The 55,067-nt window shown below is 73.4% G+C and carries 53 protein-coding genes and 1 pseudogene (2 of these 54 only partly in view); 20 read left to right on the forward strand and 34 right to left on the reverse strand.

The window, feature by feature from the left end; genetic code table 11:
- Positions 1 to 128, reverse strand: the 5' portion of a protein-coding gene (locus ACGF3H_RS16225; protein WP_362500515.1) for a TetR family transcriptional regulator. The gene continues 538 nt to the left of window position 1, outside the view; only the first 128 of its 666 coding nucleotides appear in the window; it begins with the start codon at positions 126 to 128; its stop codon lies beyond the left edge, outside the window.
- Positions 129 to 284: 156 nt separating this feature from the next.
- On the opposite strand from ACGF3H_RS16225, the gene ACGF3H_RS16230 reads away from it, so the two are divergent.
- The gene (locus tag ACGF3H_RS16230) at positions 285 to 521 is read left to right on the forward strand and encodes a hypothetical protein (protein WP_362500516.1); all 237 of its coding nucleotides are present in this window, start codon (positions 285 to 287) and stop codon (positions 519 to 521) included.
- Positions 522 to 781: 260 nt separating this feature from the next.
- Positions 782 to 2,440 (forward strand): catalase, encoded by a 1,659-nt coding sequence (locus ACGF3H_RS16235; protein ID WP_362500517.1) that lies wholly within the window; start codon positions 782 to 784, stop codon positions 2,438 to 2,440.
- Between the two features lie 36 nt (positions 2,441 to 2,476).
- On the opposite strand, the gene ACGF3H_RS16240 is transcribed toward ACGF3H_RS16235, so the two are convergent.
- Positions 2,477 to 3,340, reverse strand: coding sequence for a fructosamine kinase family protein (locus ACGF3H_RS16240; protein ID WP_362500518.1), 864 nt, complete (start codon positions 3,338 to 3,340; stop codon positions 2,477 to 2,479).
- Between the two features lie 91 nt (positions 3,341 to 3,431).
- Between ACGF3H_RS16240 and ACGF3H_RS16245 the strand changes: the two genes are divergently transcribed.
- Positions 3,432 to 3,755 carry a hypothetical protein gene (locus tag ACGF3H_RS16245; RefSeq protein WP_362500519.1) on the forward strand — a complete coding sequence of 108 codons (324 nt, stop codon included), beginning with the start codon at positions 3,432 to 3,434 and terminating at the stop codon, positions 3,753 to 3,755.
- A 224-nt stretch (positions 3,756 to 3,979) separates the two neighbouring features.
- Here the strand turns inward: ACGF3H_RS16245 and ACGF3H_RS16250 are convergent, their stop codons facing one another.
- Complete coding sequence (locus ACGF3H_RS16250) at positions 3,980 to 5,290, reverse strand: arsenic transporter (protein WP_362500520.1); 1,311 nt, start codon at positions 5,288 to 5,290, stop codon at positions 3,980 to 3,982.
- Between the two features lie 253 nt (positions 5,291 to 5,543).
- Between ACGF3H_RS16250 and ACGF3H_RS16255 the strand changes: the two genes are divergently transcribed.
- The gene (locus tag ACGF3H_RS16255) at positions 5,544 to 6,071 is read left to right on the forward strand and encodes a hypothetical protein (protein ID WP_362500521.1); all 528 of its coding nucleotides are present in this window, start codon (positions 5,544 to 5,546) and stop codon (positions 6,069 to 6,071) included.
- Between the two features lie 74 nt (positions 6,072 to 6,145).
- Here the strand turns inward: ACGF3H_RS16255 and ACGF3H_RS16260 are convergent, their stop codons facing one another.
- Positions 6,146 to 7,405 carry an MFS transporter gene (locus tag ACGF3H_RS16260; RefSeq protein WP_393816496.1) on the reverse strand — a complete coding sequence of 420 codons (1,260 nt, stop codon included), beginning with the start codon at positions 7,403 to 7,405 and terminating at the stop codon, positions 6,146 to 6,148.
- 537 nt (positions 7,406 to 7,942) lie between these two features.
- Between ACGF3H_RS16260 and ACGF3H_RS16265 the strand changes: the two are divergent.
- Positions 7,943 to 8,934: pseudogene (locus tag ACGF3H_RS16265) on the forward strand (NAD-dependent epimerase/dehydratase family protein).
- 71 nt (positions 8,935 to 9,005) lie between these two features.
- Here the strand turns inward: ACGF3H_RS16265 and ACGF3H_RS16270 are convergent.
- The 4 genes from ACGF3H_RS16270 to ACGF3H_RS16285 all read right to left on the reverse strand — a co-directional run bounded on the left by ACGF3H_RS16270 (position 9,006) and on the right by ACGF3H_RS16285 (position 13,300).
- Positions 9,006 to 9,569 carry a hemerythrin domain-containing protein gene (locus ACGF3H_RS16270; protein WP_362500523.1) on the reverse strand — a complete coding sequence of 188 codons (564 nt, stop codon included), beginning with the start codon at positions 9,567 to 9,569 and terminating at the stop codon, positions 9,006 to 9,008.
- Positions 9,570 to 9,656: 87 nt separating this feature from the next.
- Positions 9,657 to 10,190, reverse strand: coding sequence for a DoxX family protein (locus ACGF3H_RS16275; RefSeq protein ID WP_362500524.1), 534 nt, complete (start codon positions 10,188 to 10,190; stop codon positions 9,657 to 9,659).
- A gap of 132 nt (positions 10,191 to 10,322) precedes the next feature.
- Positions 10,323 to 10,814 carry a hypothetical protein gene (locus ACGF3H_RS16280; RefSeq protein ID WP_362500525.1) on the reverse strand — a complete coding sequence of 164 codons (492 nt, stop codon included), beginning with the start codon at positions 10,812 to 10,814 and terminating at the stop codon, positions 10,323 to 10,325.
- Entirely contained in the window at positions 10,811 to 13,300 is a 2,490-nt protein-coding gene (locus tag ACGF3H_RS16285; RefSeq protein ID WP_362500526.1) for a molybdopterin-dependent oxidoreductase, read from the reverse strand. The genes ACGF3H_RS16280 and ACGF3H_RS16285 overlap by 4 nt, the downstream gene beginning before the upstream one ends.
- Before the next feature lie 107 nt (positions 13,301 to 13,407).
- On the opposite strand from ACGF3H_RS16285, the gene ACGF3H_RS16290 reads away from it, so the two are divergent.
- Positions 13,408 to 14,052, forward strand: a complete 645-nt coding sequence (locus ACGF3H_RS16290) for a GNAT family N-acetyltransferase (RefSeq protein ID WP_362500527.1) — start codon at positions 13,408 to 13,410, stop codon at positions 14,050 to 14,052.
- A 20-nt stretch (positions 14,053 to 14,072) separates the two neighbouring features.
- Here ACGF3H_RS16290 and ACGF3H_RS16295 read toward each other — a convergent pair whose 3' ends face one another.
- The 3 genes from ACGF3H_RS16295 to ACGF3H_RS16305 are packed head-to-tail and all read right to left on the reverse strand — an operon-like array spanning position 14,073 to position 15,789.
- Entirely contained in the window at positions 14,073 to 14,798 is a 726-nt protein-coding gene (locus tag ACGF3H_RS16295) for a metallophosphoesterase (RefSeq protein ID WP_362500528.1), read from the reverse strand.
- Positions 14,798 to 15,094, reverse strand: a complete 297-nt coding sequence (locus ACGF3H_RS16300) for a BON domain-containing protein (RefSeq protein WP_362500529.1) — start codon at positions 15,092 to 15,094, stop codon at positions 14,798 to 14,800. The genes ACGF3H_RS16295 and ACGF3H_RS16300 overlap by 1 nt, the downstream gene beginning before the upstream one ends.
- Entirely contained in the window at positions 15,091 to 15,789 is a 699-nt protein-coding gene (locus ACGF3H_RS16305; protein ID WP_362500530.1) for a nucleotidyltransferase family protein, read from the reverse strand. Before ACGF3H_RS16305 ends, ACGF3H_RS16300 begins: the two co-directional genes overlap by 4 nt.
- Before the next feature lie 145 nt (positions 15,790 to 15,934).
- Here ACGF3H_RS16305 and ACGF3H_RS16310 point away from each other — a divergent pair, with 145 nt between their 5' ends.
- Positions 15,935 to 16,243 carry a hypothetical protein gene (locus ACGF3H_RS16310; RefSeq protein ID WP_362500531.1) on the forward strand — a complete coding sequence of 103 codons (309 nt, stop codon included), beginning with the start codon at positions 15,935 to 15,937 and terminating at the stop codon, positions 16,241 to 16,243.
- A 27-nt stretch (positions 16,244 to 16,270) separates the two neighbouring features.
- Here the strand turns inward: ACGF3H_RS16310 and ACGF3H_RS16315 are convergent, their stop codons facing one another.
- Entirely contained in the window at positions 16,271 to 17,449 is a 1,179-nt protein-coding gene (locus tag ACGF3H_RS16315) for a PP2C family protein-serine/threonine phosphatase (protein WP_362500532.1), read from the reverse strand.
- Positions 17,450 to 17,616: 167 nt separating this feature from the next.
- On the opposite strand from ACGF3H_RS16315, the gene ACGF3H_RS16320 reads away from it, so the two are divergent.
- Positions 17,617 to 18,030, forward strand: a complete 414-nt coding sequence (locus ACGF3H_RS16320) for an SRPBCC family protein (protein ID WP_362500533.1) — start codon at positions 17,617 to 17,619, stop codon at positions 18,028 to 18,030.
- A gap of 103 nt (positions 18,031 to 18,133) precedes the next feature.
- Here ACGF3H_RS16320 and ACGF3H_RS16325 read toward each other — a convergent pair whose 3' ends face one another.
- The 3 genes from ACGF3H_RS16325 to ACGF3H_RS16335 all read right to left on the reverse strand — a co-directional run bounded on the left by ACGF3H_RS16325 (position 18,134) and on the right by ACGF3H_RS16335 (position 19,938).
- Positions 18,134 to 18,523: a peptidase M23 gene (locus ACGF3H_RS16325; RefSeq protein ID WP_362497465.1), complete on the reverse strand. Its 390-nt coding sequence runs from the start codon at positions 18,521 to 18,523 to the stop codon at positions 18,134 to 18,136.
- Between the two features lie 61 nt (positions 18,524 to 18,584).
- Entirely contained in the window at positions 18,585 to 18,959 is a 375-nt protein-coding gene (locus tag ACGF3H_RS16330) for an SH3 domain-containing protein (RefSeq protein ID WP_362497468.1), read from the reverse strand.
- Positions 18,960 to 19,095: 136 nt separating this feature from the next.
- Positions 19,096 to 19,938, reverse strand: coding sequence for an MBL fold metallo-hydrolase (locus ACGF3H_RS16335; RefSeq protein WP_362497471.1), 843 nt, complete (start codon positions 19,936 to 19,938; stop codon positions 19,096 to 19,098).
- A gap of 1,317 nt (positions 19,939 to 21,255) precedes the next feature.
- Between ACGF3H_RS16335 and ACGF3H_RS16340 the strand changes: the two genes are divergently transcribed.
- Positions 21,256 to 22,533 (forward strand): cation:proton antiporter, encoded by a 1,278-nt coding sequence (locus ACGF3H_RS16340; protein WP_362497473.1) that lies wholly within the window; start codon positions 21,256 to 21,258, stop codon positions 22,531 to 22,533.
- Between the two features lie 344 nt (positions 22,534 to 22,877).
- Entirely contained in the window at positions 22,878 to 23,309 is a 432-nt protein-coding gene (locus tag ACGF3H_RS16345) for a hypothetical protein (RefSeq protein WP_362497476.1), read from the forward strand.
- Between the two features lie 82 nt (positions 23,310 to 23,391).
- Here the strand turns inward: ACGF3H_RS16345 and ACGF3H_RS16350 are convergent, their stop codons facing one another.
- The gene (locus ACGF3H_RS16350) at positions 23,392 to 24,546 is read right to left on the reverse strand and encodes a S1 family peptidase (RefSeq protein WP_362497478.1); all 1,155 of its coding nucleotides are present in this window, start codon (positions 24,544 to 24,546) and stop codon (positions 23,392 to 23,394) included.
- 213 nt (positions 24,547 to 24,759) lie between these two features.
- On the opposite strand from ACGF3H_RS16350, the gene ACGF3H_RS16355 reads away from it, so the two are divergent.
- The 5 genes from ACGF3H_RS16355 (at position 24,760) to ACGF3H_RS16375 (ending at position 29,408) form a co-directional block, all read left to right on the forward strand.
- Positions 24,760 to 25,251, forward strand: a complete 492-nt coding sequence (locus ACGF3H_RS16355) for an SRPBCC family protein (RefSeq protein WP_362497481.1) — start codon at positions 24,760 to 24,762, stop codon at positions 25,249 to 25,251.
- On the forward strand, positions 25,244 to 26,863 hold the full coding sequence (locus ACGF3H_RS16360; RefSeq protein WP_362497483.1) for an NAD(P)/FAD-dependent oxidoreductase: 1,620 nt from the start codon (positions 25,244 to 25,246) through the stop codon (positions 26,861 to 26,863). The genes ACGF3H_RS16355 and ACGF3H_RS16360 overlap by 8 nt, the downstream gene beginning before the upstream one ends.
- 32 nt (positions 26,864 to 26,895) lie before the next feature.
- Positions 26,896 to 27,777: an SDR family oxidoreductase gene (locus ACGF3H_RS16365; protein WP_362497485.1), complete on the forward strand. Its 882-nt coding sequence runs from the start codon at positions 26,896 to 26,898 to the stop codon at positions 27,775 to 27,777.
- A 107-nt stretch (positions 27,778 to 27,884) separates the two neighbouring features.
- Positions 27,885 to 28,373 (forward strand): MSMEG_6728 family protein, encoded by a 489-nt coding sequence (locus ACGF3H_RS16370; RefSeq protein WP_362497488.1) that lies wholly within the window; start codon positions 27,885 to 27,887, stop codon positions 28,371 to 28,373.
- A gap of 96 nt (positions 28,374 to 28,469) precedes the next feature.
- On the forward strand, positions 28,470 to 29,408 hold the full coding sequence (locus ACGF3H_RS16375) for a DMT family transporter (RefSeq protein ID WP_362497491.1): 939 nt from the start codon (positions 28,470 to 28,472) through the stop codon (positions 29,406 to 29,408).
- On the opposite strand, the gene ACGF3H_RS16380 is transcribed toward ACGF3H_RS16375, so the two are convergent.
- The 7 genes from ACGF3H_RS16380 to ACGF3H_RS16410 form a co-directional block, all read right to left on the reverse strand.
- The gene (locus tag ACGF3H_RS16380) at positions 29,372 to 30,859 is read right to left on the reverse strand and encodes an MFS transporter (protein ID WP_362497727.1); all 1,488 of its coding nucleotides are present in this window, start codon (positions 30,857 to 30,859) and stop codon (positions 29,372 to 29,374) included. The genes ACGF3H_RS16375 and ACGF3H_RS16380 overlap by 37 nt on opposite strands.
- Positions 30,860 to 31,153: 294 nt before the next feature.
- Entirely contained in the window at positions 31,154 to 32,476 is a 1,323-nt protein-coding gene (locus ACGF3H_RS16385) for a lipase family protein (protein ID WP_362497494.1), read from the reverse strand.
- 372 nt (positions 32,477 to 32,848) lie between these two features.
- Positions 32,849 to 34,927, reverse strand: a complete 2,079-nt coding sequence (locus tag ACGF3H_RS16390) for an iron ABC transporter permease (protein WP_362497497.1) — start codon at positions 34,925 to 34,927, stop codon at positions 32,849 to 32,851.
- A 7-nt stretch (positions 34,928 to 34,934) separates the two neighbouring features.
- The gene (locus ACGF3H_RS16395; RefSeq protein WP_362497500.1) at positions 34,935 to 35,918 is read right to left on the reverse strand and encodes an iron-siderophore ABC transporter substrate-binding protein; all 984 of its coding nucleotides are present in this window, start codon (positions 35,916 to 35,918) and stop codon (positions 34,935 to 34,937) included.
- Positions 35,915 to 36,775 carry an ABC transporter ATP-binding protein gene (locus ACGF3H_RS16400; protein WP_362497503.1) on the reverse strand — a complete coding sequence of 287 codons (861 nt, stop codon included), beginning with the start codon at positions 36,773 to 36,775 and terminating at the stop codon, positions 35,915 to 35,917. Before ACGF3H_RS16400 ends, ACGF3H_RS16395 begins: the two co-directional genes overlap by 4 nt.
- 102 nt (positions 36,776 to 36,877) lie before the next feature.
- Positions 36,878 to 37,441 carry an MSMEG_1061 family FMN-dependent PPOX-type flavoprotein gene (locus ACGF3H_RS16405; RefSeq protein ID WP_362497505.1) on the reverse strand — a complete coding sequence of 188 codons (564 nt, stop codon included), beginning with the start codon at positions 37,439 to 37,441 and terminating at the stop codon, positions 36,878 to 36,880.
- Between the two features lie 88 nt (positions 37,442 to 37,529).
- On the reverse strand, positions 37,530 to 38,723 hold the full coding sequence (locus ACGF3H_RS16410) for a spore photoproduct lyase family protein (RefSeq protein ID WP_362497508.1): 1,194 nt from the start codon (positions 38,721 to 38,723) through the stop codon (positions 37,530 to 37,532).
- 181 nt (positions 38,724 to 38,904) lie between these two features.
- Here ACGF3H_RS16410 and ACGF3H_RS16415 point away from each other — a divergent pair, with 181 nt between their 5' ends.
- Positions 38,905 to 39,081, forward strand: coding sequence for a hypothetical protein (locus ACGF3H_RS16415; RefSeq protein ID WP_362497510.1), 177 nt, complete (start codon positions 38,905 to 38,907; stop codon positions 39,079 to 39,081).
- Between the two features lie 22 nt (positions 39,082 to 39,103).
- Here ACGF3H_RS16415 and ACGF3H_RS16420 read toward each other — a convergent pair whose 3' ends face one another.
- The 7 genes from ACGF3H_RS16420 to ACGF3H_RS16450 form a co-directional block, all read right to left on the reverse strand.
- Positions 39,104 to 39,895 carry an SAM-dependent methyltransferase gene (locus tag ACGF3H_RS16420; RefSeq protein ID WP_362497512.1) on the reverse strand — a complete coding sequence of 264 codons (792 nt, stop codon included), beginning with the start codon at positions 39,893 to 39,895 and terminating at the stop codon, positions 39,104 to 39,106.
- 46 nt (positions 39,896 to 39,941) lie between these two features.
- Positions 39,942 to 40,643 carry a sugar O-acetyltransferase gene (locus tag ACGF3H_RS16425; RefSeq protein ID WP_362497515.1) on the reverse strand — a complete coding sequence of 234 codons (702 nt, stop codon included), beginning with the start codon at positions 40,641 to 40,643 and terminating at the stop codon, positions 39,942 to 39,944.
- A gap of 84 nt (positions 40,644 to 40,727) precedes the next feature.
- Complete coding sequence (locus ACGF3H_RS16430) at positions 40,728 to 42,767, reverse strand: glycoside hydrolase (protein ID WP_362497517.1); 2,040 nt, start codon at positions 42,765 to 42,767, stop codon at positions 40,728 to 40,730.
- Between the two features lie 129 nt (positions 42,768 to 42,896).
- Positions 42,897 to 44,942, reverse strand: coding sequence for a beta-galactosidase (locus ACGF3H_RS16435; RefSeq protein WP_362497519.1), 2,046 nt, complete (start codon positions 44,940 to 44,942; stop codon positions 42,897 to 42,899).
- A gap of 87 nt (positions 44,943 to 45,029) precedes the next feature.
- Positions 45,030 to 46,370, reverse strand: a complete 1,341-nt coding sequence (locus ACGF3H_RS16440; protein WP_362497522.1) for an extracellular solute-binding protein — start codon at positions 46,368 to 46,370, stop codon at positions 45,030 to 45,032.
- 108 nt (positions 46,371 to 46,478) lie between these two features.
- The gene (locus ACGF3H_RS16445; RefSeq protein WP_362497524.1) at positions 46,479 to 47,429 is read right to left on the reverse strand and encodes a carbohydrate ABC transporter permease; all 951 of its coding nucleotides are present in this window, start codon (positions 47,427 to 47,429) and stop codon (positions 46,479 to 46,481) included.
- 7 nt (positions 47,430 to 47,436) lie between these two features.
- The gene (locus ACGF3H_RS16450; RefSeq protein WP_362497527.1) at positions 47,437 to 48,363 is read right to left on the reverse strand and encodes a sugar ABC transporter permease; all 927 of its coding nucleotides are present in this window, start codon (positions 48,361 to 48,363) and stop codon (positions 47,437 to 47,439) included.
- Positions 48,364 to 48,554: 191 nt separating this feature from the next.
- Here ACGF3H_RS16450 and ACGF3H_RS16455 point away from each other — a divergent pair, with 191 nt between their 5' ends.
- Together ACGF3H_RS16455 and ACGF3H_RS16460 are read left to right on the forward strand one after the other, a co-directional pair.
- The gene (locus tag ACGF3H_RS16455; RefSeq protein ID WP_393588101.1) at positions 48,555 to 49,622 is read left to right on the forward strand and encodes a LacI family DNA-binding transcriptional regulator; all 1,068 of its coding nucleotides are present in this window, start codon (positions 48,555 to 48,557) and stop codon (positions 49,620 to 49,622) included.
- 234 nt (positions 49,623 to 49,856) lie between these two features.
- Positions 49,857 to 50,957 carry an SDR family oxidoreductase gene (locus tag ACGF3H_RS16460; RefSeq protein WP_362497534.1) on the forward strand — a complete coding sequence of 367 codons (1,101 nt, stop codon included), beginning with the start codon at positions 49,857 to 49,859 and terminating at the stop codon, positions 50,955 to 50,957.
- 117 nt (positions 50,958 to 51,074) lie between these two features.
- On the opposite strand, the gene ACGF3H_RS16465 is transcribed toward ACGF3H_RS16460, so the two are convergent.
- Complete coding sequence (locus ACGF3H_RS16465) at positions 51,075 to 51,875, reverse strand: ribonuclease BN (RefSeq protein WP_362497537.1); 801 nt, start codon at positions 51,873 to 51,875, stop codon at positions 51,075 to 51,077.
- A gap of 210 nt (positions 51,876 to 52,085) precedes the next feature.
- Between ACGF3H_RS16465 and ACGF3H_RS16470 the strand changes: the two genes are divergently transcribed.
- Positions 52,086 to 52,244: a hypothetical protein gene (locus ACGF3H_RS16470; RefSeq protein WP_362497539.1), complete on the forward strand. Its 159-nt coding sequence runs from the start codon at positions 52,086 to 52,088 to the stop codon at positions 52,242 to 52,244.
- Positions 52,244 to 53,389 carry an enolase C-terminal domain-like protein gene (locus ACGF3H_RS16475; protein ID WP_362497542.1) on the forward strand — a complete coding sequence of 382 codons (1,146 nt, stop codon included), beginning with the start codon at positions 52,244 to 52,246 and terminating at the stop codon, positions 53,387 to 53,389. Before ACGF3H_RS16470 ends, ACGF3H_RS16475 begins: the two co-directional genes overlap by 1 nt.
- Positions 53,390 to 53,402: 13 nt before the next feature.
- Here the strand turns inward: ACGF3H_RS16475 and ACGF3H_RS16480 are convergent, their stop codons facing one another.
- The 3 genes from ACGF3H_RS16480 to ACGF3H_RS16490 form a co-directional block, all read right to left on the reverse strand.
- Positions 53,403 to 53,804, reverse strand: a complete 402-nt coding sequence (locus ACGF3H_RS16480; protein WP_362497544.1) for a hypothetical protein — start codon at positions 53,802 to 53,804, stop codon at positions 53,403 to 53,405.
- 216 nt (positions 53,805 to 54,020) lie between these two features.
- Positions 54,021 to 54,674 carry a hypothetical protein gene (locus ACGF3H_RS16485; RefSeq protein ID WP_362497547.1) on the reverse strand — a complete coding sequence of 218 codons (654 nt, stop codon included), beginning with the start codon at positions 54,672 to 54,674 and terminating at the stop codon, positions 54,021 to 54,023.
- 138 nt (positions 54,675 to 54,812) lie between these two features.
- Positions 54,813 to 55,067: the final stretch of a GAF and ANTAR domain-containing protein gene (locus tag ACGF3H_RS16490; protein ID WP_362497550.1), read on the reverse strand. 435 nt of this gene lie beyond the right edge of the window; only the last 255 of its 690 coding nucleotides appear in the window; its start codon lies off the right edge, out of view; the stop codon is at positions 54,813 to 54,815.

A 55,067-nucleotide genomic window follows, 5' to 3' on the forward strand; every position in this document is an offset into this window, starting at 1 on the left:
ACCGTGGTCCCCGCCGGTCCCTGTTCCAGGAGCAGGTCGCAGGCGGCGGTGGCCAGCGCGTCGCGGGTCCGCCGCGCCTTGCGCTGCCTTCGGTCCTCGGGGGCGGTGGGGGGCTTCGTCGCCGTCATGCCTCCGAGCGTACACCCGTTAATGTCCCAGTGGGACATGTGACCCAATGGGACATCATTGACTGCGTGGGACCAGCGCGGCGGCGCCGTGTGCCCCGGCGCGGCCCGGGTACCCGGCCCCGGACCCCGGACGACCACCACGCATGGGAGGCCCGCATGACCAGCGGTACGGAGACCGGCGGCGTGACCGGCACGCAGGACAAGGACTACAACCTCATCTGGTACGTCGAGTCGTGCCTGAGCAACGCGCTGCGCCTGGAGACGTACATCCAGGACGCCGAGCGCACCAAGGACACCGAGGCCGCGGAGCTGTTCCGCAAGGCACAGGCGGACAGCCGCAAGGGAGCCGAACTCGGCAAGGGGCTGCTGCGCACCCGCCTGAACGGCAACTGACCACGCACCCCGCCGTCCGGGGCCCGGACACCGCCACGGCTCGGTGACCGGGCCTCCGGCGTGCCGCGGGACGGCTGAGGGGGTCCGGGGCTCGCCCTGTCGCACCGGCCCGCACGACACCGTCACCGAAGCTGCGCAAACTGGGGTGTGACGGACACCGGCGGCCCGGGCACTCGGGCCGCCCATGTGCGCGGCCGACGGCCGCCTCGCAGCTCAGGGCCGCGCCCGACGTCGGCCACGAGTCGAAGGAGCCCACGAACATGACGGACGTATCGAGCCAGGGACCCGGCCCGGGCGACGACCGGAAGGTGCTCACCAACCGACAGGGACACCCCGTCTACGACAACCAGAACCAGCGCACGGTCGGTGCCCGCGGCCCCGCCACGCTGGAGAACTACCAGTTCCTCGAGAAGATCAGCCACTTCGACCGGGAGCGCATCCCCGAACGCGTCGTGCACGCCCGGGGCGTGACCGCGTACGGGTACTTCGAGGCGTACGGCGCCTGGGGCGACGAGCCCATCGACCGCTTCACCCGGGCCAAGCTGTTCCAGGAGCGGGGCAAGCGCACCGACGTGGCCGTCCGCTTCTCCACCGTCATCGGCGGCCGCGACTCCGCGGAGACGGCCCGCGACCCGCGCGGCTTCGCCGTGAAGTTCTACACCGAGGACGGCAACTGGGACCTCGTCGGCAACAACCTGGGCGTCTTCTTCATCCGGGACGCGATCAAGTTCCCCGACGTCATCCACGCCCTCAAGCCGGACCCGGTGACGTTCGAACAGCAGCCGCGGCGCATCTTCGACTTCATGTCGCAGACGCCGGAGAGCATGCACATGCTGGTCAACCTGTTCAGCCCGCGTGGCATCCCGGCGGACTACCGCCACCAGCAGGGTTTCGGCGTCAACACCTACAAGTGGGTCAACGCGGCGGGTGACACCAAGCTCGTCAAGTACCACTGGATGCCCAAGCAGGGCGTGCGCAGCATGACCGAGGAGGACGCCGCCAACGTCCAGGCGCACAGCCTCGGCCACGCGACCAAGGACCTCTACGACGCCGTGACCCGCGGCGACCACCCCGAGTGGGAGCTGCTCGTCCAGATGATGGACGACCACGACCACCCGGAGCTCGACTTCGACCCGCTCGACGACACCAAGACCTGGCCCGAGCAGGACTTCCCGCCCAGGCCGGTCGGCCGGATGGTGCTCGACCGGATGCCGGAGAACTACTTCGCGGAGAACGAGCAGATCTCCTTCGGCACCGGTGTCCTCGTCGACGGGCTGGACTTCTCCGACGACAAGATGCTGGTCGGCCGCACCTTCTCGTACAGCGACACCCAGCGCTACCGGGTAGGCCCCAACTACCTCCAGCTGCCCGTCAACCAGCCCAAGAACGCGCGGGTGCACACCAACCAGCGCGACGGCCAGATGGCGTACGACCAGGACGGCGGCGGGGAGAACCCCCTCGTCAACTACGAGCCGTCGATCATGGGCGGTCTCCGCGAGGCGCAGTACCCGACCCACGACGACCAGGGCCCGGAGATCAGCGGCCGCCTCACCCGCAAGCGCATCCCGCGCACCAACGACTACCTCCAGGCCGGGCAGCGCTACCTGCTGCTGGAGGACTGGGAACGCGACGACCTGGTGGCGAACTTCGTCAACCTGCTCTCCCAGTGCGACCGGCCGGTGCAGGAACGCATGGTGTGGCACTTCCTGCTGGTCGAGAACGACCTCGGCCTGCGGGTCGGCGAGGGCATCGGCATCAGCCCGCAGGACGTCCGGCACCTGGAGCCGCTGGCGAGCCAGGACCTCACCGACGAGGACCGCGAGCGCCTGGGCAACCTCGGCAAGAACCCGCCGCGGAACGTGGAGGGCCTCACGATGACCCACTGCGTGCCCGACGAACGGCACGTCGTGACCCGCTGACGCCGACGACCGTCACCGCACGGGCCGCCTCGCCTCTCACCCGGCCAGGGCGGCCCGTGCCGCGGCCACGGCCTGCTCGGCGTAGCCGCGCCCGAACAGCACGGCGTGCACCAGCAGCGGGAAGAGCTGGTGCACGCGGACGCGGCCCGTCCAGCCGTCGGCGAGCGGCGCCGCCTGCCGGTAGCCGTCCAGGACGCGCTCCAGGTGCGGGCAGCCGAACAGGCGCAGCATGGCCAGATCGGTCTCGCGGTGCCCGCCGTGCGCGGCCGGATCGATCAGCCGGACGTGCCCGTCGGCGCCCCACAGCACGTTGCCGTTCCACAGGTCGCCGTGCAGACGCGAGGGCGGCTCGGCCGGCCCGGCCAGCTCGGGCAGCCGCTCGCACACCCGCTCCACGTCGGCCGCCTCGGCGGCCCGCACGGTGCCCGCGTCGACCGCACGGCGCAGATACGGCAGCACCCGGTGCTCGGCGTACCACCGCGGCCAGGCGTCCCCCGTGACGTTGCGCATCGGGGCGAGCCCGATGTACGCCTCCACGGGCCCGCCGGGCGGCGGGGACCCGAAGGCGGGCGCCCCGGCGGCGTGCAGGACCGCCAGCTCCCGGCCGAACCCGGCCGCCGCCTCCTCGCTCGGCGGTCCCTCCACGACCCGGTCGGTGACCAGCCAGTACGCGTCGTCGCCGTGCACCGCGGGAATCCGGACGCCGCCCGCGTCGGCCAGCCAGCGCAGCCCCGCCGCCTCGGCCCGTGCCGCCCCGGCGCCCTCCCCGCGCTTGACCACCACCGTGCGTCCGTCGTCCAGGTCCGCCTCGGCGAGCGTCCCGGACAGCCGGCGCTCACCGGTGACCGGCCGGCCGGTGAACCGGGCGGCGACGGCCGACGGCGAGAGTGCGCGAGACATGGCGGTCAGACTACGGCCGGGCACCGCCGACCCGGTGAAAAACGCGCACGGCGCCGAGGGAACACCCCGGGAGCGGGGGAGCAGTGGGACTATGACCAGTTCAGCATTCCATCGCACCATCGTCCTGCCGGCTCCCGTGTGCGAACAGGCCGCACAGCATCTCGAACACGCGGTCCAGAAGGCCATCGACGGCGCCGCGACCCCCTGGCGCGCGTTCCGCGGTGCCGACGGCGACGACTTCGCGTTCTCCGTCCCGGTGGTCGAGCAGGCCGCCAGCTGTCTGCTGGTGCTGGCCGCCGAGAGCGCCCAGAGCCTGCGCCCCTCCGCCCTGCGTGCCCTGATCACCGTGGCCCTGCACCTGCGGGACGCCGCCGAGGCCGTACGGCGCCCCACCCTCACCGGCGGAGCGTGGTGAGCGCGGGTCCCGTTGACGCGGGGGCGGTCCGGTGAGGGTGCGGTCCGGTGAGCGCGGGTGTCGCCCGGTGGGTGCGTGGGTGGTCTGCGGTCGTAGCGGCGCGGTGAGTGGGTGCGGGTCTCGCGGGTCCGTGGGCGGTGCGGTGGGTGTGTCGCGGTCCGGTGGGTGTGCGGGCGGGCCGGCGGGGGCCGGTGCTGTCCGGTGGGTGCGGGGCCAGCGGGGTGTCACGGGCCGATCAGGCGCAGCATCCCCCACAGCGCCACGGTCGACACGGCCAGCGTGGTGGGGACGGTGAGCAGCCCCAGCCGGGTGAATCTGCCGAGGTCCGCCTCGATGCCGTGCCGGTGCAGGACCCGTCGCCACAGCAGGGTGGCGAGCGAGCCGACGTAGGTCAGGTTCGGGCCCAGGTTCACGCCGAGCAGCACGGCCAGGACGGGGCCCGGCCCCGCGGGCGCGGTCAGGGGGAGCAGGGCCAGGACGGCCGGCAGGTTGTTGATGAGGTTGGCCAGCACCGCGGCGACCGTGGCCACGCCCAGCAGCGCCGGCAGCGAGTGGCCCTCGGGCAGCAGGTGCCGGAGCCCGGTGGCGAGGCCGCCCGCCACCACGCCCTGCACCACGATGCCGAGGGCCAGCACGAACAGGCAGAACAACGGGGCGGCCGCCCCCACCAGCTCCCGGGGCGTGACGTGGCGCCGGGACAGCGCCCGCCCACCGAGCACCAGGACCCCGGCGAGCGCCGCCCACGCGGGCTCCAGCCCGGCCGGCGAGGCCAGGGCGAACCCGGCCAGGGTCAGGGCCAGGACGACGAGGGTGAAGCGCGGGACCGCGGGCTCCGGCACCCGCAGCCCGTCGGCCCCTGCCCCGGCTCCGGGATCGACGGCGGGCGCGGACGCGGGCGCGGACAGGTCGGCGCGGAAGAAGCGGCGGAACACGACGTACTCGACGGCGATCGCGGCCAGCCAGGGCAGTGACATCAGCGCGGCGAACCGGGTGAAGCTCAGCCCGCTGGCCGTGAACGCCAGCAGATTCGTCAGGTTCGAGACCGGCAGCAGCAGAGACGCCGAGTTCGCCAGGTGCGCGGTGGCGTACACGTGCGGGCGTGCCCGGGCGCCGGACCGGGCCGCGGTGGCGAGCACCACGGGGGTGAGCAGGACGACGGTGGCGTCCAGGCTGAGCACGGCCGTGACCGCGGCGGCCACCGCGAACACGCCCGTCAGCAGCCGCCGCGGACTGTCACCGCACCGGCGGGCCACCGCGGCGCCGACGGCCTCGAACAGGCCCTCCTTCGCGCACAGGTAGGCCAGCATCAGGACCAGGGCCAGGAAGCCGACGACCGGCAGCAGCGTGCGGGTCTGCTCCCAGGCCTCGTGCGGCGTGACGATACCCAGCACCACGGCCAGCGCGGCGGCGGGTACGGCGGCCGCGGCCTCCGGCAGCCCCCGGGGGCGCAGCACGGCGAAGGCCAGCACGGCGAGCAGCAGGGCGACCGAGAGGGCCTCGGGGACGAGGGCGGTACTCAGGGGGTTCTCCTCCACACCAGAGGCCGGGCGGGCACCCGGTGATCGGCAGGGTCCAAGGATGACACCGCTCGGCGCGGGCCGGTCTCATCCGGCCGGGGGGCCGGGGGCCGGATGTGTCCGAGGCCACGTGGTGGACGAGACCCGGGCCATGTCCCGCGCGGCGCGCCGCGGGCTACGGTGTGCGCGGGCTCCCTTCCCGGCCCGGGACCTCGTGTCCTCACGGGCCGGCGCCCCTGTCCCCACGACGAGCAGTTCGGACGGTCCGGCAGTGCATGCAGATCTCTCCCCCGTGATCGCGGCGACCACCCAGTGGCTCACGGGCGCCTATCCGGCGTCCGGCGGCGCGCTGGCCTCCGCCCTGTGCGAGGCGCAGGCGCGGCAGGCCGTGACCGTCGCGGCCCGGTTGCGCTATCCCACCCCGATCGACGCCGCACTGATGGCCGTGTCGGGCCCGGGCGGCTCCGGCCGCCTCGACTGGATCACCGGCGTGGACGGCACGCCGGCCGCCGACCTGGACGAGTACGCGTGGCGGACCTGGGTGGACGAGGTCGTGACGAGCTGGGCGGCGTGTCTGCTGACCGACCCGGAGCTGGCGGCCCTGGCCGTGGCGGCGCTCGCCGAGGCCGGTCCCGCCGCGGGGACGCCGGTCGAGTTCCGCCGCCTGCTCGAGCCCGACGAGAGCGACCGGCGGGCGGCGGCGCTGCTGCGCCACCCCGACCTGCTCGCGTCCGTCGCGGAACTGCACCTGGACCAGCTCATCGACCGCCTCGGCCCGGACCAGGCCCTGGTCGCCTGACCGGCGGCGGCGGCCCGTTCGGGGGCGGCGGGGGACCTCGCGGAACTGGGCGACGCCCCCCCCGCGCCCGCAGGTCAGGCCGCTGTTCCCAACGCCGCCGGCGCCGGCGGCACGGCGGCGCCGGCCGTCACCGGCACCGCCCGCGCGGGCCTGCGGGACTCCAGCACGTACCCCGCCCCGATCGTCGCGGCGATGATCAGGCCGCCCGCCATCAGCGCGCCCCGCGCCCCGGCGAGCTCCATCAGCAGGCCGAGCGCCGGCGGCCCGCCGAGGCTCCACACCGTGCCGATGCTGCCCCACACGCCGAGCACCCGGCCCCGCAGGTGCGGGGGCGGGTCGGTCTGCAGGACCGCCGTGCCCGCGGTGTCGGAGACGGACTCCACCACCGCCATCGGCAGCACCATCACCAGCAGGACGGCCAGGGACGGCGACAGCCCGGCCACCACCTGCAGCAGACCGCCCGCCGCCGCCAGCGCGCCCACGACCCGCACCGAGGGCCGGCGCAGCCGGGCGCCCAGGACCGCGCCGACGATGCCGCCGACCGCCAGGACGGTGGAGACCGTGCCGAACGAGCCCGCACCGCCCGCGAGCGGCCCGGTGACGAGCACGGCCAGCGTGAGCTGGTAGTTGCGCCCGAAGACGGCGCTGACACCGGTCACGCCGGCCAGCGCGAGCAGCCGGGGACGACGCGCGAAGAAGGCCAGGCCCTCCCGCACGCTCATGCCGCCGCGCGCGTCACGCCGGCCGGGTGCGGTGCGCACCGCCGGCCCGGCCGTCCGGGCGGCCCCGCGGGCGGGGCGGAGGAAGGGGATGACCGACGCCACGAACAGGAACGACAGCCCGTTCGCGGCGTAGGCGGCGGCCGTACCGAGGAAGCCGACCGTCACACCGGCGAGCGCGGCGCCCGTGAGCCGGCCCGACTGGTGCACCAGCGCGCCCACCCCGATCGCGGACGGGACGTCCTCGGGCGGTACCAGGTCGTTGCCCAGCAGGGAGCACGCCGGGCCGTCGACGGTGGCGATGACGCCGGTGACGGCGGCCAGCACCATCAGCGAGGTGATGTCGAGGCGGTCCAGCGCCACCAGGAGGGCCGTCGTGAAGGCCACCGCGCCGAGCAGTGCCTGACTGACCGCGGCCGTCAGTTTCCGCGGCCAGCGGTCCACGGCCGCGCCGCCGAACACGCTGATCAGCAGCGCGGGCGCGGCCTGCACGGACATGGACAGGCCCGTCGCCGCGGCGGAGCCGGTGATCTGCAGGACCAGCAGGTTCTGCACCGTGAGCTGCATCCACGTGCCGGCGTTCGACACGAAGTTCGCGACGGACCACCAGCGCATGCTGCGGTACCGCAGGGAACGCCACGGCGAGCGGGACGAGGAGCCGGACGGAGCCGGTGCGGGCAGCGGCGCAGGGGCCGGCGGAGCGGGGGGTGAGGAGGAAGACACAGAGCGCCACTCGAAGGCGAGTCGTGAGACCCGGAAGGGACAGGAAGACGGGAGTGAGGACGCCGGCTGCGCTGCGCGGCCACTCCGATGAGCCGGGAGACGGCGCCGACCATCGTGGCAGAAGGGGTGGCCGAGTCCGTGCCGGCCGACCGTTCGGCGCCGGTCCTGCGGGCGCCAAGACGCCGCGGGGGCGGGACAGTTGGCCGAGTGAGTGTGGTTGATCACAGGGTCCGTCCCGTGCCGGACGGCCGCCGCGGGGTCGTGAGGGCCGCCACAGCGGTGCCGTGCCGCGCGGCCCGTGGTCCGGCCCGACGACGTGTACGGGCGGGGCACGGCAGACGTCAGAGCATGAAAGCGACTCGGTGGGGCACCCGGGGCAGGCTCGTCACGCGTTCCGCCGGTGCAGCCCGGAGGAAGGACGGTTTCCTCATGATGCCGATGGCGGCGTTCACCCCGTCCGACAGGGCGCGCGCACCGTGGGGCAGGGCCCTGGTGACCGGCGGTGCCGGCTTCCTGGGCTCCCATCTCTGCACCCGTCTGCTCGATTCGGATGTCGAAGTCGACTGCCTGGACAACCTCTCCACGGGGCGGGCCGAGAAGGTGGCCCATCTGGCCGGCCGCCCCGGGTTCCGCTTCCTGGAGCGGGACATCTCCGAGCCCGGCTGCGCCCGGGTCCTCACCGGCCCGTACGACCTCGTCCTGCATCTGGCAGGCCCCGCGTGCCCCGCCGCCTGGCCGGAGCGGCCCGTCGACCTGCTCGACGCCGGCAGCCTCGGCACCCGGGCCGCCCTGGGCGTCGCGGCACGGGACGGCGCCCGGTTCCTGCTCGCCTCCTCGCCGCCGTACCCGGCGGGCCACGACACCGACCCGGTCGGCCCGCACAGCGCGGGGCCGAGGCCGTCCGGTTCGCCGAGGCCCTGGTCGCCGCGCACGCGGCCGCCCACGGCTCGAACGCCGGGATCGTGCGGCTGTTCACCGGCTACGGGCCGGGCATGCGGACCGACGACGGCGGAACGCCGGCCGCCTTCATCGAGCAGGCGCTGGCCGGGCAACCGGTCACCGTGCCCGGTGACGGCAGCCTCACGCACCCCCTGTGCTACGTCGACGACATGGTGGACGGCGTACTGCTGGTGGCGGCCGGCCGCTCGGTACGGCCCGTGGACCTCGGCGGCGACGAGGAGCCGACGGCTCTGGAGATCGCCCGGCGCGTGATCGACCTGACCGGTTCCGCATCGCCGCTCGCCTTCGTCGAGGCACCGGCCGACCGGCCCGTTCCGCCCCGCCCGGTCACCGGCTTCGCCCGGGAGATCTTCGGCTGGCTGCCGGGCGTGACCTGGCAGGAGGGCCTGGAGCGGACCGTCACCGCCCTCCGGGACCGGCCCGAACCGGTGCCGACGACGATGGCGAGGGAGCGCGCCTGAACCGAGCAACGGAGGAGGGGGACCCGCCGCCGGCGGGTCCCCCTCCTCCGTTGCTCGGTCCTTCGCGCTCGTCAGTCGCTCTTGCCCCGGCCCGTCAGCGCGTCCCGTACGCGGTCGACCATGCCCGCGCCCGGTGCGAGGAGCTTGTTCATCGGAGGCTTGTCCGGGGCGGCGGGGTGCGGCCGCGTCGGTGCCGTCTTCTTCGCCTGGCGGACCTTGTCGCCCAACTCGTCCAGGGCGTCGGCCGGACATGCCGCGCGGAGCCGGGGGAAGAGGTTGTCCTCCTCGTCGGCGACATGGGACCGGATCTCGCTCATCAGCTTGCCGATCAACCGGTCGAACTCGGCGTCGTCCGCCTCGCAGCCCTCCAGGTCCTTCATGATCTGCTCGGCCTCGGCGTGGTCCTCGAGCTCCTTGTCGGCGAGGGCGCCGCCGTCCGGCACGTGCTCGCGAACGGCCGGATAGAGGTAGGCCTCCTCCGCCACCGAGTGCCGGACCAGCTCGATCGTCACCTGATCGGCGTACGTCTTGCGGTCCTTGTGACCGGGCGGTAGCGCCTCGATCTTCCCGAAGAGCTCCTCGACCTCGCGGTGATCGGTCGTCAGCTCGTCGATGACGTTTCCACCGTGTCCCATGCTCCACCTCCAGTCGGATCGTGACGGTCGGGGGACCAACCCGCCACGGGCGTCGGGTCCCCGCGCGGGCGCCGGGCTAACGCCCGTTCAGCAGCCCAGCTTCGAGCGGACGCTGCCGGCCGCCGCCGCGGGCCGGGCCGTGGCCCGGACCGAGCGCCGCACCGTGCGGGCGTCGTGCCGCAGCCCCTTGGCGGCGTGCCGGCCCCGCCACATCAGCGAGGGCGCGCCGCCGGTGTCGTCCGCGGCGATCAGCAGGCCGCCCATCATGGACAGGTTCTTCAGGAAGTGGATGCGCTGCTGGGCGCGGTCGCCCGGGTCCTCGGCCTCCCAGAAGCGGTGCCCGGCCAGCGTGGTGGGCACCAGGGTGGCGGCGATGGCCAGGGCGGACAGCCGGGGGAACTTGCCGAGTCCGAGCATGATGCCGCCCACCACCTGTACGGCGCCGTTGAGCCGTACGAGTTGTTCGGTGCTCTCCGGCAGCGCGGCCACGCGGTCGGTCACGGGCCGGACGACGGGTTCGGCCGCCGGCGCCACGTCCTGGGGCCGGCGCAGGGAGTGCAGGCCGCCTGCGACGAACATCGAGGCGAGCATCGGCCGGCCGGCCATGCGCAGAAGACTCATGACGCTCTCTCCAGGGTTGCCAAGGGTGTGGTGTCTATCGGGATCATCAGGTGCCCCGGCGGGGCGGCGCCATTCGGCGCCGGGTGCGGCTCCGGCGTCCGTCGCCACCGGGACGTGGGCGCTTCCCGCTGGTCACAGGCTGGTGAGGAGCTGCGGCGACAGATTCTTGATCATGGTGTTGGTCCAGCGCATTTGGCGCAGCGTCTGCGGGTGGCAGGCGGAGGCCAGGTCCAGCAGACCGCCGTCCTTCGACGCCTGGGCGGCCTGGGCGAGCATCTCCCAGTGCAGTGAGTTCTCCGTGGCGCCGAGGTGCAGTTCGCGCAGGTCGCGCAGGAGGAGCAGGCCGGGTTCGGGCCGGTGCGCCACGGCCTCGCCCGCCTGCTCGCGCAGGGATGCGAACACGCCGCCCGACGCGTCGTCCGGCGGGTCGCCGAAGTCGAGGCCGTGGTGGCCGGCGGTCTCGGCCAGCCGCCGGACGTGCTCGTGCGACCAGCGGGCGAGGTCGGTCGCGACGTGGTGCACCTCGTGCTCGGCGCGGTGCCGCTCGGCGACGGCCGTCAGGTCGTGCGCCAGGCGCCGCTCGCCTCGGTGCAGGGTGCGCAGGGTCAGGGTGATGCCGTTCACCGGGCGCCCTCCTCGCGGCCGTGCGGGAACCGGGCCGGTACCCGCGTCGTGTGAGCCGCCGGCCCGCCCGCCGTGGCCGGGACGCCGGCGGCCACGGCGGGCGCCGACGCGGTGGTGGTCGGGGCCGGTGCCGGGCGGCCGTCGCCGCGTTCGACGAGGGTGAGGGCGGCGGTGGACGTCTTGAACAGCGGCTGCTTGGAGACCGGGTCCCAGTCGGTGACGGTCGTCTCGTTGGCGGCCCGGCCGGGGGTGTCCGGACCCGGCCCGGACCCGCCCTCGGTGTCCCAGTAGCCGTAGTGGAACGGCACGAAGAGCAGCCCCGGCCGGATGCCGGTCACCCGCAGCCGCCCCCGCAGCGAGCCGCGCCTGCCGGTGACCTCGACCAGGTCTCCCTCGCCGAGGCCGAGCCGGTCCGCGTCGTGGGTGGAGATCTCCACCCACACGTCCGGGGCGGCGTCGGCGAGCTGACGGGCCCGGCCGGTCTTCGTCCGGGTGTGGAAGTGGTAGATCGTCCGGCCCGTGGTGAGCTGGAACGGGTACTCCTCGTCCGGTTCCTCGTGCGGCGGCTGATAGGCGGCGGCCTTCAGGACGGCCTTCCCGTCCGGGTTGAGGGAGCGGTACTCCACCACCTCGACGGACGCCCCGGTCTCCAGGTCCTTGCCGTAGCTCTCGCACACGTCCGGGTGGGCCCAGGGGATGCCGTCGGTGTAGAGCCGGGCGGTGCCCTCCGGCGCGCTCTCGTCGCAGGGCCACTGGATGCCGCTGGTGCCGCGCAGCTTGTCGTAGGTCAGGCCGGTGTAGTCGCAGGGTCGCCCCGCGCTGCACCGCTTCCACGCCTCGAACGCCGACTCCGGGTCGTGCCAGGTGATCAGCGGGCCGCCGTCCTTGTCCCGGAAGTCCATGCGCCGCGCGTACTCCAGGAAGATGTCCAGGTCGGGCCGGGCCTCGCCGGGCGGCTCGACGGCCTTGACCGACAGGTGCACGGTGCGGTCGGCGTTGGTCAGCGCGCCGGTCTTCTCGCCCCAGGTGGCGGCCGGCAGGACCACGTCGGCCAGTTGGGCGGTCTCCGTCAGGAACAGGTCCTGCACCACCGTGAACAGCCGGTCCTGGGACAGGACCGAGCGGATCCGCGGGAGTTCGGGCAGGGAGACGGCGGGATTGGTGCCGCTGATCCACAGCATGCGGATCGAGCCCTGCTCGGCGTACCGGAACATCTGCATCGCGTGGGTCGGCGGCGCGTAGTGCGGGATGGTCTCCGGCTCCACGTTCCACACCCTGGCCAGGTCGGCGACGTGGTCGTCGTTCTGCCAGTTGCGAAAGCCCGGCAGGTCGCCGTCGGCACCGCACTCGCGGGTGTTCTGGGCGGTGGGCTGGCCGTTCATCTGGAGCAGGCCGGCGCCCGGGCGACCCAGCATGCCGCGGATCAGGTGCAGGTTGTTGACCTGCACCGCCGCGGCCGTGGCCTGGTGGGACTGGTAGACGCCCTGGAGGACGGTGGACACCAACGCGTCGGTGGTGCCCACGAGTTCGGCGGCCTCCTCGATGCGGGCGGCGGGGACGTCGCAGATGCCGGCGGCCCACTCGGGGGTGCAGTGGGCGACCCGGCCGGCCAGTTCCTCGAAGCCGACGGTGTGCGCGGCGATGAAGTCGCGGTCGATCCTGTCGTGCCGGATCGTCTCGTGCAGCAGGGCGTTGAGCAGCGCGACATTGGTGCCGACACGGGGCGCGAGGTGCACGGCGGCATGCGCGGCGACCCGGGTCGGCCGTGGGTCCACGCACAGCAGGCGCGGCGGATCGGCACCCTCCAGCCGGTCCAGCAGCCGCATCCACTGCACGGGCTGGGTCTCGGCGATGTTGTGGCCGAACAGGGCGATCACGTCGGCGTGGTCGAAGTCGTCGTAGCTGCCGGGCTGCCCGTCGCAGCCGAACGTCTCCTTCAACGCCTCCGCGGCCGTCGACGTGCACAGGCGGGTGTTGCCGTCCAGGTGCGCGGTGCCGATGCCGGCCCGGGCGAGGACCGCGAGCGTGTAGTACTCCTCCAGGAACAGCTGTCCGCTGGTGTAGAAGCCGATCGAGCCGGGGCCGCGCTGCTCGAGCAGCTCGCGCGAACGGGCCGCCACCAGGTCCAGCGCGGTGTCCCAGTCCGTCTCCACCAGCCGCCCGCCCCGCCGGACGAGCGGACGGGTCAGCCGGTCGGGAGAGGCGTTCGCCTGCCATCCGAACAGGTCCTTCGGGCCCAGCCTGCCCCGGTTGACCCGGTCCGTGTCCCGCCCGCGCACGCCCACCATCCGGCCGTCGGCCACCGCGACGTCCATCGCGTCGCCGTCGGAGTGCAGGACCGACGCGGACTGCACCCACCGCTCCACCGCGTCCGGGTCCACGCCCTGCGCGAGGAACGTGTCCACCCGGGCGGGCCAGGTCTCGTGCCGTCCGTAGGGCGACCTGCCGCCCCAGGGGTGCGCGACCCGGTCCTCCGACTCCTCCATGCAGCCCTCCGCTCACGTTCCGTACCGCTCGCGCGCCGGGTACCCGCCCACCGCCGGCCGACGCAAAACGTGTTGTGGGAGCGCTCCCAAGCGGGCAGGATGCCGTGGTGACTTCGACTGCCGCCGTACGCCCCTACCGTCCCGCCGACGCACCGGCCCTCGACGACATCTGCATCAGCACCGCCCACAACGGCCGCGACAGCCGGCCCTTCTACACCGACCCCACCGTCCTGCCCGCGATCTTCGCCGCGCCCTACGTCCGTCTCGACCCGACTCTGGCCTTCGTGCTGGACGACGGGCAGGGCCGGGCCGTGGGCTACATCCTCGGCACGGCGGACACCCCGCGCTTCGCCGAGGAGTTCCGTGCGAAGTGGCTGCCACGGGTCGCCGACCGCTACCCGGCGCCGGACGGGCCGCCCGGCACCCCGGACGAGCTCATGGCCACCCTGCTGCACGACCCCGAGCGCATGATCGTGCCCGAACTGGCCGCCTACCCCGCCCATCTTCACATCGACCTGCTGCCCGAGTGGCAGGGCCGCGGCTACGGACGGGAACTCATGCGCACCTTCTGGCGGGCGCTGCGCGAGCGCGGAGTGCCGTCCGTCCACCTGGTCATGGCGACGGCCAACGTGCCCGCCCGCGCCTTCTACGACCGTCTGGGCTTCCACGAGATCGAGACGGCCGGCCTGGACCCCGCGGACGTCACCTGTCTGGGGCGCACGACCGAGGAGCGCGTCGGCCCCCGTTCCTGAGCCGCCGGGCGGGCGGGTGCTCAGGTCCCGCCCAGTTGGTAGACGTTGAAGGCCCGGCGGATCACCGGCTGGGCCACGTTGCGCACCCGCACCCCGCCCGCCGTCATGCCGTGTTCCGAGCCCAGGTGCGCGTGACCGTGGACCGCGAGGTCGGCGCCGGCCGTGTCGATCGCCTCGGCCAGCAGGTAGCTGCCGAGGAAGGGGTGGATCTCCGGCGGCTCACCGGCCAGCGTGTCGGCCACGGGGGAGAAGTGCGTCAGGGCGACGCGCGCCGCGCAGCCCTGGTCGTCCAGCTCCTTGAGCGCGGCGTGCAGGCTGTCCGCGGAGCGGCGGGTGGTGCGCACGAACTCCTTCATGACCGGCTCGCCGAACTCACCGGCGCTGCGCCCCACGAAGCCGCCGCCGAACCCCTTGGTCCCGGCGATCCCGACGCGGTTCCCGGCGCACTCCACCACCGTCGCCCCGCCCTCCAGGACCGTCACACCGGCGTCCTGGAGGATGGCGGTGACCTTCTCGGGCTGTTCGTCGTGATGGTCGTGGTTGCCGAGGACGGCCACCACCGGCACCGGCAGACCGCGCACCTCCTGGGCCACCACCCGGGCCTCCTCCGGTGTGCCGTGCCGGGTGAGGTCCCCGGCGAGCAGCAGCAGGTCCGCGCAGTCGGGCAGGGTCTCGAAGGCGGGCCGCAGCAGTCCCTGGCTGTCGAGGCCCATGTGGATGTCTCCGACGGCGGCGACGCGGATCATCACAGCTCCTCGGCGTGGTCGGGGCGGGTGGTGTCGGCCACCACGATGTCGCTGTGCACGGTGAGCCCCGCCAGCTCCTCGCGGACGATGCGCAGCAGGGTCTCGCGGCACTGGGCGGAGGGCACCGTGCCGGTGACCGCGACGGCCCCGGCCCGGATCTCGGCCCGCACCCCGAGCTCGCCGAGCTCTTCCGCGGCGAGCCGGTCCTGCAGGTGGGCGACGCGGTACTCGACATTCCCGGCGGCGGGCACGGGGCCGCTCGCGGCGGGTCCCTGGTGTCCCACGGGGTCGCTCATCGGTGCTCCTCCTTCGCGGGGGAGGCCGGGGAGATGATCTCCAGCCGTTCGAGGATGAAGAAGAACGCGGCGGGCATCGGCGCGTCGCCGCAGTCGCGGCGCAGCCCGTCCCAGTCGATCTTCTCCCGCAGCGTGCGGGCGATGGGCAGCACCGCTCCGAAGTCGCAGTGGTGTTCCGAGAAGGCGGCCAGCAGACCGCGCAGCAGGTCGGTCGGTGACAGGACCGGCATGAGCACCGAGTCGACGGAGAGTTCCTGGGCCCGGTCGAGCAGGTCCGCCGTGACCGGCTGGTGAGCCAGTTCGAAGATGAGGTCGACCTGCTGCCCGAGGCAGTTGGCCTTCAGCAGCCAGTCCTCGGGCGGCGTGTACACCTCCAGGCCCGCTTCGCGCAGGGTGCGGGCGACGGCCTCCGCGTCGTCGGGCCGGATGCAGAAGTCGACGTCGTGCTGGAGGTTCTGGGTGCCGCCGTGCGCGTACACGGCGACGCTGCCGGCGAGGGCGAACGGATGCCCCTCCTTCTTCAGGATCGAGCCCACCTGCTTGGCGGCCTGGAGGATGGCCTGGTTGCGGTCGACCGGGAGCTCCTCGCGGAGTGCCTCGTCACGCCCGGCCGGCCGGGCGTCCCCCGCCGCCGGGCGGAGTGCGGAAACACCGGCGCGCCGATCGAGAACGTGATCGTCGGCGGGCTGCGTCATCGTTGTCCCCTCTCCGGGATGTCGCCTTCCACGGACCGGACCGGTCGTCATCGCGTTGCGGGTACCCGGCGCGGCACCACCGACACGAAGGCCCTGTCGCTCGCCTGCCCGGGAATGCCCGGCGGATCCCGGGCACCCGCACGTCATGAACGAGCAGCAGGGACGGCAGCAGGACGACGCCGACCGCCGGACCGTCGAACGGCTGGTGGCGGCATGGCTGGAGGAGACCGGGCGGCACGACCCCGCCGCCGCCCGGGAGGCCCGCGAAGGCTGGGAGCGTGGAACCCTGCCGGAGCGGGCCGCGCAGGACCTGGCCACCTGGGTCACCGCGCGGATCACCGACACCGGCTTCTCCGAGGACGAGGGGCCGTACGTCGAAGGGCCGGTACGCATCAGTCCGTCGGACAAGGAGACCGTGCGGAGCTGGCTGCGGGACCGGGGACATGCCGTGTGAGGTGACCGGCGGGGACCGGGGCGGGCGTCACTCGCCCTGGGGCCGCCACTCGAACATCAGGAGTGTGGCATCGTCCCGCAACCGGTTCTCCTGCGCGTCCAGGATCGAGTGGATCAGGTGGCGCATCGACTCCGGCGCCAGCTCACCGCCGGCCGTGGCCCGGATGACGTAGTCGGCGAACCGTTCGAGACCCATCAGTTTCGCCTCACGGGTCCGGGCCTCGATGACGCCGTCGGTGTACATCAGCACCCGGTCCCCGGGTTCCAGGGAGATCTCGTGCATCCGGCGCGGCTGCGAGGTGAGCAGGGACGGCATGCCCATGGGCGGATCGGCGTCGCGCTCCATGGCGTCCACGATCAGCCGGTGGTCGCGGATGAGGATGGGCGCCGGGTGGCCGCAGTTGGACCACCGCAGCACCCCGGTGGCCAGGTCCAGCTGCGCGATGACCGCCGTGCAGAACTTGTCCGGCAGCCAGCGACCGAGCGCCTCGTCGACGGACTGCACGAGCTCGGGCAGGTCCGCGCCGCTGCGCCGGGCGTTGCGGCAGGCCGCCAGCGAGACCGCGCTGGTGAGTCCGGAGGCGAGGTCGTGCCCCATGGCGTCCAGGACCGTGACGTGCAGCGTCGTCTCGGTGAGCGAGTGGTCGAAGGCGTCGCCGCCGATCTCGTAGGCGGGCTCCAGGACGGCCGTCGACACGACCTGGGCGTTGCCGATGGTGCGTGGTGGCAGGAAGGCGCGCAGCATCTCGGAGGGCAGCTGCATCCTCTCGGTGCGGGTGCGCCGCACGTACGAGTCCTCGTACGCCCGCTTCGAGGTGATCATCATCGCCAGCAGGGAGGCGAGCGCCCTGCCCCGGGTCAGCGTGGCCGATGTGAGCGCCGTCTGGTTCACCGCCAGCACGCCGAGGCGTTCCGCGCCGTCGAGCAGGGGGAACCAGGCGGTGACGCCGCCCGCCGCGGACTCCTCCACCCGCAGCGCCTGCGTGCGGTACGCCCAGCCCGCCAGGGAACCGTCGACGGGGAGCGCCGAGGCCACGTCGGTCTGCGGGACGAGGTGCCGCTGCTGGAGGTCGACGAGGTACACCACGGCGTGCTGCAGTCCGAGCGCCTTGGCACAGCGGGCCACGGCGGTGGCCAGGTCGAGCGTCAGGTGGGCCGGGTCGGCGAGGAAGTCCAGCAGCGCGTCGCTCGCCTCAGACGTCGACACCTCGTCTCCCCTCGTCGAGTGACCGCCGGGTCGGGCGCACTGCGCAGCAGTCTGGCACCGCGTACCGCGGCGCGCGCGCCGGGCGCACCGTCCGCGCGACGCTTCGGCCGTCGCAGACCGGGCACGCGGTCCGTCGGACGACCACGAGCGCCGAGGAGTGGTGCCCCATGACCGAGTACGAGCGTTCCCGCACCGTGCCCGCCCGGCCCGAGCAGGTCTTCGACCAGGCCGCGGACGTCGGTCGGCTGGACACCTGGCTCCCGCGGGAGCTGCACGTGGAGGCGGAGGAACCACCCGCCGTCACCGTCCACGAGGACGGCAGCGGCCAGGACACCTCCGCGCTGCTGAGCGCGCGGCCCGAGCAGATGCGGCTCGAGTGGGGCACCCGCGACCAGGGCAGTTACGCCGGCTGGCTGCAGGTCGCCGGACTCGACGCCGGGACCAGCGAGGTCACCGTGCACCTGTCGTTCTTCGACGGCAGCCACGACCCGGGCGGACAGGCGGTGGCCGACGCCCTGGACACCAGCCTGCGGCGCCTGGAGGAACAGGTGCGGCTGCGCACGGACGACGCGGCCGGCTGACCGGGCGGCCGGCTTGTCCACCTCCACCGTCGGAGACAAGCCGTACGGACGCGTGCGGGGCGGGCCGGTGGCCCGGCCCGCCCCAGGTGTGCTCCGGCGCCCGTCAGCAGTCCGGCACGCCGGCGATCTTCTCGCCGCCGCGCAGGTACAGGTTGTTCACCCAGGCGAGGTCACTGCCCGCGAACTCCTGCACCGCGGTCCACCAGCTGTTGCCGCCGACGGCCGGGTCGTGGACGTACTGCCCCCGCGTCTGGCAGACGGCGTCCAGCCAGTAGTGCGAGCGGACCGCCAGCACGTGGGAGGCAGTGGTCGGCTGCTCGCGCAGGTTGACGTCGGTGGCCCAGACGTAGACGTCCGTGAGTGCCGGATCGCCGCCGCTCGGCGCGGCCGGCGCGGCCTCGGCCGTGGCGGTGAGCGCCCCGGCGGTGAGCGCGGCCGCCGCCAGCACGGTGGCGGAGCGGCGCAGCAGTCGCTTCATGTGTGCGTCCCCCATGATGTGTTCCCCCATGTGATCGGTCGTGCGGGCCCGGTGGGCCCGGTGGCGGGCGTGCCGGTCAGCAGGTCGCGGAGGCCGGCAGGTCCCCGTACTCGTCGCCCTTGAGGTAGACGACGCTCACGTAGCCCTCGACGAGCTTCACCCAGACGTCGTTGGTGTAGCCGTTGTCCCGGATGGTCTCGCCGTGGGTCCAGCAGTACGCGCCGCGCGGCTGGCCGGCCGCGACGGAGCCGACCTTGTCGTAGGAACGGGCGGGCCCGGAACGGACGTTGACGGTCTCGTAGGGCTCGACCGCGTACGGTGCGGCCAGGACCCGGTCGCCGCCCCGGCCGGCGTCGGAGGCCGCGAGGGCGGAGGTGGCGGTGAGCGGGCCGAGCAGTGCCAGCGCCCCGGCCCCGACGAGCGCGACCCTGGTGAACGGGCGAACGGTCATGTGTGAATCCCCCTGTCCCGAAGTGCAGCCCCGCGCCGCCCGGCTGTCCGGACGGTGTCGGCGTGCACTCGGCACTGTAGGGAGAAGCGGCGCGCAAGGGTCCCTGACAAGTCCCAGGGCCCCGGCGGTGCCCGCGTCACGTCACGACGGGGGGTCCTCCGCCCGGGCGGAAGGTCGCGTGCTGGCCGTGCCGGCAGTGCACGATCCGGTCCGCGAGCCCCCTGCGGTCGGCCTCGGCGAGGAAGGCGTCGAGCGGTGAACGGAAGACCGTGTAGTCGCCGTAGTGCACCGGCAGGATCCGGCGGGGGTTCAGGCGCCGTGCCAGCTCCGCGCCCTGGCGTCCGTCCATGGTCACCAGGAAGCCGCCCGGCAGCGTGGTGCCGCCCAGGTGCAGCACCGCCAGGTCCAGGTCGGGGAAGCTGCGGGCGATCTCGTCCAGGCCGTCGAAGAGCAGCGTGTCTCCGGACACGTAGAGCCGGTGCTGCGGCGGCCCGTCGGCCGGACCGAACTCCAGCAGGCTGCCCATCACCGGCGGCAGCAGGCGCCGCAGCGCGGGATGGCCGGCGTGGCGGCCGGGCAGCGCGGTGACGCGGGCCTGGACGTCCCCCTTCCGCACGGTCTCCTGCTGCCAGGTGCGCAGTCCCACGGCCCGGTGGAACCCGTGCAGGCCCTGGAGCCGGCGGGAGGCGTGCGGGGTGGTGACGATCGGCAGCGACCGGGACAGCCGCCGCCGGGCCACCCGGTCCCAGTGGTCGCCGTGCAGATGGGACAGCAGTACGGCGTCCAGCTCCGGCAGATCGCGGGGGTCGAGGGCGGGCTCCGTCAGGCGGCGGCTGGTGAGGCCGTGGCCGAGGTAGGCGCGTTGCCCGCGGTGGAGGAAGTTCGGATCGGTCAGCAGGTGCAGCCCCCGGTACCGGAGCAGCACGGTGGCGTTGCCGATGAAGTGGATCCGCAGACTGTCGTCGGGGGACGAGGACATCGGCGTGCTCCTGTCCGGGCGTACTCGTCGGACCCGGCCGGTCCGGATCCTCGTGGAAGCGGGGGGTACCCCTGGCTCCGGCGTTCACCCGGGCACGTATGCGCCCCTGGCGTGCCGTCACCCGTTCGCGCACCGCCGGTGCGTGCCGGGCCGCTTCCACCGGGCGGAACCGGCGCCGGCAGGGGTCGCCGTCGGACGAGCACCGCGAGGCCTGTCCGGCTGCGTCGACGTCATGTCAGACACCCACCGGTGTGGGGCCGATCGGCTGATCGTTTGTAGCCGTCCGGGTGCCTCGTAGGTCCTGAGGGGCGAACCGGGCGTCACCCGAATGGCCTCCGCACGCTACTGGTGTCCGCCGATCCGGTGTCTCCTGGAGTGTGTCAGCGGCGTCCAGGCTGGGAGGCCGGTCATGTACGAAATGTGCGTGGGCCCGGAGAAGACGGGCGGAGCTTTGGTGTGGCACGTGATGGCCAAACAGGCCGCGGCCACACTGTGCGGACAGAAGCTTCGCGAGCGTATCGAGGCATCCGACGGTGAAAGGGCGCGTCACTGCCCTGACTGCATGGCTTCGTTCGAGAGGCTGATGACAGCTGCACCGTGCTGACGTACCGTCCGCAACCTCGCCCGCCCCGCCGCATCCCGCGGCGGGGCGGGCGGCTTGTGGCCGGGTTGGGGGGTGCTCCGACGACCACGCGCATCGCGTGGTGCACGGCCCCCGGCCAGGGAAGGCGCGGGCCGTGCCGGACGCGCGGAATCCCGCGTCCGGCACGGCGGGTGTACCGGACGCGGGAGCCCCGAGCCGGCCGCGGCACACCCCTCGGCGCGGTGCCGCCTGCCGCCGCGCACCGCACCGAGGCAGTGCGGATGTGCGGCGGCCGCGATGGGTGTCGGCCACCGCGGGATGTGGGTGCCGTCCCCGATGGCCGCCCGGGGGCTGTGCGTGTGACCGTGGAACCGCGCCGCGCCCTCGGGAAGCCCGGGGCCGGTGACGCCACGGGGGAGCCCGGCCCTGCCGCCCGTTCGGGGCTGATGCCGGCTGCCCGGTCCGGGAACACCGGCCACGCCCGGCGTCGAGGCGCACGGCGCCGGCGGAGGCGTACCCCGGCGGGCGCCCGAAGCACCGGGCCGGTACCGGCCGGTGCCCCCCTCGTCGCCCCGTCCACGACCTCGCGGGTCCGGGTGCGGCGCCGCCCCACCCGGCGGCCGACGGCGTGCGAGCGCAGGACGGCCGACCGCGTCACACACGAAGGAGAATGCGCATCACTTACCGTCGACCGAAGCCCTTCCGACCCTCCACGCGGCCCGAGGCGGTGGCCCGTGGGACACGCTGACACCCTGCTCGCCATGGGCGGCGCCTTTCTGGCCGCCGCGTTCCTCGCCCGCCTCGGCGGCAGGATCGGACTTCCGACGATCCCCCTGTTCATGCTGGCCGGCATCCTGCTCGGCCCCCACACGCCCGGCTTCGTCCTGGTCGAGGACGCGCACGACTTCGAGATGCTCTCCGCGCTCGGACTGGTGCTGCTGCTCTTCTACCTGGGGCTGGAATTCCACCTCGACGACCTCAGGAGCGGCGGCCGGCGGCTGCTGACCGCGGGCGGCATCTATCTGCTCCTCAACGTCGGCGCGGGCCTCGGTTTCGGCTTCGCGCTGGGCTGGGGAGTGCGGGAAGCGCTGGTGCTCGCAGGTGTCCTCGGCATCTCCTCCTCCGCGATCGTCACCAAGATCCTCATCGACCTGGGCCGCATCGGCCGCCCCGAGACGCGTCTCGTCCTCGGCGTCATCGTGGTGGAGGACATCTTCCTCGCGCTGTACCTGGCCGCGCTCCAGCCGGTGATAGCGGGCGCCCACGGCGCCGCGGACACGGTGCTGCAGGCCGGCAAGGCGTTCGGGTTCCTGCTGGTGCTCGCGGCGGCGGCCCGCTGGGGCACCCGGCTCGTGGGACGCCTGATCGAGACCCGCGACAACGAACTGCTCGTCATCAGCTTCCTCGGCGCCGCCGTTCTCGTCGCCGGCATCTCCGAACTCCTCGGCGTCGCCGACGCCATCGGCGCCTTCATGGTGGGTCTGATCCTGGCCGGCACCCCCTCGGGACCGCGGATCCGGGAACTGGTGCATCCGCTGCGCGACGCCTTCGCGGCGATCTTCTTCTTCGCCTTCGGACTGGCCATCGACCCCGGCGATCTCGCCTCCGTCGCCGGGCCGGTCGCCGTGGCCACGGCGCTGACCCTCGTCATGAACGTCGTCGCCGGACTGTGCGTGGCCCGCGTGTACGGCTACGGCTCCGAACCGGCGGCGGAGATCGCCACCACCCTGGTGGCGCGCGGGGAGTTCGCCCTGATCCTGGCGGCCATGGCCGCCGGCGCGGGACTCGACGGACGGCTCGCCCCCTTCATCGCCGGCTACGTCCTCGTCCTCGCCGTCCTCGGCCCCGTCGTCGCGGGACGGGCGTCCGTCCTCGCCGGCGCCCTCCGCGCCGGGCGGCGGCTGCTGCCGGGCGGCCGGGCCCGGGAACGTCCGGTGCCGGGCCGGCCTGAAGGGGACGCGGCGGCCGACGACGCCGCAGCGGTTCCGGCGCACGCGGACGCCGAACGGTAGGGAGCCGGGGGCCGGCGACCGGGGGGGAGAGAGAGACCGGCTCAACTCGGTGCCCGGTGTCGTTCCTGACCGCTCGTCGCCCACCACCGCTCCGCTGCCGACGGCTCGGGCACCGGCGGCCACCACACACCGGCGCACGGTCCGGCGCACGTGACGAGGCGCGGGGAACTGGGCGACCAGCCCCCACCGGCCCCGGCCGATGGACGGCCGACAGGGGGTCCGCGTCGGTGCGCCGAGGGCCGGACCACCCCCGGCCCTCGGCTCGCCCCCTGCCCCGGTGGGACAATCTGCCCGCGGGGCGGCGTCGTGGCCGTGGCCGTCCGGGAGCGGAAGGAGCCGTGAGCATGATCGAGTGGGTCCCCCTGGGCAGCGGTGCCAGACCCGTTCCCCGGCCCGTCGCGGCCCCGCTGGTGTGGGCGGGAGCCTTCGCCGGCGCGCTCGTCCTGGTGGCACTGCTCAACGGCACCGTGGGCTCCGGGCGCCCCGGACTCGCGCTGGCCGTGCTCTCCCTCCTGGCGGCCCTGCTCGGGCTGTGCGCCCGGTTCACCGCCGCCCCGGGCACGGCGGTCCTGTGCTGGCTGTCCCTCAACGGTTTCGCGATACCGCCCGCCGGTGTGCTCACCTGGGCCGGACGCCGGGACGCGCTCTGGCTCGCCTGCCTCTTCGGCGCGGCCCTCGTCGGGACCGCCCTGGCGCGGCTGGTCCACGCCCGCGCCGCCTACCGCCGGCTCACGGCGGGGCCCGGCCCCGGGACGACGGCACCGGGCGACATGTGACGCTCGGCGTGCGGCGCGCATCCGTCCGGTGCGGGAAGGCCCCGCCGGCTGCCCGGCGGGGCGCTCGTACCGCTGTGTCCGCTCAGGCCGTGTGCAGGGTGAGCCCGTAGCGTCCGAGGATCTCGTTGACCGGCTGGAACCAGGTCTCCCCGCCGCCGGAGCAGTTGCCCCAGCCGCCGGAGGTGACGCCCTGCGCCTGGTCGCCGCTGATGAAGGAGCCGCCCGAGTCTCCGGGCTCGGCGCAGACGCTCGTCTTCGTCATCTGGTGCACGGCGCCCTGGCTGTAGTTGACCGTCTCGTTCTTGGCCAGCACGGTGCCGCAGTGCCAGTGGGAGGTGGAGCCGGAGCGGCACACCGAGGCGCCGACCGGTGCCTCGTTCGAGCCGCGCACCAGCTGGTCGGGGACCGTGCCCCAGCCCAGGACGACCGGCACCGTCCACCAGCCGCTGCCCACACTGACCCAGGCGTAGTCGTTGTCCGGGAACGAGGAGCCCTGGAACGTGCCGACGTACGACCGGTCCCAGCCGCTGACTCCGGCGCCGGCCCCGCCGCAGTGTCCGGCGGTGACGAACCCGCCGTGCACCGAGAAGCCGATGGAGCAGCGGACGTTGCCGGTGTAGTACGGGTCGCCGCCGACCGTGCCCGCCGCGAAGGTCCGCGGGGCGGACGGCACCGTCCGCACGGTCACCGGGCCGGCCGCGCGGGCCCGGGTCACGAAGCGGAGGACATCGTTGTCGGCGCGTTCACCACCGACGACGTCGACGACCACCGCGCCGGCGGCCGGGTCGACGTGCCAGCCGCTGACGCCCGCGGGGGCGTCCAGCCGGTCGACGCGCCGCTTGGTGGCGTCGAGCTGCCGCGCGCTGTACTCGACGGTGCGGACCTCGGCGCCGGTGGAGCGGACGGCGCGGACCGTGGCCGGTGAGGCGTCCGAGGTGACCGCCACGGTCAGCCGCCCGCGGCCGGCGTCGAACCACGAGCCGCCGAAGGCGTCACCGGCGGCGCGCTGTGCGGTGGGGGCGATGTCGGTGGCGTGCCGTTCCGCCGCGAGCCGGTCCTCGGCCTGGGCGCGGGTGAGGCCGAAGTCCCGCTGCATGGCCTGGAGGAGACCGGCCGAGGCGGTGGGGGAGCCGGCGGGCGAGCCGGTCGCCGCGGCCGGCAGCGTGCCCGCCGCGGTCCAGCCGCCGAGGACGAGGAGGGTGGCCAGTCCGCAGTTCCTGAGTCTGTTGCGTCTCACAGGGGTGCCCTTCGTCGTTCCAGCGAGGTGGGGGTGGAACAACCGCGGTCTGAGAGCGCTCTCAACGGGTTGTCTCGAGCTTAGCCACGTCTTCTTATCAGGTCCATGCCAATGCAGACCGTTTTCCGTGCCGCCCCCGTCGGCCCTGGTTGGCCCCTCGAGGACGGGGCACTCAGTGCTGAGTCCTGCCAAGTTTCGGACGTGGAGGCGTGCGTGGCGGTTCGGCATCGGTTGATCAAGACGACCCCGCAGGCGGTGTGGGAGGTCCTCGCGGACGGCACCCGATACGCGGACTGGGTCGTGGGCACGTCGTCCTCCGCCCCCAAGCGGGGACAGTGGCCGCAGGTCGGCGCGGCGATCACCTACGAGGTGTCCGTCGGGCCGCTCACCTTGCGCAACGAGACGGTCGTCAGACGCTGCGAGGAGAATTCCGCGCTGGAGCTCGAGGCGATCGCCGGGCCGCTCGGCACGGCACGGATCGCGATCGAGCTCCGCCCCTGGGGCGAGCAGTGCCTGGTGATCGTGGACGAACACCCCCTGCGCGGCACCGGCGGACTGCTGCACAACATGGGCGTCGAAGCGCTGATCCAGCTCAGGCACCGGGCCATGCTGGCCCGGCTGGCCAGGCTCTGCGAGGACGGAGCCGGTGAGCAGCGCCGGCCGGACCCGGCTCCGGCGCCCGAACCGGGAGCCGGCCGTGCCTGACGCCGTCGTGATCGGCGCCGGCCCCAACGGGCTGGTCGCGGCCAACCTCCTTGCGGACGAGGGCTGGACCGTGGAGGTCCTGGAGGAGCAGCCCGAACCGGGCGGTGCCGTGCGCCACGACAGCGAGGTGGCCCCCGGCTTCGTCAACGACCTGTTCAGCTCCTTCTACCCGCTCGCCGCGGCCTCCCCGGTGCTGGCCGGACTGCGGCTGGAGAAGCACGGGCTGCGCTGGGCCCACGCGCCCCACGTGCTCGCCCACCCCCTGACCGACGGCACGTGCGCGGTCCTCGACCGCGACGTCGGCACCACCGCCGCCTCCCTGGACGTCTTCGCGTCCGGAGACGGCGCCGCCTGGCACCGCCTGCACGCCGTCTGGGACCGCTACCGGGCCGACATCCTCGACGCCCTGTTCACGCCCTTCCCGCCCGTGAAGGCCGCCGCCCGGCTGGCGCTGCGGCTGCGCGGCGCGGGCGGGCTGCGACTGGCCCGCACCCTGGTGCTGCCGGTGCGCCGCCTGGGCGAGGAGGAGTTCCGCGGCGAGGGCGGCAGACTCCTCCTGGCGGGCAACGCCCTGCACGCGGACCTCGCGCCCGAGGCCGCGGGAAGCGGCGGCTTCGGCTGGCTGATGTCGATGCTCGGCCAGACCTACGGCTTCCCCGTGCCGATCGGCGGCTCCGGCGCCCTCACCGAGGCGCTCGTGCGCCGGCTGCGCTCCCTCGGCGGCACCCTGCGCTGCGGGCAGCGCGTCGACCGCGTCGTCGTCCGCGACCGGCGGGCGGTCGGCGTGCGCACCGCCGGCGGGGAGACGGTCGCCGCCCGGCGTGCCGTCCTCGCGGACGTGTCCGTGCCCGCCCTGTACGGGACCCTCGTCGACCCGGCGGACCTGCCCGGCCAGGTCCTCGCCGACCTCGAACGCTTCCAGTGGGACTTCGCCACCTTCAAGGTGGACTGGGCCCTGGACGGCCCCGTGCCCTGGCAGTGCGCCCAGGCGGCGGGGGCCGGGACCGTGCACCTGTCCGACGGTCTCGACGAACTGACCCGTTTCGCCGCCCAGATCGCCATGAGGCAGGTCCCCGACCGCCCCTTCGCGCTGTTCGGGCAGATGACGACCACCGACTCCTCCCGCTCACCGGACGGCACCGAGTCCGCGTGGGCGTACACCCACGTCCCGCAGGACATCCGGGGCGACGCCGGCGACGAGGGCATCGGCGGCAGCTGGGACGCCAAGGAGCAGGAACTCATGGCCGACCGGGTCGAGCGCCAGGTGGAGCGCTTCGCCCCCGGCTTCCGCTCCCTGATCCGGGCCCGCCGCATCCTGGCCCCGCCGACCCTGCAGTCGATGGACGCCAACCTCCACGGCGGCGCCATCAACGGCGGCACCACGGCCATGCACCAGCAGCTCTTCTTCCGGCCCGTGCCCGGCACCGGGCGGCCGGAGACCCCGGTCACCGGCCTCTACCTCGCCTCCGCCGGAGCGCATCCGGGAGGCGGCGTGCACGGCGCGCCCGGCGCCAACGCCGCCCGTGCCGCGCTGCGCCAGCACCGGCTCGCCGGCCTCAGCCGGGTCCAGCGCGTGCTGACCCGCCGCGACCGCACCGGAGACAGACGATGACCACCCCGGCGACACGGAGGAGGGGACGACCGGTGACCGGAAGCCCGCTGTTCGACCGCACCGTCGTGGTGACCGGTGCCGCACGCGGACTGGGCGCCGCGCTGGCCGGGGAGTGCGCCCGCCGGGGCGCCCGGCTCGCGCTGCTCGGCCACGAGAAGTCCCGCCTGGACGCCGTGGCGGCGGCCCTGCCGGGCCCGGCGCTCGCTCTGGAGGTCGACGTCACCGACGCGGCCGCGCTGGACACCGCGGCGCACGAGGTCCGCTCCCGGCTCGGACCGCCGTCGGTCGTGGTGGCCAACGCCGGCATCGCCGAGGGCGGGCCGTTCGCCGGCTCCGACCCGGACGAGTGGCGCCGCGTCATCGACGTGAACCTGACGGGCAGCGCCCAGACCACGCGCGCCTTCCTGCCAGACCTGTTCCGGACGTCCGGTTACCACCTCCAGATCGCCTCCACCGCTTCGCTCGGCGCCGCCCCCATGATGAGCGCCTACTGCGCGTCCAAGGCGGGCGTCGAGGCCTTCACCCATGCCCTGCGCGCCGAGGTGGCGCACCACGGGGTCGCCGTGGGCCTCGCCTACCTCAACTGGATCGACACCGACATGATCCGCGACGCCGACCGGTACGCCGTCCTGCGCGAGCTGCGCGCCCACATGCCGCCCCCGGCCCGGCGCACCTACCCCGCCGGCTTCGTCGCCGCCCGCCTGGTGCGCGCCGTGGAACGCCGGAGCACGGCCGTGTACGTACCCGCGTGGCTGCGGCTCGCGCAGCTGGCACGCCCCGCCCTGCCGGCCGCGGTCATGCGGGTGTCCCGCCGTGAACTGCCCGGGCTGGAGGCCGCGGGCGACATGAACGCCACCGGCCCGCTCGGGGCGGGCGGCCGGGCCGACCGCGCGGCGGGGGAGTCCCGGGAGTAGCGCCGTGCGGTCCGGCACGGGGGTCCGGTCCTGCCCGGCGCCGGCCCAACGACGCCGGGACCCGCGTCGCCGCGTCTGTTCCCCGGCCGAACCGGAGGAGGACCGTCATGCAGACCTTCCTGCCGCACCCCGGCTTCCGGGAGTCGGCGCTCGCCCTGGACCGCCGCCGGCTGGGCAAGCAGCGGGTCGAGGCGCTCCAGGTGCTGCGCGGCCTCACCGTGCCCGGCTACGGCTGGCGCCGGCACCCGGCGGTGCGGATGTGGACCGGCTACGAGGAGGCCCTGGTCCGCTACGGCCTGGAGATCTGCCGGGTCTGGCGGGAGCAGGGACACCAGGACAGCTGCGCCGCCCAGCTCGTCGCCGGGCTCGCCGCCTCCCACCCCGGCACCGCGGTGCGCGACCAGCCGGAGCTGGCCGCCGCCGGGGAGCTGCCGCCCTGGCTCGGCGACGACGCCTTCCACCGCAGCCACCGTTCGGCCCTGGTGCGCAAGGACCCTGACGTCTACGCCGGAGCGTTCCCGGGCGTTCCGGACGATCTGCCCTACGTGTGGCCGGCCTCGGACCGCGACCCGGAGGAGGGTGCCGGGGGAGCGTAGTCCCCGGTGCCGGCGCCGCCCCGCTCGGATTGGTCCCCGATGGCGCCCGGGAAGTGGACCTCGTGACGGACCGCCCCGCTTCCTAACGTCGAGGCCATGAACGCCACCACCACGCGCGGGGCCCTGCTCGCCGCGCTCGCCTGTGTCCTCGTCGGAGGCTCCTTCACCGCCAACAGCCTGCTCGGCGACTATCCCTACGCGGGCGGCCAGTTCCTGCGCTACGGCCTGGCCTTCCTGCTGCTCGTCCCGCTAGTCGGCCCGGGTGCCACGGCCCGGCTGCGCACGCTCGGGGCCGCCCGGTGGCTCCGGCTGGCCCTGCTCGCGGCCGTCGGCATGGTCGGTTTCAACCTGGCCGTCCTCGCCGCCGAACGCACCGCCGAACCGGCGGTCCCCGGTGTCTTCGTCGGCTGCGCGCCCGTGGTCGTGGCCGTGCTCGTCCCCCTGCTGGAGGGGCGCCGGCCGCAGCGGGGCGTGCTGTACGGGGCGTCCTTCGTGGCCGTCGGGGCGTTCACCGTCCAGGGCTGGGGGCGCACCGACGGCGCGGGCATCGCCTTCTCGGTGTGCGCCCTGGCCGGCGAGGTCGGGTTCGCCGTGCTCGCCGTGCCCGTCCTGCGTCCCCTGGGCCCGCGGCTGCTGTCCACGGTGGTGTGCGGGATCGCCGCCGTCGAGTCCGCGCTCGCCGGCGTGCTGCTCGACGGTGCCGGATGGCTGCGGCGGCCCGGCGCGGTGGAGGCGAGTGCGCTGCTGTGGCAGGCGGCGGTGGTCACCGTCGTCGGGTTCGTGTGCTGGTACATGGGCATGCAGCGCATCGGGGCCGAGCGCGCCACCCTGTTCTCCGGCCTGATCCCGGTCGCCGCCGCCTGCACGGCCCCGCTGGTCGGCACCGGTTCCTACGGTGCCGCGCAGGCCGCGGGCAGCGCCCTCGTCTTCGCCGGGGTGGCGGTGGGGTCGGGGGCCCTGGCCGCCCGGCCGGCCCGGCGCGGTCGCACCCGGCCGGATCACCGGCTCGCGGAGCGCTCCTTGGAGAAGCTGTAGAGGTCCTTGGACGTGCTGATCAGCTCCCGCCGTTCGTGCTGGGAGCCGACCATGGGCTGCGAGCCGTGCAGCGGCACCTGGGCGCTCTCCGGCAGGAACCTCACCGTCACCAGGCCGATGACGCCGGCCGCCATCAGGTAGTAGGCGGGCATGAGCTCGTCTCCGGTGATGCTCACCAGCGCCTCGGTCACCAGCGGCGTGGTGCCGCCGAAGGCGGCGACGGCGAAGTTGAAGCCGATGCCCATGGCCGCGTAGCGGACCGCGGTGGGGAACAGGGCGGGCAGGGTGGCCGCGCTGGGGGCGGCGAAGCAGGCCAGCAGCGTGGACAGGATCAGGACCCCGAGGACGGGCGCCGCAGTGCCGTCCGACTTCAGCAGCAGGAACGCCGGCACGGCGAGGACGATCATCGCGGCGGCGCCGACGGCGTAGAGCGGACGGCGCCCGACGTGGTCGCTGAGCCGGCCGAGGAAGGTGATCAGGACGACGATCCACAGCATGCCGATCAGCACCAGGACGTCGGCGAAACTGCTGGAGCGGTCCAGGGTCTCGGTCTGGTACGTCGGCAGGTAGCCGGTGACCATGTAGTTGGTGACGTTGTAGAGCAGCACGATGCCCATGCACAGCAGCAGCGGGCGCCAGTGGTCCTTCACGATGGTCTTGAACTCGCTGCCCGCCGACTCCTGGGCGAGGCTCTTCTCGTGCTCGTCGAGCTGCTGCTGGAAGGCCGGGGACTCCTCCAGCTTGAGCCGCATGTACAGGCCGATCACGCCGAGCGGACCGGCGATCAGGAACGGCAGCCGCCAGCCCCAGGAGAGCATCTGGGCGTCGCTCAGCCACAGGTTCAGGGCGGTGACCAGGGCCGACCCCAGGGCGTAGCCGACGAAGGTGCCGAAGTCGAGCCAGCTGGAGAGGAACCCGCGCCGCCGGTCGGGTGAGTACTCGGCGACGAAGGTGGTGGCCCCGCCGTACTCGCCGCCGGTGGAGAAACCCTGGACCATCCGGGCGAGCAGCAGCAGGATCGGGGCCGCGATGCCGATGGTGGCGTAACTGGGGATCAGGCCGATGGAGAAGGTGCCGGCCGCCATCATGATCATGGTGGTGGCGAGCACCTTCTGCCGTCCGACGCGGTCCCCGAGGGGACCGAAGACGAGGCCGCCGAGCGGGCGCACCACGAAGGCCGCGGCGAAGGTGGCGAACGACGAGATGACCTGGGCGGCCGGGGAGGCACCGGGGAAGAACACCTTGCCGATGGTGGCCGCCAGGTAGCTGTAGACACCGAAGTCGAACCACTCCATGCAGTTGCCCAGTGCCGACGCGCCGACCGCGCGTTTGAGCAGGGGCTTCTCGACGACCTGGACGTCCTCCTCGCGGAAGGCCCGCTTGTTGCGGCGGAGCCGGCGAGCCAGCTCCTCCCGCACCTGGTGCGGCAGTGCCGCGACCGTGCTCGGCATCTTCACCCGGCCGAGGGGGCCGGACGGGCCGTCAGGCTTGGCGTCCGTCACGCTGCTGCCTTTCTGTTGCTCCACCACGTTTCGCCTGAGCGAATTCTGCGCCGCAATGATCGTCCGGCGCATGCCAGAGCTGCTGCCCGTGTTCGCGCGGGTCACACCGGTGTGCGGGTGAGACCCGGCTCCCCGAGCACGGAAAGGCGTCCACTCCCGTTTGCGGCCTCGAACGCATGGGCGAACGCGCGCGCACCCCGGCGATCGGTCGTCCGGGGTGCGCGGGTGAGGGTGCGGGGACGCTCAGGGCTGTGCGGGCATGGTCCAGCAGTTCGAGCCGGCCGGTTTGCCGTCCAGCCGGTCGGTGAGCCACGAGATGGCCGTGCCCTGGTCGGTGAGCAGCGGCGCGGCGTGGTTCAGCAGGCCGCTGCCGACGCCCGGCAGCAGCACCGGTGCGTAGGTGACCTGGCCGCCCCTGCGGCACCAGTCGACGGCCAGCCGGCGGGCCTGCCCGTGCGGGACGAGGTCGTCGCTGACGCCCGTGGCCACCCGCACCGGACCGCTGGGCTTCGAGGTGCCGATGCGCTGCCTGTCGAGGAACGCCCGGAGCGCGGGCTCGGCCCGGACGATGTCGCCGAGCGACTGCCCGGTCTTCGTCCAGGCTGCGCTCTCGTCGCCGCCGTAGGAGAAGAGCGCGTCGCCGATGCACATGGTGGACAGGTCCTCCAGCGCCTTCTGGCCCGCCGTGTTGACGTACCGGTCGGCGATGGGCCGCAGCGACGGGTCGCTCTGGAGGAAGCCGTTGAGCGACCAGCCCAGCGCGCCCGCGAGGTCGCTGCCGTCGATCGCCTCGGTCACCTTCGCCAGGTCGGCGGGTGGTGCGCCCGCGTAGGTGCCGGCCAGCTCGACGTCCGGGGCGTAGGACGGCTGGAGTTCGGCCGCGGCGGCCGTCGCCCCGCCGCCCTGGCTGTAGCCGAACAGGCCCACGGGTGAGTCGGCGGTGACCGACGCGGAGTCCAGGGCACGCGCCGCGCGTACCGCGTCCAGCACCGCATGGGCCTCGTCCACGCGGTTGACGTAGGTGTGCAGCCGGTCGGTGGTGCCGAGGCCCGCGTAGTCCGTGACGACGACCGCGACGCCGCGCGCCAGCAGCCGGTAGACCGACAGGTCCTCGTAGCCGACCGAGACCGTCTCGCCGTTGAGTTGCAGCGGGTGTTCCAGGCCCATCGACGCGGCGCACTGGTCGCCCTGACCCATGGTGCCGGGGGCGACCACGACCAGCGGTCGCGGCCCGTCGCCGTGCCGGGCCGCCGGCTCGATGTAGGCGCCGGTGACGGCGACCGGCTCGCCGTTCGCGTCCGTGGACTTGTACATCAGGCGGGTCGCCCGTCCCGGCAGCGGTCCGCCGATGCTGGGCAGGCTCAGGGCGAGGCGGAGCGGCTCGCTGCGGATCAGGGTGCCGTCGGCGTCGGGCAGCGTGGACGGCGGGGTGTAGAAGGCAGGGATCTCGACACCGCGGGACACCACCGCGGCGGGACCGTCGGTGGCGGCGGCCGGGACGGCCTGGGCGCCGAGCGCGAGAGCCGCGGCGACGGCCGCGGCGAGCATGCGGGGGCGTGAGGGCATGGCGTACCTCCTGGGGAAGGACCGGGCCGGTCGTCCGCCGGTCCGGTGGGGCAGGGGCCGTGGTCGCGCTGCTCCTGTGGGGTGTCGGGACCGTAACCGGACGCGGGTTACCGTGGGTAGCAGTCGGCTGGTTACGGTTCAGTAACTTGACACTTCGTCTCACAACGCTCACCCGGCCGGAGAACGCCCGGGCGCCGCGGCCCGCGGTCCAGGCCGACCGCAAGCGGAGGGGCCGGCACCCGAATCCGGTGCCGGCCCCTCCACTCCCGGGTGCCGGGGATTTTCGCCACGAGCCCGCTCCGGGCGGACTCGCTCACCGTGCCCGGCGGCGGCCGTCCCTCCCGCACACCTGCGTCCCGCTCACCCGGCCCGCTACCGCCTGCTGCGCACCAGCAGGTACAGGAAGTACGGCGTTCCGATCACCGCCGTCATGAGCCCCGCCCCGAGCTGGGCCGGAGCGATCACCGTGCGGCCCAGCAGGTCGGCCGTGCACACGAGCGCGGCACCCAGCAGCATCGCCACCGGGACGACCCGCACGTGCCGCCGGCCCACCAGCGCGCGTGCCGCGTGCGGTGCCACCAGGCCCACGAAGCCGATGGTGCCGGCACAGGCCACGGCGGTGGCGCTGAGCAGCACGCTCAGCACCAGGAAGCCGAGGCGGCCCGGCCCCAGCGACAGGCCCAGCAGCCGGGGCGTGTCCTCGTCCAGGGAGAGCAGGTCCAGCTCGGTGCGCCGGGCCACGGCCACGACCGCGCCCACGGCCAGCACCAGGGCGACCGGCAGCACGTCCGGCAGGGTGCGGCCGTAGGTGGAACCCGACAGCCAGGTCAGCGCCTTGGTGGCGTTGAACGGGTCGGTGAGGACGATCAGAAGGCTGATCAGCGCCGTCGTCGCGGCGGCGACGCCGATGCCGACGAGGACCAGCCGGTTCTGCTGGAAACCGCCCCGCGCGGCGAGCCCGAAGACGACGACCGCGGTGACACCGGCCCCCGCGAACGCGGCACCGGCGACGGCCCACCCGCCGGCGACGGGCGCGGTCGTCACCAGGAGCACGGCACCCAGCGCGGCCCCGCCGGAGACGCCCAGGACGCTCGGCTCGGCCAGCGGATTGCGGGTGACTGCCTGCACCAGCGTGCCCGACAGGGCGAGCGCCCCACCCGCGCACAGCGCGGCGAGCACCCGCGGCACCCGGGTGTCCAGGACGAACGAGACGGTCCGCCCGGCGTTCCCCTGCGCCCAGTTGACGACGTCACCGAGCAGCAGCTTGCTGTCGCCCACCAGCACGGCAGCCACGACCAGACCGGCCAGGACGGCCACGAGGACGGCCACCGTGGCGAGGAACACCGCCCGGCCCGGGATGCGCAGCCGGTCCGGCGCACCGGCCCCCGCGGCGTCCCGCAGCCGAAGCGCCATCACGACCAGGAACACGGCGCCGACCAGACTCGTGACGACACCGGTGGGCACGGCCACCGACAGGTCGTCCCGCACCAGCGACCGCAGCAGCACGTCCGACCCGAGCACCAGGGCCGCGCCGGTGAGCGCGGCGGCCGGCAGGGCCGCACGGGAGCGCGCGTACCCGCGGAACCGACGGGCGAGCGGGCGCACCAGGGCGGGCGCGGCCAGGCCGACGAAGCCGATGGGGCCGGCCAGGGTGACCGCCGCGGCGGACAGCAGCGCCGCCAGGACGACGACCGTGACGCGGGTGGCGCGCACCGGGACGCCCACGCCGCGTGCGGCGTCGTCGCCGAGGGCGAGCGCGTCCACCCGTCGAGCCGTCAGCATCAGTCCGGCCAGGCCGGTCACGGCGACCGGCAGCATCTGGAGGACGCCGTCGAAGCCGTTCTGCGCGATGCTGCCCTGGTTCCACTGGTACAGGCCCTCCGTCTGTTCGGGGAACAGCAGGAGCAGCCCCTCGGTGACGGAGTTCAGGCCCAGCATCAGCGCGGTGCCGGCCAGCACGAGCCGTACGGTGCCCGTGCCGAGGCCGGACAGGCCGAGCACGACGGCCGCCGCCGCCAGGCCGCCCGCGAAGGCGACACCGGAGGAGGCGATCATCGGGAGCGAGACGCCGGTGGCGCCCACCAGGCCGAGGGACAGGTACGAACCGGCGTTCACCGCGAGGGTGTCGGGCGAGGCGAGCACATTGCGGCTGACCGCCTGGAGCACGGCGCCGGCGGCGCCGAGCACGGCGCCGACCAGGAGGCCGGCGGTCATGCGCGGCAGCCGGGACGCGACGACGACGGACGCGTCGCCGGGGTCGGCCCGCCCGGTCAGGGCCCTGAACACCTCGGCCGGTCCGACGGCGGCCGTGCCCTGGGCGATGTCCACGACCGCGAGGACGGCGACCAGGAGGACGAGCCCGGCCGTCACCGCGGCCGCGCCCGGCCGGGACGTGGGAGCCGTCGGCGGCGTCGACGGGCGGGCGGCGGGTTTCGTTGCGGTGACGGCCATGGCCTCGCTACTTCGTCAGCGCGCCGACGAGGGCGTCGATGTACCCAGACATCGAGGCCGGGCCGCCGAACATCCAGATGCCGTCGTCGAGCCGGTGCACGTCGCCGGCCTTCACGAAGGGCAGCGACTTCCACACCGCGTTCTTGGCCAGCGCGCCGGTGAACGGGGTGGCGTTCGGGTCGTCGTCGTTGCCGATGTAGGCGAACTGGACGCCCTCGGGCAGGGCGGTCAGACCCTCGACGTCGGTGGAACCGAGACCGTAGGCCTCGTCACCCTTCACCTTCCAGGCGTTGTTCAGGCCGATCGCCTCGTTGACCTCGCCGATGAGCGACGTCGCCGTGTAGGGGCGGACCGAGACCTGGTTGGAGGTGACGTAGCCGTCGGCGAAGGCGATGTCCTTGCCGGCCATCCCCGCGCCGGCCAGGGCCTTCTTGCCCTCGGCGACCTTCGCCTCGAAGTCGTCGCGGACCGTCTTCGCCTTGTCCGTGGTGCCGGTGGCCTTGGCGATGAGGTCGACGTTCTCCAGCATCTGGCCGATCTGGCCGGTGCCGTCGGCCGACGTGACCTCCAGCACCGGGGCGACCTCGCGCAGCTGCTTCACGGCGGCCGGCGGCAGGTCCGTGGTGGCGACGATCAGATCGGGGGCGAGCGAGGCGACGGTGTCCATGCTCGGCTCGCCGCGCGTGCCGATGTCCTTGGGCTCGTTCTTCAGCGGGGCGGCGGTGTCCCAGGTTTTGTAGCCCTTGACGTCCGCGACGCCGACCGGGTCGACACCGAGGGAGACGAGGCTCTCGACGACGTTCCACTCGGTGGCGACGACCTTGGTGGCCGGGCCGTCGAGCTTCACCTCGGTGCCCTTGCCGTCCGTGAGCGTGATGGCCCCGGAGGCCTTCTTCTCCGTCTTGTCGGCGGCGGGTTCGGTGGTGCCGCAGGCGGCGAGGGTCAGCGCCGCGGCGGTGGTGGCTGCCGCGGTGAGCAGGAGGCGTCTCATGAGGTGGTGCCGAGCCTTTCGGTTCGTATGTGGTGGCGGCCGATCGGGCGGGTGCGCAGCCGGCCGGTCAGGGGGTCGGTGTCGACGTCGATCCGGATGCCGTAGACGGCGGTCAGCCGTTCCGGCGTCAGGACGTCCTCGGGCAGGCCGTCGGCGACGATCCGGCCCGCTTCCAGCAGCGTGATCCGGTCGGCGACGGCCGCCGCCTGGTCGAGGTCGTGCAGAACGACGCCGACGGCGATCCCATGGTCGTCCGCCAGATCGCGGACGAGGTCGAGGAGTTCGATCTGGTAGCGCAGGTCCAGGTAGGTCGTCGGCTCGTCGAGGAGCAGCACGCCGGTCTCCTGGGCGAGGCAGCTCGCCAGCCAGACCCGCTGCAACTGCCCGCCGGACAGGTGGTCCGCGCCGCGGTCGGCGAGGCCGTCGAGCCCGGTGAGCGCGAGCGCCCGGTCGACGGCGGCCGGGCCGTCCGGATCCGGGCGGCCCCAGCGGCCCCGGTACGGGTAGCGGCCGAACTCGACGACGTCCCGTACGGTCAGCCCGCCGGGCGTCGGGCGCGCCTGTGTCAGCAGCGCCACGTACCGGGAGAACTCACGGGTCGTCAGCGCCAGGCCGTCGGTGGTGCCGTCGATGCTGAGCGTGGCACTGCGGGCGCGCTGCAGCCGGGCGATCGTCCGCAGCAGCGTCGACTTCCCGCTGCCGTTCGGGCCCACCAGGACGGTCACTTCACCGGGCCTGAGCCCGACCGCCGCGTCGTGCACGACATCGACACCGTCGTAGGCCACGGTCACGCCCGTGGCCGACAGCTCATGGCCCCGCAGGCGCGGGGTACCGGCTGCGTCTTCACCAGATCTCACGCAGTGAAGGTTAGCCTAACCTAAGAAGTGCTGGTAGCGCCGGGTGCCGAGGACTCCGCGCCCGGGACGGCCGGGTCCGGGCGCGGTCCTCGACGGCGGGGCTCAACTGCCCTTCGGCTCGCGGGGCTTCCACAACCCGGCACGGTTCAGGGAGGCCGGGCAGTGCAGGTAGATCTCGTCGATCTCCAGCAGCAGCGCCAGATCCGGGTGCCGGCCCTCCCGTGCCATGGCGTCGAAGAACGGCGCGCCGGTGAGGACGCGGGCCCGGCCGTTGATCCGCAGCACCTCCTTGCCGCCGGGAATCAGGTACAGCAGTCCGGCGTGCGGATTGTCGAGGATGTTGTGGAAGCTGTCCCCCCGCCGGTTCCCGGGCCGGTCCGGCAGGGCGATGGTCCCGGCGTCCAGGACGTGCGTGAAGCCCGGGACGTCACCGCGCGGCGAGACGTCGCAGTTGCCGTGCGCGTCGGAGGTGGCGAGCAGGCAGAAGGGGGAGCGGGCCAGCAGGTCCCGGTCGTCGTCCGTGAGCCGGTCGTGGACCTTGTCGATCACGATGGGCCAGGGCTCGCCCAGCAGCTCGCGCAGTTCGGCGCGGGAACCGACCTCGGTCCAGTCGTGGCCGGTGGCGGCGCCGGGCCGCTCTCCGGTCGTGTCGATCGTGTGCGGCAAGGCCGACTCCCACAGGTGTGCTCCGGGTGGATGGTTGCACGCAGCACATTAACCGATCTTAGGTTCGCCTTACCTAAGCTGCCGGTGGTCAGAAGGCGTACCGGATGCGCAGCCACGGGGTGTGCGCGTCGACCAGCGCACGGAGCCGGGCGACCGCGTCCGCCTTGACGGCGTTGCGGTAGCGCACGTTGAGCGCCCCGTTCTCGGATCGCTTGGCCTGCTGGAGGTCCGGCCGCCACAGCGTCTCCTCCGCCCGCGGGTGCCAGCCCAGGTTGACCTCGTGCAGCTCCCGGTTGTGCGTCAGCATGATCACCTCGGCGGCGGCCTGCCGCTTCACCCGGTCCGGCAGGACGTCGTCGAGATGCCTCAGCAGCTCCGTCCAGGCGTCCTCCCAGCCGGGGCGCACGACCACGGGGGAGAGGTTGAAGTGCACCTCGTACCCGGCGTCCAGGAAGTCGCCCGCCGCGGCGATGCGCTCGGCGACCGGGGAGGTGCGCAGGTCCAGCAGCCGGGAGTCGTCCGGCGGCATCAGCGAGAAGCGGATCCGGGTCCGGCCCCGCGGATCCAGGGCGAGCAGGTCCGGATTGACGAACTTGGTGGCGAAGGACGCCTTGGCCGTCGGCCACTGCCGGAAGGCGTGCACCAGGTCCGCGGTGTTGTCGCAGATCAGGGCGTCCACCGAGCAGTCGCCGTTCTCGCCGATGTCGTACACCCAGGCCTCGGGGTCGCACTGGTTCGGCTCGGTCTTGGGCCCCTGCCGGGCGATGTGCCGGCCGAGGTGGGCGATCATCCGGTCGATGTTGGTGAAGACGGTGACCGGGTTGGCGTACCCCTTGCGCCGGGGCACGTAGCAGTAGGCGCAGGCCATCGCGCAGCCGTTGGAGGTACCCGGCGCGATCCAGTCCGCGGAGCGGCCGTTGGGACGCGTGGTGAGCGTCTTCTTCTCGCCCAGCACCAGCGTCTCGCCCTTGACCCGCACCCAGCGCTCGACGTTGCCCTCGTTGCCGTGCAGGCCGGGGATGCGCCAGTGGGAGCCGACCTCGATCACGCGGGCCCCGGGGAACCGGGCGACGACCTGACGGCCGCGCGGGGACGCCGCGGCGGCCGGCTCGGCGTAGATCTCGCGCACGGGCAGCAGCCGGCGGGCCGCTGCGGAGTCCCGGAAGAGCGGACCGGTTGCGGGTGCGGCCGGCGGTGGGGCCGCCGGGGACACGGGCGCCAGGGCGTCGAGGCCGAACAGGGTGCCGGAGCCGTCGTCCGGTGCGGTGGACGGGTCGTGCATGAGAGCTCCGGTGTGCGAGTGCCAGGGCGGGCCGTCCCCGGCCTCGGCACGCCGCGGACGGTCCCGGTCCCTCCACTGTACGAAAGCGCGCGGCGCCTTCGGCCGTGTCACGGGTCCCGTCGGGGGCATACGCGTGACACGGCACCGGAACCGGTGCCGCCGATCCGAAGGGGTGTACACCGTGCTCGCCATCATCGCGGCGGTTCTGTTCCTCATCGCCTGGCTGATCAACGCGGCGGAGATCTCGACCAACGACGTCTTCACCTCGATCAACGTCATGCTCATCGGCCTCGCCCTGCTGGCCCTGCACGTCGCCGGCATAGGCAGCGGCTGGGCGGCGCGCGGGCGCCGCCGCTGAGCCACCGTCCCGCCTCCCGGCGTCAGGGCACGCGCGCCACGCCCGCGTAGATGCCGCTCTTCTCCGCCGCGGGCGGCTCCTGGTCGGCGCCGTACCACTCGGTGGCGGTGACCAGTCCCGGCGGCACCGGTTCCAGCCCGTCGAAGAACCGGGCCACCTCCGCCCGGGTGCGGAACCCGAGCCGGATGCCGGCCTGGGCGTACTGGGCGATCACCTGTTCCGCCAGCTCGGGGAACAGGTCGATCGCGGCGTGCGACAGGATCAGGTGGCTGCCCGGAGGGAGGGTGGCGACCAGGCCGTCGACGATGCCGTGGGCGTCCTGCTCGTCCGGAACGAAGTGCATCAGGGCGATCAGGGACAGCGCGACGGGCCGGTCGAAGTCCAGGATCTCGCGGGCGCGCCGCACGATCGCCTCCGGCTCGCGCACATCCGCGTGGATGTAGTCCGTGGCGCCCTCGGGAGTGCTGACCAGCAGTGCATCCGCGTGCCGCAGCACGATCGGGTCGTTGTCGGCGTAGACGACCCGGGCCGTCGGCACCGTGCGCTGGACGATCTGGTGGAGGTTGGGCTCCGTGGGGATGCCCGTGCCGATGTCCAGGAACTGGTCGACGCCCTGTGCGGCGAGGTGGGTCACCGCGCGGTTCATGAACGCGCGGTTCTGGCGCGCCGCGTCCCGTGCCTCGGGCGGCAGCGTCGCGCCCACCGCCTCGTCGACGGGGTAGTTGTCCTTGCCGCCCAGCAGCCAGTCGTAGACCCGCGCGGGATGGGCCCGGCCGGTGTCGAGGCGAGGGGGCTGCGAATGGTCCGTCGTCATGGCACGCTCCGTCGTCCGGGAGGTGGGGGTTCGCCGCTGTTTCCGATCAGCGTACTGCGCCTCGATCGTGACATGTCCCGTGTGTACGGGGGGAGTTGGACCCCTGTCCCTGACCGTCCCGGTCCAGGGTCCGGGGCGGACGATAGGTCCAGTCCCGGTCCGCATCGGTGATCTCGCGCAGCACCCGGGCGGGCGTCCCCGCGACGACCGTCATGGGCGGCACATGGGCCGTCACCACACTGCCCGCCCCGACCACCGATCCCCGCCCCACGGTGATCCCGGGCATGATCAGCGCCCCGGCCCCGATCCACACGTCGTCCTCGATGCGTACCGGCGCCGAGAACTGCGTGCCGCCCCGGCGCAGTTCCGGGTGGACCGGGTGGCCCGTGGTGCTGACGGTCACGTGCGGGGCGAACATCACCCGGTCGCCGACGAAGATTTCCACGTCGTCGACGAGGGTGAGACCGAAGTTGGCGTACACGTCGTCGCCCAGGTGCACGCGGTTGCCGTAGGCGACGTGCAGCGGCGGCTCGATCCACACGTCCGTGCCCACCGAGCCCAGCATCCCCTTCAGCAGTGCCCGGCGGCCTTCCTCGTCCCGGGCCGCGGTCCGGTTGTAGGCGTCGGCCAGCTCCTTGCCGCGCAGGCGCTCCGCGGCCAGCCCCTCCAGGCCCGGCGCGCCGTCCGAGTAGAGCTCCCGTGCCGCCATCCTGCGGCGTACGTCGAGCTCGCGGGGATCGATGGTCATGCCCTCTCCTCGTGTCTCGGGGGCGGGCGGCGGCCCCGTCCGCACCTTCGGCGGCACGGACGGGACCGCCGCACGCAGGTGGGATCAGCCGGCGGACACGTCCGTCACCGTCCAGCGCTGGTTGGCGCCGGAGTTGGGCGGCCACGTGGTGACGGCCGCGCCCTCGTGGGTCGCCTGGCCGCCGACCTCCAGCAGGCGCCCCGTCGCCGCGTTGACCAGCGTCCAGGTGCCGTCACCGGTGGTCGACAGGAGCCATTCGGCGGCCGCGTCGCGCCTGCCCGTGTCGGGTTCGGCCACCGGGACGTCGTCGCGCACGGCCAGCCGCGTGCCGCCCCGCGGGTTCGTGAACACGTAGCGGTCGCGGACCCCGCTGTCGGGGCGCACCGCAGTCAGCCGCCACTCCTGGCCCGGGGCGCCGGTACCGGAACCGAGGACCAGGCCCCTGCCGTCCTCCGCGACGGTGACGGCCTTGCCGCTCTGCACCCCGGTCAGCGTGTAGGTTTGGTCCTTGCGGAGCGCCGGGGCGTCCTTCGCGACACCGGACACGCCCTTGATCTCGAAGGAGGTCACGGACTGTGCGGGCACGGTGAAGGTGGCCGTGCGGTCGCTGACCCTGACCGGGGCCTGCTCCGCGAGCCTGCCGTCGGCGCTGGTCACGACCGGGGTGACGGTGGCACCGCGGCTGACCTGGCGGAACTTCGACAGGTCGATGGTGACGGTGCGGGCCTCGGTGGTGCGGTTGACGTGGACGAGCGAGGCGCCCTTGCCGTCGCGGGTGACGGCGGCGGCGCTGGAGGTGTCGTCCGTCCTGATCAGCCGGTCGCCGGGCTTGATGAAGTGGGTGAAGTTGCGTGCGGTGTCGAACTTGGTGTTCGTCCGGATCGGGCAGGTCTCGAGGGTGTCGCGGGCGGTGCAGCTGAACGGTATCTGGATGCTGCCCCAGTTGCCGCCCTTCGCCGACTCGCCGCCCGGCTTCATGTTGTCGTAGTCCTCGACGGGCTGCCAGAACACCCAGGCGCGGGGCTCCAGTTCGCGCAGGTCGTCGACGATCTGCTGGGCGAGGCCGAGGCCGGGCCGCATGTCCTCGAAGTCCTGCCCGTCGCCCCAGTCGCCGCCGACCTCGCTCATCCACAGCGGCTTGCCGGCGGCCTTGGCGAGGTCGCGCACGGTGGTGCGCTGTCCGGTGCCGTAGGTGTGGACGTTCATCTGGCCGACGAGAGCGCGGTCGGCCGGGGAGTACGCGCTCCAGTTCTTCGCGAAAGTTCCGGGGTTGGTCTCGTCCATGGCCGAGATGTCCGCCTTGACCTTCGCCTTCCTCAGCGCGGGGGCGAGGGCCCGGAGGACCTCGCGCTGGAGCTCGGGCCCGATGTGGGCCCCCTCCTGCCGGCCGCCGACGGGTTCGCCGTCGGCTCCCAACTGTGTTCCCCAGTAAGGCGTGTTGGGCTCGTTGAACGGGTCGACGGTGTCGACCTTGATGCCCTCGGCCTTCTCCAGCCGCCTGGTCGCCCCCGCCAGGTAGGCGGCGAAATCGTCGACCGAGTCGGCCTTCAGCTGGTCGGCGGACGAGTCGAAGCCGCCGGAGACGTAGCCGCTGACGGTCATGAACCAGGGCGGCGAGTTGCTGAACGTCTCCCAGTGGTCGATGTCGTCCTTGATGCGCTCGACCCACCAGCGCTGGGTGGCGTCGGCGTCCTTGTTCCAGTCGGCCGGGTCGTCGGCGCTCCACCAGCCGGTGTCCTCGCGGGTGGTGCCCGCGGGTGCCTTCCACCAGCCCTCGACGGCGCCGCCGGCGCGGAGGTAGTCCTCGACGTCCGGCGCGTTGCCGCCGCCGATGTTGTAGCGGGCGATGTTCAGCCCGAGGCCGTCGTCGTCGAAGAGGAGCCGGGCCAGCTTCTCGCGGATCTCGGGCGGGTAGTCACCGGTGGCGTTGGCGAACCAGACCAGACTGGTGCCCCAGCCCTCGAACTCCTCCTGCTGGTACGACGGGTCCGGCCGCACGGTGACGGAGGCGGCGGCCGCGGCGGGCCCGGCCTGCGCGGGGACACTGATCAGAGCGGCCCCGGTGGCCAGGGCGGTGAGCGCAGCGGCTCCGAGGAGGCGTCTGCTGCGGGTACGACGTGCCATCGTGTGCTCCCGACGGGAAGATGTGGTCGCTGCGGTGGCCCCTCCCGTCCGGTCGCGGGCAGGAGGGGGTGGCCCCGGAGCGCCGCGTGCAGCTCCGGGGAGACGGGGGGTGGTGCGGGATGTGCGCTCTCAGTCGGTGGGCGTGCGCAGGACGGCGACGCCCCTGGGCGGGAGGACGACGGCGCCCTCGTCATCGGTGCCGCCCACCAGGACCTCTCCGGTGGGCCCCGGGACGGTCACGGTCTCGTCGGTCCGGTTGACCAGGAACAGGAAGCGTCCGCCCGGGCCGCGGCGCACGGTGGTCTCGACCAGCCCGCGCACCTCGGGGGGCAGGTCGCTCGCCACGCCGGCCGGTGCCAGCAGCCGCGGCAGCAGCGCGGCGAGCCCTTCGGCGCCGAGCCGGGTGGAGACGTAGGCGGCCGAACCACTGCCCGCCGGGCGCCGGGTGACGGCGGGGCGGCCCGCGTGCGTGCCCGTGCGGTAGTGGGCGAGGACCTCGGTCTCGGGCGCGGTGACGGTGATGTGGTCGGTCCACAGGGTGCCGGTGGTCGCGTCGTCCAGCTCCACGGTCTGCCCGGCGGGCAGCGGGCCGAACTCCTCGACGCGGATGCCCAGCAGGTCCCGCAGGGCACCCGGATAACCACCGAGCCGGACGTGGTCGTTCTCGTCGACGATGCCGGAGAAGTACGTGGTGACCAGGTGCCCGCCCTGCTCCGTGTACCGGGTGAGCTCCTTGGCGAGGTCGGCGGGGACCATGTGCAGCACGGGCGCGACCAGCACGCGGTGGCGGCTGAGGTCGGCGGCGGTGGTGACCACGTCGGCGCGCACGCCCAGGGCGAGGAGCGCGGAGTACCAGTCGAGCGCCTCCCCGTGGTAGTCGAGCAGCGAGGTCGGGTGCGAGTCCTGCTCGCTCGCCCACCACGACTCCCAGTCGAAGAGGATGCCGACGTCGGCGGGTTCCCGCTCGCTGCCGGCCACCGGTGCCAGCGTCCTCAGCGTGTCGCCGAGCGCGGTCACCGCGCGGAACAGGTCGCTGTCGGCGCCGGCGTGCGGCACCATCGCGGAGTGGTACTTCTCGGCGCCGGCCGCGGACTGGCGCCACTGGAAGAAGCAGACCGCGTCGGCGCCGTGCGCCACGTGGGTCAGCGAGTCCCGGGCCAGCTCGCCCGGCCGCTTCGCCAGGTTCACCGGCTGCCAGTTCACGGCGCTGGTGGAGTGCTCCATCAGGAACCAGGGCCGGCCGCCCGCGATGCCACTGGTGAGGTTGGCGGAGAAGGACAGCTCGTCCCGGGCCTGCGGGTGGGGTACGACGTAGTGGTCGTTGGCGACGAAGTCCACCTCGGCCGCCCAGTCCGCGTAGTTCATGCCCTTGGTGCCGGGCATCACCATGAAGTTGGTGGTGACGGGAATGTCCGGTGTGAGCTCCCGCAGCACCTCCCGCTCGGCCCGCAGATGGTCCTTCAGCGCGTCCGACGAGAAGCGCTTGAAGTCCAGTTGCTGGGTCGGGTTCGGGTGGGAGGCGGCGAGCCGCGGGGGCAGGATCTGCTCCCAGTCGCTGTAGCGCTGCGACCAGAACGCCGTCCCCCAGGCGTGGTTGAGGGCGTCCAGCGTGGTGTACCGGGCGCGCAGCCAGTCCCGGAAGGCACGGGCCGCGTCGTCCGAGTAGTCGTAGACGTTGTGGCACCCGAGCTCGTTGTTGACGTGCCAGGCGACCAGGGCCGGGTGCCCGGCGTAGCGGGACGCCATCTCCCGGACCAGGCGCAGGGCGTGTTCCCGGAAGACGGGGGAGGTCGGACGCCAGTGCTGGCGTGCTCCCGGCCACAGGGTCTCCCCGCGGTCGGTGACCGGCAGGATCTCCGGGTGCGCGGTGGTCAGCCAGGGCGGCGGGGACGCGGTGGCGGTGGCCAGGTCGACGCCGACGCCGTTCTCGTGCAGCAGGTCCATGACCTCGTCCAGCCAGGCGAAGTCCCAGGTGTCCGGGCCGGGCTGGAGACGGGCCCAGGAGAAGATGCCGACGGAGACGACGTTGACCCCGGCCTCGCGCATCAGCCGCACGTCGTCCTCCCACACCTCCCGGGGCCACTGCTCGGGGTTGTAGTCGGCGCCGAAGGCGAGACGGGGGGCGGGCGCGCCGTCCGGTCCCCGCTGGAGGCGGGACAGGAGGGTGGAGATCATGGCGGTCCTTCCGGTGTGGTGCGTGCGGTGCGGGGGCGGCGCGGATGCCGCGCCGCCCCGTGCGGGCCGCCGCATCGCGTGCGGGTGCTACTGCTCGACGGTGAAGCCCTGCTCGTTGCCGTACTTGACCGAGGCGTCCTGCCACGACTTCAGGCCCTCGGCGAGCGTGGTGCCGGAGACGTAGGCCTTGCCGACGGTGTCGTTGAAGATCGAGTTCGCGTACACCTGGTAGGGCAGGTACGACCAGTCGTCGGCGACGTTCGCGGCCGCCTCGGCGAAGATCTTGTTGGCCTGCTGGCCGCCGAAGTACGGGAACTTCGTGTCCTGGAACGCGGTGGACTGCAGATCCGCGGTGGTCGCCGGGAAGGCGCCGTTCTGCAGGCGGGTCTCAACGCCCTTGCCTGCGGCTGCGTACTCGACGAAGGCGTACGCCAGCGCCTCGTTCTTGCCGAGCTCGGGCAGGGCGAGCGCGCTGCCGCCGTTCTCGGCGCCGGCCTTGTCGCCCGCCGTCCACTGCGGCAGCGGGGCGGCGCGCCAGTCACCGGAGGCGTTCTTCACGCCCGACTCCAGGTTGGCGGGCATCCAGGCGCCGGTGGCGAGGGTCGCGATGCTGCCGTCGCCGAGCCCCTTGTACCACTCGTCGCTCCAACTGGTGACGGGGGCGAGCAGCTTCTCGTCGATGAGCTTCTGCCAGACGGCGGTGAACTTCCCGGCACCCGCGTCGGAGAAGTCGACCTTCACCTCGGTGCCGTTCACCGTGTAGGGGCGCGAACCGGCCTGCCAGAGCATGCTCGTGGCGAAGCCGGCGTCACCGGTGTCGGCGGTGATGTACGCCTTCGGGTTCTTCCTGTGCAGGTCGCGGGCGGCGGTGAGGTACTCGTCCCAGGTGGTGGGGACCTTGATGCCGTAGGTGTCGAAGACCTTCTTGTTGTAGAACAGCGCCATCGGACCGGAGTCCATCGGCAGGGCGTAGACGCCGTCGCCGCCGGCCTTCACGCCGTTCCACGGACCGGGCGAGTAGCGGGTGGCGAGCTTCTCGGCGCCGAAGCCCTTGAGGTCGGTGAGCTGCTCGGTCAGGGCGAACTGGCCCATCGCGTAGTACTCGATCTGGGCGACGTCGGGCACGCCCTTCTTCGCCGATATGGCGTTCTGCAGCGCCGTGTACTGGTCGTTGTTGGTGCCGGCGTTGACCAGGTTCACCTTGACGCCGGGGTGTTCCTTCTCGAAGCCGGCGGCCACCTGCTTGAGCGTGGGCTCCCACGCCCAGACGGTGACGGTGCCGCCCTTCTTCAGGGCCGCCTGGACGTCCTCCTGGGACACCGACTTCCCGCTCGATCCGCCGTCGTCGTCGCCGCAGGCGGTCGCTCCCAGGGCGAGGGCGCAGACGAGACCTATGCCGCGCAGCAGGCGGCGCGAGTGCTTGTGCATGGGCGAGCTTCCACTTCTTCGTGGCCGGGGACCGGCTCGGTCGAGGGTCGGAGAAACGCGGGCGGAACGTGGGGGGAGAGGGAGCGGGGGGGGGAAGAGGCGTCCGGGCTATTCCTTGACGCTTCCGGCGGCCAGTCCGGACTGCCAGTACTTCTGCAGCAGCAGGAACGCGGCGATCAGCGGCAGGATCGTGATGAGGGAACCGGTGACGACCAGGTTGAAGACGGCCTCGCCGCCCGCGGTCTGGGCCTGCTGGTTCCAGCTGTTCAGGCCCAGGGTCAGCGGATACCAGTCCGGGTCCTTGAGCATGATCAGCGGAAGGAAGTAGTTGTTCCAGGTCGCCACCATGGTGAACAGCAGGACGGTGACGATGCCGGGGGCCAGCAGCGGCAGCGCGACCCGGAAGAAGGTGCGCACCTCGCCGGCGCCGTCGATGCGGGCGGCCTCCATCAGCTCGGTCGGGATGGCCTCGCTCGCGAACACCCACATCAGATACAGGCCGAACGGCGAGATCAACGACGGGACGATCACCGCCCAGGGCGTGTCGGTCAGCCCCATCTTGCTGAACATCAGGAAGGTCGGTACCGCCAGCGCCGTACCCGGCACCGCCACCGCGCCGATGACGACGGCGAAGACGCCCCGCCGGCCGGGGAAGTCGAACTTGGCGAGCGCGTAGCCGCCCAGGACGGCGAGGAAGGTGGCGCCGCCCGCGCCCAGTCCGACGTACAGCAGAGTGTTCAGCAGCCAGCGGGTGAACACGCCGTCGTCGTAGGTGAAGGTCTGGGTGATGTTGTCCCACAGGGCGAAGTCCCCGTCGAACCACAGGCCGAAGGAGTCCGACAGGCCCTCCTGCGTCTTGGTGGCGCTGATGACCAGCCAGAGCAGCGGCACCAGGCTGTAGAGCACCACCAGCCCGGTGAGCACGGTCAGCAGGACGCTGCGCCGGGGCCTGCCCGGGGAGTGCCGGCGCCGGGCGGCGCGCAGCCGGGGCGCGGCGGGACGGGTGCCGGGGGGAGCGGGCGCGGAACGGTCGGAGACGGTGACGACAGGACTGGTCATCGCTGCTTCACACTCCCTTGCGCATGCCGCGCAGCTGGACGACGTAGGCGATGACCATGGTGATCAGCCCCATGACGATGGCGACCGTCGCGGAGTAGTTGTGCTGCTGCCCGTTGAAGGACAGCGAGTACGTGTAGAAGTTCGGCGTGTAGTCGGTGGTGATGGCGTTGGGCGCCAACGGCTGCAGGATGTTCGGCTCGTTGAAGAGCTGGAAGCTGCCGATGATCGAGAAGATCGTCGCGATGACCAGCGCCCCGCGGATGGCCGGCAGCTTGATGGCGGTGATCACCCGGATCTGTCCGGCCCCGTCGATCTCGGCGGCCTCGTACAGCGAGTGCGGGACGACCCGCAGGGCCGCGTAGAAGATCAGCATGTTGTAGCCGATGAACTCCCAGGTCACGATGTTGCCGATGGAGGCCAGCACCAGGCCGGGGGAGAGCGGGTCGGGCAGGGTGACGCCCAGCGCGTCGTCGATGTCGCCCACCAGCCCGAAGCGGGTGCCGTACATGAAGCCCCACATCAGCGTGGCCACCACGGCCGGTACGGCGTACGGCAGGAAGATCGAGATGCGGAAGAAGTCCCGGCCGTAGAGGCGGCCGCTGTCCAGGGCGAGCGCGACCAGCAGGGCGATGCCGAGCATGACGGGCACCTGGACGGCCAGGAAGAGCGCGACCCGGCCGAGCGAGGCCCAGAACCGGTCGTCCTGGAGGGCCTGCGTGTAGTTGTCCAGGCCGACGAAGGTGGTCCCGCCGATGAGCCGGTCGCGGAAGAGGCTGAGATACACCGAGTAGGCGATCGGCGCGAGGAAGACGAGGGCGAACACGGCCACGAACGGACCGAGGAAACCCCACCCCGTCCAGGACCGGCGGTCCCGTCTCGTCGGTGGCGGTGCCGGCCGCGGCTCGGCGGCGGCCGGCGGTTGCAGCGTCGTCATGTCGTTCCTCGCTCGTCCACGTCCTGGAACCTCGCCGATGTTTACGTAAACATCAGGCAGCGCGAAAAGGCGCCCGGGCTGTTATGTTTACGTAAACATCTGATGGCGGCATGTCTACACTGCCCCGATGACGACGGTCAAGGGTCCTTTCGCACCGGACCTGCCAGCGACGGAGAGGCGGCTGACGGCGAGTGAGCACGGCTGAGGAAGTCCCGACGAGCGCACCCGCGCGTCCCCGGCGCGGCCGGGAGCGCACGGCCTCCATGGCGGACGTGGCCCGGCTGGCCGGGGTCTCCTCGCAGACCGTCTCCCGCGTCTCCAACGGATACGCCGGCGTGACCGAGGAGACCCGGCAGCAGGTCCTGGCGGCCATGAAGGAGCTCGGATACCGCCCCAACAGTGCCGCCCGGGCGCTCAAGCGCGGGGAGTTCCGCACCATCGGCGTCATCACCTTCTCGCTGTCCACCACCGGCAACGTGCGCACCCTGGAGGCCATCGCGACCTCCGCGGCGAGCGAGGGGTACGCGGTGACGCTGCTGCCGGTCGCCGTGCCCACGCAGGACGAGGTGCGGGGCGCGTTCTCCCGGCTGGAGGAGCTCGCCGTCGACGCGGTGATCGTCATCATGGAGGTCCACCTGCTGGACGCCGCCACCGTCACCCTGCCGCCCCACGTCCAGGTGGTGGTGGTCGACTCCGACGCCGGCGACCACTACACGGTCGTCGACACCGACCAGGCCGGCGGCACCCGCGCGGCCGTCCGGCACCTGCTCGGCCTCGGGCACGACACCGTGTGGCACCTGGCCGGGCCCGAGGACTCCTTCGCCGCCCAGCGCCGCACGGACGCCTGGCGCCGGACGCTCGCCGAGGCGGGCCGCACCCCGCCGCCCCTCACCCGGGGAGACTGGTCCGCGGAGTCCGGTTACCGGGCCGGCCTCGAACTCGCCGCCCGCGAGGAGTGCACGGCCGTCTTCGCGGCCAACGACCAGATGGCCCTCGGGCTGCTGCGCGCCCTGCACGAACGCGGCCGGCGCGTCCCCGAGGACGTCAGCGTCATCGGCTTCGACGACATCCCGGAGGCCGGCTCCTTCCTTCCGCCGCTGACCACCGTCCACCAGGACTTCGCCGAGGTGGGACGGCTCTGCGTCCAGGCCGTGCTGCGCAAGATGCGCCAGGACGGCCCGGAGCGGGGGACGACGCTCGTGCCCACCCGGCTGGTGACCCGCACGAGCACCGCACCGCCCCCGGCGCGCGGACGCTGACGGCGCGGACCTACGCGTACCCGGGCGCGCTGAGCCGCTCCGTGCGACGCCCCGGGTGACCGGGCGGGTGGGCACCGACCGGTTTACGAGCCGTCGCAGAAGGCACTCACCACACCGGACTGTTCTGCACGCGTGACCGGGAGTGCCCATGGCTCAAGTCGCCGACTACGTTCCGCAGCGCCTGCGCCGGAGGCTCACCGGGTACGCCCGGCACCTGACCGGCGGGGGCGAGAAGTGACCGGCGCCGGCCGGTTCGGGCGCGACGGGCGGCGCCGCGGGGCGGCCGAGGTGGTGGTCGTGACCGGCGCGACCGCCGGCGTCGGCCGGGCCACGGCCCGCGCCTTCGGCGCACGCGGAGCCGCCGTGGCCCTGCTCGCCCGGGGCCGGCACGCCCTGGAGCAGGCGGCCGAGGAGGTCCGGGAGGCCGGCGGACGGGCGCTGCCCCTGGTGGTGGACGTCTCCGACCCGGAGGCGGTGGACGCCGCCGCGAGCCGGGTGGAGGACGCGTTCGGCCCGATCGACGTGTGGGTGAACGCCGCCTTCACGACCGTCTTCGCCCCCGTACCGGAGGTCACGCCCGAAGAGCTGAAGCGGGCCACGGAGGTGACGTACTTCGGCTTCGTCCACGGCACGCAGGCCGCGCTGCGGCGCATGGCGCCGCGCGACCGGGGGACCATCGTGCAGGTCGGCTCTGCCCTGGCCCGGCGCAGCGTCCCGCTGCAGGCGGTGTACTGCGGGGCGAAGCACGCCATCCAGGGCTTCACCGAGTCCCTGCGCTGCGAGCTGCTGCACGACCGCAGCGGGGTGCGGGTCACCATGGTCCAGATGCCCGGGCTGAACACACCCCAGTTCAGCTGGGTCCTGAGCCGGCTCCCCCGGCACCCGCGCCCCGTGGCGCCGGTGTATCAGCCCGAGGTCGCCGCCGAGGCCGTGCTGCACGCGGCCGACCACCCCGAGCGGCGCGAGTACTGGGTCGGCGGGTCGACCGTCGCGACCCTCCTCGGGCAGAAGTTCGCCCCCGGCCTGCTCGACCGCTACCTGGCCCGTACCGGCTACGACGCCCAGCAGACGGACCAGCCCGTCGATCCGTCCCGGCCGGTCAACCTCTACGAGCCCGTGGACGACGCCGCACCCGTCGACTACGGCGCCCACGGCCTCTTCGACGACGAGTCGCATCCGCGGAGCCTGCAGTTCTGGCTCTCACGCCATCGCCGCCCGCTCGCGCTGGCCGCGGTCGCCGCCGGAGCCGTCACCGCGGCGCTGGCCGGCGGGGCGGGCGGGCGCACCCCCGCGGCCCGGAACGCGTGCGCGCAGCGCGGACTCCCGCGCGGCTGACGTCGCCCGTACGACGTACGTCCGCAGATCCGCCGCGGACGGGCACGCGGACGACCCACGGCCGGCGTCCGGGTGCTCGCCCGCGACGGCGCCGCTCGCCGCCGCGTTCCGTGGGGCCTACCGCTCTCGGTCGATGGTGCGCGTCCACCAGTGGTGCTCGCAGAACCAGTGGCCGACCATCGCGCCCCCGAAGACGACGAACCCGACCCCGATCAGCCAGGACTCCACCACCAGCACGATGCCGACCGCGCCGTAACTGATCGCGTTGTCGAGGATGAGCGGGGTGAAGACGAGGTAGGAGAAGCCGCGCAGTCCGACCAGGCCCACTATGGTGGCGAGCGCCCCCGGCAACAGGTCGCGCCAGCGGATCTGCTTGCCCAGCAGGAAGTGCTGACCCCACCAGAAGAACAGCAGGCCGGTCGCCGTGGACAGCGCGATCCGGGCCGAGCCGTGCAACGCGGTCCTGGTCTGCACCTCCTGGTAGAGGTACGCCGTCAGGGCGATCACCCAGGTGAGCTGGCGCCAGACGCGGTGCCAGGGGCCGGACGGCAGGCCCCAGATGCGTTCGTAGCCGTTCTGCACGCTTCCCGCGAAGGACACGCCGAACACGGCGAGGGCGATACCGCCCCACACGCTCGTGGTGCCGACCACTTTGGTCGGCGGGCTGATGATGTCGGTCAGCACCTTGGCCGACCGGCCGGACAGTCCCATGCCGTCGGCCAGCCAGGAGGCGAAACCGCCGCGTCCCAGGGGATCGGCGGCGGCCACCACGATCAGCAGCGGTGCCAGGGTGACCAGGGCCAGCGTGGCGAAGCCCATGGCCCGGTGCATCAGCTCCAGTTCCCGGCCGCGCCGGACCAGCGCGGACGCGGCCAGCCGGTCCCACAGGCGGAGGAAGGGGCGCCGGTACCGGTTCACGGGTGCTCCTCGGGCGGTCCTCGGACTGGCTCGCCGTTGCCGAACTGAGTGACCCGGGGGCGGCGGGGACAAACGTGGCGCCCGGGACGCGCACCCGTCCGCGCCGTCCGGAACCGCCGAACGAAGGACCCGCCGCGCGAAAGACCTCCGCGTGGGCCGGACGGAGCGGGAAACCCGGGTCACGCGACCCATCCGCCGACGACGGCAGAGGTGCCTGACGAGGAGGACGTGATGACGCTGGGGGCCGACTGCGTTGCGCAGTGCCTGCGGGAAGAGGGCGTGGAGGCCGACGTGCACGACACCGGGCGTGCCGAGGGCGTCCGCCATGAGCTCGCGGCGGTCGCCGAACGCCTCCCCGGGCGTCACTGATGCCGGCCGGCACGACGACGGGCCTGGGCGGCTGCACGGTCGACGCGGTCGACGTCCACGCCTTCGAGGTCCCGACCGACGGGCCGGGGGGCAAGGAGCAGGACGGCACGCTCGAATGGGACGCCACGACCCTGGTCCTGGTCCGTGTGCACGCCGGCGGGCGGACCGGGCTGGGGTACACCTACGGGGACACGTCGGTCGCCGCCTTCGTCCACTCGCAACTGGCGCCGGTGATCGAAGGGGGTTCCGCTGCCTCACCGCCGGCGCTGTGGCAGCGGATGGGCGAGCGGATCCGCAACGCCGGGCGTCCCGGTGTCGGGGCCATGGCCCTGTCCGCCGTCGACGTGGCCCTGTGGGACCTGAAGGCGAGGCTCCTGGACCTGCCGATGGTGCACCTCCTGCCGGCCTGCCACGACCGCGTGCCCGTCTACGGCAGCGGCGGCTTCACCAACTACTCCCTGGACCGCCTCACCGGCCAGCTGAGCGGCTGGGTGGAACAGGGTGTCCCGCGGGTGAAGCTGAAGACCTCGCGGGACCCGGAGGCCGACCCGCGGCGCCTGACCGCCGTGCGCGAGGCCCTGGGCTACGGGCCCGAACTGTTCACCGACGCCAACGGCGCGCTCGGCCGCAAGGAGGCCCTGTACTGGGCCCGCAGGTTCCACGACGAGTGGGACGTGCGTTGGTTCGAGGAACCCGTCACCTCCGCCGACCTGGAGGGGCTGCGGATGCTGCGCGACCGGGCACCGGATCGCCTGGAGATCGCGGCGGGGGAGTACGCCTTCACCGCGCAGGACGTCGTCAACCTCGTCGACGGCCCCGCCGTGGACTGCCTCCAGGCGGACGTGACCCGGTGCGGCGGCATCACGGGCGTGCTGGAGATCGCCGGGCTGTCCGCCGCCCGGCACCTCGACCTGTCCGCGCACTGCGCCCCGGCGCTCTCCGCCCACGCCTTCTGTGCCGTACGCAGGCTGCGGCACCTGGAGTACTTCCACGACCACGTGCGGGTCGAGCACCTGCTGTTCGACGGCACGCTGTCACCCGTCGACGGGGCCCTGCGGCCCGACACCGGCCGGCCCGGACTCGGCCTGGACGTCAAGTGGGCCGACGCCGAGCCCTATCGCGTCCACGGCACGCGGCCTTCCTGACCCGGGCGGCCGGTCAGGGGTCCATGCGCTGCCGCTGACGCATCTGCTCGTTGTGCCAGGCGATCGCGCGGCGGATCTGCGGCTCGTGCAGGCCCGTCCGGCACGCGAGCTGATCCATGGAGAGCGCGGGCGGCCCCGTGGTCAGCGCCCGGGTCAGCTTCGCCGCCCAGAGTTCCTCCTCCACGAAGGGCCGGTCCTGGTAGCCGTCCTTGACCACGTCGAAGTGGTCGTCGCAACACGCGGTGATGAGCCGTAGCCCGTCGAAGTAGGCGTTGGTGGCGTGTGCGGAGGAGGAGTCCGGCACGTATCCGCGCACGGCCCGGTCCTCCGGGAACACCCTGGCGCACAGATCGCACAGCTCCATGGGAACGGCCCGCGCGCTCCGGTGGCCCTTCCTGCGCTTACGGTTCCACATCGCGCCTCCTGGAATCACCGCCCAGCAGCGTCGACGCCGTATGCCGTGTCGGTCCGGCGCCCGGAATTCCGGAGTTACCCGATGGGAAGGGGACAAACGCCCCACCGGCCCCACAGGTCCCGCCCGGGCCGGGCGGAGGACGACGGCCCGCGACCGGGTGCGCCCGACCGGACGCCGGCCGCGGGGACATGGGGCGCCGCCACCGCGGCCACGACGTCAGCCGTCGAGCGTGGCGGAGGGCTCGCTGCCGCTCTGGGCCTGCCGGGACCGCTCGGCGAGCACCGTGGCCAGGTCGCGGACACCGTCCTCGTCGATGTCCCCCTTGTGCGCGGCGGACTCCATGATCCACAGCAGCGTCGTGCCGACCCGGGTCTGGGCCACGGCGCCGGGCTCGCCGAGGAAGCCGGAGGTGCCGAGCCGGGCGTCGCGCTCGTCACCGATCGGGCCGAGCTCCAGGGGCTTGGCCGTCTGCCCGGCCTGGTTGCCGTAGTAGCCGTCCCAGAGCACGTCGTACGCGTCCTGGGCGGCCTGTTCGCTGTCGTAGGCGATGATCTGGAAGGTGACGGAGGCGGAGGGGTCCTCGCGCCGGAAGGTCGCGGCGCCGAAGAAGCGGGAGTCCTCGCAGCCGGCGTTGCCCTTGATGGGGCAGGCCTGCGAGCGGTAGAGCGTGTTCATCTCGACGGCCGTGGGCCGCAGGGACTGCTTCCAGCCCGTCATGACCTCGCCGTCCGGCAGCGTCCGGCCGACCTGCTCCCGCGTGAGCGCCGCCGCCTCGCCGGCCGTGCTGTCGCCCTCCGGCGCTCCCGCGCAACCGGACAGCAGCAGTGCCGCCGCGGTCGCCGCGTACCACCGGTGCGTTCTCATGGTCATGCCACCCCCTCGAGTCGGTCATCATACGTACCGTCTTCGCGGGGCAGGCCGGCCCTCGGTCCCGGCCGGAAGCGGGCCGGTCGACAGTGCTGCGCCGGGAACGGAGCACGGCCGCAGCCGGCGGGTCGCTGTCCGGGCTCAGGGAAGGCCGCCGCGCTCGCAGACCCGACGGGCGACGTCGCGCAGCTTCACGTTGCGGTCCTGGGAGTGGCGGCGCAGGGCCGTGAAGGCCTCTTCCTCCGTGAGGCGTTGACTGCCCATCAGGATGCCCATGGCCTCGCCGATGGTGTGCCGGGTGTCGATGGCCTCCTGGAGCTGGGCCTGCGTGCGCGCGCTGGAGAAGGCGACCGCGGCGTGCGAGGCCAGCAGCCAGCCGGCCGTCTCGCTGGCCTC

Origin of the sequence: Streptomyces sp. NPDC048185 (assembly GCF_043202495.1) — a bacterium.
Lineage (GTDB): Bacteria > Actinomycetota > Actinomycetes > Streptomycetales > Streptomycetaceae > Streptomyces.

Excerpts from the sequence above, each read along its gene's own strand:
- ACGF3H_RS16305 (WP_362500530.1), bottom strand. The coding sequence starts at position 15,789 with ATGACGCAGCCCGCCGACGATCACGTTCTCGATCGGCGCGCCGGTGTT.
- ACGF3H_RS16320 (WP_362500533.1), top strand. The coding sequence starts at position 17,617 with ATGACCGAGTACGAGCGTTCCCGCACCGTGCCCGCCCGGCCCGAGCAG.
- ACGF3H_RS16275 (WP_362500524.1), bottom strand. The coding sequence starts at position 10,190 with ATGAGTCTTCTGCGCATGGCCGGCCGGCCGATGCTCGCCTCGATGTTC.
- ACGF3H_RS16235 (WP_362500517.1), top strand. The coding sequence starts at position 782 with ATGACGGACGTATCGAGCCAGGGACCCGGCCCGGGCGACGACCGGAAG.
- ACGF3H_RS16245 (WP_362500519.1), top strand. The coding sequence starts at position 3,432 with ATGACCAGTTCAGCATTCCATCGCACCATCGTCCTGCCGGCTCCCGTG.
- ACGF3H_RS16380 (WP_362497727.1), bottom strand. The coding sequence starts at position 30,859 with ATGCCGAGCACGGTCGCGGCACTGCCGCACCAGGTGCGGGAGGAGCTG.
- ACGF3H_RS16445 (WP_362497524.1), bottom strand. The coding sequence starts at position 47,429 with ATGACCAGTCCTGTCGTCACCGTCTCCGACCGTTCCGCGCCCGCTCCC.
- ACGF3H_RS16435 (WP_362497519.1), bottom strand. The coding sequence starts at position 44,942 with ATGATCTCCACCCTCCTGTCCCGCCTCCAGCGGGGACCGGACGGCGCG.
- ACGF3H_RS16270 (WP_362500523.1), bottom strand. The coding sequence starts at position 9,569 with ATGGGACACGGTGGAAACGTCATCGACGAGCTGACGACCGATCACCGC.
- ACGF3H_RS16420 (WP_362497512.1), bottom strand. The coding sequence starts at position 39,895 with ATGACGACGGACCATTCGCAGCCCCCTCGCCTCGACACCGGCCGGGCC.
- ACGF3H_RS16480 (WP_362497544.1), bottom strand. The coding sequence starts at position 53,804 with ATGTGGAACCGTAAGCGCAGGAAGGGCCACCGGAGCGCGCGGGCCGTT.
- ACGF3H_RS16335 (WP_362497471.1), bottom strand. The coding sequence starts at position 19,938 with ATGTCCTCGTCCCCCGACGACAGTCTGCGGATCCACTTCATCGGCAAC.
- ACGF3H_RS16230 (WP_362500516.1), top strand. The coding sequence starts at position 285 with ATGACCAGCGGTACGGAGACCGGCGGCGTGACCGGCACGCAGGACAAG.
- ACGF3H_RS16330 (WP_362497468.1), bottom strand. The coding sequence starts at position 18,959 with ATGACCGTTCGCCCGTTCACCAGGGTCGCGCTCGTCGGGGCCGGGGCG.
- ACGF3H_RS16395 (WP_362497500.1), bottom strand. The coding sequence starts at position 35,918 with ATGAGACGCCTCCTGCTCACCGCGGCAGCCACCACCGCCGCGGCGCTG.
- ACGF3H_RS16450 (WP_362497527.1), bottom strand. The coding sequence starts at position 48,363 with ATGACGACGCTGCAACCGCCGGCCGCCGCCGAGCCGCGGCCGGCACCG.
- ACGF3H_RS16345 (WP_362497476.1), top strand. The coding sequence starts at position 22,878 with ATGATCGAGTGGGTCCCCCTGGGCAGCGGTGCCAGACCCGTTCCCCGG.
- ACGF3H_RS16385 (WP_362497494.1), bottom strand. The coding sequence starts at position 32,476 with ATGCCCTCACGCCCCCGCATGCTCGCCGCGGCCGTCGCCGCGGCTCTC.
- ACGF3H_RS16410 (WP_362497508.1), bottom strand. The coding sequence starts at position 38,723 with ATGCACGACCCGTCCACCGCACCGGACGACGGCTCCGGCACCCTGTTC.
- ACGF3H_RS16240 (WP_362500518.1), bottom strand. The coding sequence starts at position 3,340 with ATGTCTCGCGCACTCTCGCCGTCGGCCGTCGCCGCCCGGTTCACCGGC.
- ACGF3H_RS16310 (WP_362500531.1), top strand. The coding sequence starts at position 15,935 with ATGAACGAGCAGCAGGGACGGCAGCAGGACGACGCCGACCGCCGGACC.
- ACGF3H_RS16300 (WP_362500529.1), bottom strand. The coding sequence starts at position 15,094 with ATGAGCGACCCCGTGGGACACCAGGGACCCGCCGCGAGCGGCCCCGTG.
- ACGF3H_RS16430 (WP_362497517.1), bottom strand. The coding sequence starts at position 42,767 with ATGGCACGTCGTACCCGCAGCAGACGCCTCCTCGGAGCCGCTGCGCTC.
- ACGF3H_RS16285 (WP_362500526.1), bottom strand. The coding sequence starts at position 13,300 with ATGGAGGAGTCGGAGGACCGGGTCGCGCACCCCTGGGGCGGCAGGTCG.
- ACGF3H_RS16260 (WP_393816496.1), bottom strand. The coding sequence starts at position 7,405 with ATGCGCTGGTGGTCCGTCGCGAACTTCGTGTCGAACGCCGGCACGTGG.
- ACGF3H_RS16390 (WP_362497497.1), bottom strand. The coding sequence starts at position 34,927 with ATGGCCGTCACCGCAACGAAACCCGCCGCCCGCCCGTCGACGCCGCCG.
- ACGF3H_RS16485 (WP_362497547.1), bottom strand. The coding sequence starts at position 54,674 with ATGACCATGAGAACGCACCGGTGGTACGCGGCGACCGCGGCGGCACTG.
- ACGF3H_RS16295 (WP_362500528.1), bottom strand. The coding sequence starts at position 14,798 with ATGATCCGCGTCGCCGCCGTCGGAGACATCCACATGGGCCTCGACAGC.
- ACGF3H_RS16440 (WP_362497522.1), bottom strand. The coding sequence starts at position 46,370 with ATGCACAAGCACTCGCGCCGCCTGCTGCGCGGCATAGGTCTCGTCTGC.
- ACGF3H_RS16375 (WP_362497491.1), top strand. The coding sequence starts at position 28,470 with ATGAACGCCACCACCACGCGCGGGGCCCTGCTCGCCGCGCTCGCCTGT.
- ACGF3H_RS16475 (WP_362497542.1), top strand. The coding sequence starts at position 52,244 with ATGCCGGCCGGCACGACGACGGGCCTGGGCGGCTGCACGGTCGACGCG.
- ACGF3H_RS16425 (WP_362497515.1), bottom strand. The coding sequence starts at position 40,643 with ATGACCATCGATCCCCGCGAGCTCGACGTACGCCGCAGGATGGCGGCA.
- ACGF3H_RS16370 (WP_362497488.1), top strand. The coding sequence starts at position 27,885 with ATGCAGACCTTCCTGCCGCACCCCGGCTTCCGGGAGTCGGCGCTCGCC.
- ACGF3H_RS16325 (WP_362497465.1), bottom strand. The coding sequence starts at position 18,523 with ATGGGGGACGCACACATGAAGCGACTGCTGCGCCGCTCCGCCACCGTG.